Genomic DNA, 57,671 nt, shown 5'->3' on the forward strand with positions numbered 1-57,671 from the left:
CGTCCTGGTGCCGGTGTCGGGAAGGCCGGTGATGCGGGCCAGGAGGTGGTCGGCGGCGATCTGTCCGCGGCTGCGCTCGTCGCCTGCGGCCTTCGCGGCATCGGCGTCACGGGTCAAGGTGGCGTAGGCAGCGACGCCCTGGGCCATCGGGACCAGAGCGGTGAGGTAGGCCATCGTGTCGGGCGCGGGCCGCAGCGAGACGCGTCGTTCGGACTCGGCTCGCCGGTTCCGCTTCGCCACAGCAGCGGGGTCGAGGGCTGCGACCCGACGACGCACCAGCACCGCGAGCTCGCGGGTGCCGACGCCGTGCAACGCCGAAGGGTCGGCGCAGAGCTCTTCGTCGACGGCAACACGGAGGTCCTTGTCGAGGCAGCCGGTCTCCCTGGCCAGGAGGACCGCGCGGAACTCGTTGAGCGTGCCGTCGCGGAGCCGGTCCAGGGTGTGCGGCATCTCAGCGGTCAGGACCTTCGCCAGACCCAGGAGCGACTGTCCTCGATGGGCCGACTCCTTGCGCGCGAGCGCGACTTCCCCGGCGACGCCGCGCCCTCGCAACCGCGCCGGCACACCACGCGCGGCTTCGTCGGCACGGCGGGCGGCGTCGAAACGCGCTGCGGCCTCGGCCTGCACCGCGCGGGCGGTCGAGGTCAGCTCCTCGAGGGCCGCGATCAGGTCGATCAGCTGGGCCGCGTCGCCCTCGCAACCGCGAGCGAGCTGGTCGCGCCAAGTGGCGACCAGCTCGGCGGTGGCGAGGGAGGGTTCCATGCACTGATTCTACTTCGAACACCTGTTCGATTCAAGGGTCAGTGCGCAGTTTCCCCCGTTTTCTAGCGGGTTTCGGCGAACTGCCGGACCGCAACCCGACGTGCGAACCCGGCCGCCCGCCCAGCCTTCTCGTCGCTGCCGCTTGAGAACGGAGCCACCGACCAGCCGTAGCGTGCCGGGAAGATCCGGGAGCACGACGCACGGGTGCAGCAAGAGAACCGATCTCCAAGGGGTTCTGACGACAGACCTCAGCCCGCCAGGTGCCCCCACTCGCCGGACAGCTCGGCCCACGGCCCGACCGCGGCCAGCTCGCCGTCCACCAGTACGACGACGCGGTCCGCCTGGGCGAGCGCGGCCCGCTTCGACGTGGCGCCGATGACGGTCGTGTGGCGCTCGCGCAGCGCCGCCCACAGCTCGATCTCGGTGGCCGCGTCGAGAGCGCTGGAGACGTCGTCGGCGAGCAGCAGCTCGGCATCGGTGGCCAGCGCACGGGCCAGGGCGAGGCGCTGCACCTGTCCGCCGGAGAGACGCACGCCGCGGTGGCCGATCACGGCGTCGGGGCCACCGGCCTCGGCGACGTCCTCGCCGAGGCGCGCGGTCTCGACCGGCCGGGCGACCTCGCGGTCGTGGCCGAGCAGGATGTTGTCGGCGAAGGTGCCGGACAGCACCCGCGGCACCTGCGCGACATGGGCGACCTGGCCGGGACGCAGGAAGCTCTCCGCGTCGGCGACCTCCTCGCCGTTCCAGCGCACCGAGCCGCGGTGGTCGATCAGGCCGGCGAGCGAGGACAGCAGGCTGGACTTGCCGGAGCCGACCTGGCCGACCAGCAGCACCAGCTCGCCGCGCTCGACGACGAGGTCGACGGCGCTCGCGCCGATCGTGCCGTCGTCGTGGACCGCGGTGTAGCCGGACAGCTCGAGGCGCTCGAGCCGGACCCGCGGGGGTACGGCGGGTGCGGGCGCGGCGCCGGTGACCAGGTCGATGCCGTCGGGCAGCGCCATCAGGTCGGTGCCGCCCGCGAAGGTCGACGTCACCTGCTGCCACGCCCGGACGCCGGGGGCCTCGGTCACGACCGCGCCGGCCACCCGGCCGAACCAGTCGAAGCCGTTGACGGCCGTCGCCACCAGCAGCGCGGTCGCCAGGCCCCAGACGTCCCAGAGGTAGAGCGCCCACGCGGCGACCACGCCGACCTGGACCATCACGATCGGGACGCCGTCGAGGACGGCCTGCACCCGGTGCTCGAACACGGCGGCCTCGACCCGGCCGTCGTCGACCTTGCGGAGGTGGGCGTGCACCTGGGGCGTGCGGCCAGCGAGCTTGACCGTGCGGGCGGACTCGACGGCCGACACGACGGCGCGGCCGAAGCGCGCCCGGGCGGCCGAGGAGCGAGCGGCCGACCGGCCGGCGATCGGGCGGCCGATCGAGGAGGCCACCGCGCTCGTGAGCATCACGACCAGCAGCACGCCGCCGGCGAGCACCGTGCCGCCGGCGATCATCGTGATGCCGGCGATCAGCAGGCCGTTGACGAAGTCGACCCAGCGGTCGGCGTACCGGGCGTAGCGGTCGGCGTCCATCGAGCGGGCGACGACCTCGCCGGGAGGCGTGCGCGGCAGGCGGTGGCCGCGGACCTGGCCGAGCAGCACCGACATCCGCACCCGGAGCATGACCTCGATCCACCAGCGCGGGTAGCGCCGGAAGGCGTCGGCGAGCAGGATCGGCGCGAACAACAGGCTGACCACGAGGACCACGAGCAGGCTGGTGGCGGAGCCGCCGTCCTCGAGGCGCTCGACCACGCGGCCCCACAGGAACCCGGTGATCGCGCCGAGCGGGGCGAAGATCGTCCCGCCGAGGAAGAGCACGACCGACCACGCGCCCCACCACGGCCGCACCCAGAAGGCGTGCCAGGTGCCGCGGGCCAGCGAGGAGCCCGGACCGATCTCGGGGCGCTGGGGCGGTTCGCCCGTACGACGGCGCCCACCCACGCCCACGTCGCCGAGGTCGTCCAGGTCGACCGGCTCGGCGTCGGCGAAGCCGGCGGTGTCGCTGGCGGCCAGCAGCCGGCGGAAGGGACCCTCGACCACGGCCAGCTCGTCGCGCGGTCCGTGCTGGATCACGCGACCGTGGTCGAGCACGGCCACCGCCTCGGCCCGCTCGATCGTGCTCAGCCGGTGGGCCACCAGGATGCCGGTGCGGCCGCTGATCAGCCGGTCGGCCGCCGCGACCACGCGGGCCTCGGTCACCGGGTCCATCCGCGCCGTCGCCTCGTCGAGCACGACGACCTGGACGTGGCGGACCAGCAGCCGGGCGAAGGCGACCAGCTGCTCCTCCCCCGCCGAGAGCGTGGTGCCGCCGGGGCCCAGCAGGGTGTCGAGCCCGTCGGGCAGGCCGGCGACCCAGTCGGTCAGGCCGAGCTCCTCGACGGCCGCCTCGACCTCCTCACGCGCGACGGCGGCGAACAGGGTGATGTTGTCGGCGAGCGTGCCGGCCAGGATCTCGGTGCGCTGGGTGACCACGCCGACCCGGCGGCGCAGCTCGTGCAGGTCGAGCGTGGTGATGTCGGCGCCGCCCAGGAAGATCGTGCCGGGCGGCGGCTCCGCGGCCCGCGAGAGCAGCGAGGCGAGCGTCGACTTGCCCGAGCCGGTACGACCGACCAGCGCGAGGGTGTGGCCCGCCTCGACGTAGAGCGTGACGTCCTGCAGCGCGAACGACCCCTCGGCGTAGGCGAAGTCGAGGTGCCGGATCCGCAGGTCGAGGGCCCCCGTCGGAACGGACTCCCCGCCGACCGGTTCGGCCTCGACCGCGAGCAGCTGGCGCAGCCGGAGCACGGCGCCGAGCCCGGCCTGGATGTCGGGGAGCTGGTGGGCGAGGTTGTTGATCTGGCCGACGAAGATCGTCGTGACGAGGAAGAGCGTGACCAGGCGCGCGACGCCGAGGTGGTCGCCACTGACCAGCACCACGCCCGCGACGGCGATCGCCGCCAGCAGGCCGTGGAGCAGCATGCCGACCTTGATCGCGAGCTGGGCCTCGATCATCAGGACCCGGCGGAACTTCTCGTGCACGTCGGCCGACAGCTCCGCGAGGCGTCGTACGGCGAACGACTGGCCCAGGCTCGTGCGCAGGTCGTCGCGCCCCGCCACGCCCTCCTCGAGGGCCGCGGCGTGGTCGGTCCACGCGGCCTCCTCGATCACCTTGCGGCGGGCGATCTCGCCGAGCGCGGGGCGCATGACCGCCACCGTGACCGCGCCAACCAGCGGGAACAGCAGGAACGCCGGCCACCACGTGAACCCGGCGACCAGCCACATCGGCACCGAGGCGAAGCCGGTGCGCATCGCCATCCAGATCTGCTGGCGCAGCAGCGTGCCGACCTCGTGGGTGTCGTCGTCGACCCGGTCGAGCACCTCGCCGACGGCCTGCTCGGTCAGGTGGGCCAGCGGCTGCTGGAGCGCCGCGCTGAGCAGGTCACCGCGCAGCCGACCCTCGGCCCGGTCCACCACGCCCGCCCAGACCACCCGGCCGGCGGTGTCGATCGCGGCCGCGCCGACGACGAAGCAGGCCAGCCAGACGACGAGCGTCGTCGTGGGGTGGTCGGCGATCCGGCCCGCCACCACGGTGCCGAGCGCCTGCCCGAGCGCCGCGGTCGCCACCGCCCCGACGGCGAAGCCCGCCGCGGGGCTGCGCATCCGGCGCCAGTCGACGCGACGGCTGGGGTCGACGGGGACGTCGCCGGGCGCGGGAGCAGGGGCCCGGGTCAACGTCGTCGTCACTGGATCGAGAGTAGTTGCCGTCGCCGACAACTTCCTCCGAATATCTTCCGGCCCCGCGCGGGTCCGAGGAACGAGGATCCGCGGGGATCAGGCCGGAAGGTTGAGGAGCGCCGCGACCGAGGAACGAGGTCGCGACGCGCGTCTCGAAACCCAGTTGCCGGTGCGCGACCGGTGTCCGGCTCCTTCGTGAGCGGTGTCGGGCCGGGCTCGGTCCCAGCACCCGAACCGGAGGGTTTCGAGACTCGGCGCTGGCGCGCCTCACACCTCAACCGCCGGGTCACAGGTGCTTGAGGGCCTCGCGCCTGCTCAGCGGGCTCAGCTCGTGCCCCTCGACGTAGGACCGCACCCAGTCGGGGTCGGTCTTCGCTGCCTCCCGCAGCGACCACCCGACGGCCTTGCGGACGAAGAACTCGCCGTCCGCGAGGTTCGGCTCGATGACGGCGGCCAGCAGGTCGAGGTCGGTCCGGTCGCGGCGGCCGAGCTGGCTGATGATCGCGAGCCGACGTACCCAGAGGAGGTCGTCGACGGCCCACACCCGGACGATCGCCGCCGTCTCGGAGGGCCACGCGTCGTGGAGGTCGGCGATGCGGTGCGCGGCCTCGTCGACGTGGTCCCACCAGGCGCCGGTGCGCGCGACGTGCTCGTGGAAGGGCACCAGAGACAGGTCTCCGCGCAGCGGCCGCAGTCCCAGCAGCGCGGCGGCGGCGTAGCGCTCCTCGCGGTGCGTCGCGTCGTCCCACAGCTCCCGGGCCGTGGGCACCAGCTCGTCACGCGAGGTGACGCCGAGCTCGCGCACGAGCGAGCGGACCAGGCGGCGCACCTCCGGCACCCGTACGCCGAGGAAGGGCATCTCCGACTTCATGTAGGCCTGCTGCCCCGGCGCCAGACGCGCGTCGGCCGCGGCGCGCAACGAGGTGCGCACCGCGGCCGACAGCGACATGGTGGTCCGGTCCGGGATCAGAACCCGGCGAGGACCTCGTTCAGCGTGGTGCTCGGGCGCATCACCGCGGAGGTCTTCTCGGCGTCCGGGTAGTAGTAGCCACCGATGTCGGCGGGGCTGCCCTGGACGGCGATCAGCTCTGCGGCGATCTTGTCCTCGTTGGCGCGCAGCGTCTCGGCCAGCGGCTTGAACGCAGCCGCGAGGTCGGCGTCGGCCGACTGGTTCGCGAGCTCCTCGGCCCAGTAGAGCGCGAGGTAGAAGTGCGAGCCGCGGTTGTCGGTCGTGCCGAGCTTGCGGCCCGGCGAGCGGTCCTCGTTGAGGAAGGTGCCGGTGGCGCGGTCGAGCGCGTCGGCGAGCACCTGCGCGGCGGGGGCGCCGGCCTGCTCGGCGTACTTCTCGAGTGAGGGCACGAGGGCGAAGAACTCACCGAGGCTGTCCCAGCGCAGGTAGTTCTCCTCGACGAGCTGCTGCACGTGCTTGGGGGCCGAGCCGCCCGCGCCGGTCTCGAAGAGGCCACCGCCGGCGATCAGCGGGACGACGGACAGCATCTTGGCCGACGTACCGAGCTCGAGGATCGGGAACAGGTCGGTGTTGTAGTCGCGCAGCACGTTGCCGGTCACCGAGATGGTGTCCTCGCCCTTGCGCATCCGCTCGAGGGAGTACGCCGTCGCGAGGGTCGGCGCCAGGATCTCGATCGTGAGGCCCTCGGTGTCGTGCTCGGGGAGGTAGGCGTTGACCTTCTTGATGAGCTCGGCGTCGTGGGCGCGCGACTCGTTGAGCCAGAAGATGGCCGGCGTCTGCGAGGCGCGGGCGCGGCTGACCGCGAGCTTCACCCAGTCCTGGACCGGGATGTCCTTGGTCTGGCAGGCACGCCAGATGTCGCCGGCCTCGACGTCGTGCTCGATCAGCACGTCGCCGTTGGACGCGACGACGCGGACGGTGCCGGCCGCGGCGATCTCGAAGGTCTTGTCGTGCGAGCCGTACTCCTCGGCCGCCTGCGCCATCAGGCCGACGTTCGGCACGGTGCCGATGGTGGCCGGGTCGAGCGGGCCGTTCTTCTTCACGTCGTCGAGCACGGCCTGGTAGACGCCGGCGTACGACGAGTCGGGGATGACCGCGAGGGTGTCGTCCTCGCCGCCGTCGGCGCCCCACAGGCGGCCGCCGTTGCGGACCAGGGCCGGCATCGACGCGTCGACGATGACGTCGGACGGGACGTGCAGGTTGGTGATGCCCTTGTCGGAGTTGGTGTAGGACAGGCGCGGGCCGGCAGCCAGGGCGGCGTCGAAGGCCGCCTTGATCTCGGCACCGTTCTCGAGGGCGTCGAGGCCGGCGAGGATCGCGCCGAGGCCGTCGTTGGCCGAGAGGCCGGCGGCGGCGAGCTGGTCGCCGTACTGGGCGAAGACGTCGGCGAAGTAGGCCTTCACGACGTGGCCGAAGATGATCGGGTCGGAGACCTTCATCATCGTCGCCTTGAGGTGGACCGAGAACAGCACGTCCTGGGCCTTGGCCTCGGCGAGCGCGTTCTGGAGGAAGGCCCGCAGGTGCGAGGCCGACATCTTGGTGGCGTCGACGATCTCGCCGGCGAGGACCTTGAGGCCCTCCTTGAGGACGACGGTCTCGCCGGCCTCGGTCTCGAGCACGATCGACAGCACGTCGTCGCCGGCGAGGGTCACGGACTTCTCGTTGCTCGCGAAGTCGTGGGCGCCCATGGTGGCGACATTGGTCTTCGAACCCTCGGCGAAGGGCTTGTTGGTGTGCGGGTGAGTCTTGGCGTAGTTCTTCACCGACGCGGGCGCACGACGGTCGGAGTTGCCCTCACGCAGGACCGGGTTGACCGCGGAGCCCTTGACCTTGTCGTACTTGGCCCGGATCTCCTTCTCCTCGTCGGTCGTCGGGTTCTCGGGGTAGTCCGGGACGGCGAAGCCCTGCGCCTGCAGCTCCTTGACCGCGGCCTTGAGCTGCGGGATGGAGGCGGAGATGTTGGGGAGCTTGATGATGTTGGCCTCGGGCGTCTTGGCCAGCTCGCCGAGCTCGGTCAGCGCGTCGTCGGCCAGGCCGAACTGCGCGAGGATCCGCGCCGCGACGGAGATGTCGCGGGTCTCGAAGGCGACGCCGGCCTTGGCCGCGAAGGCCTCGACGATCGGCAGGAAGGAGTACGTCGCGAGCAGCGGCGCCTCGTCGGTGTGGGTGTAGATGATGCTCGACATGTCCGGGCGTCACTCCTGTGCCGTGGTTGGGATTCTTGACGTCAAGATACCTGATGGCGGGGCTGGGTTCCCCTTCGGTGGCCACCCTAGTGATTAGGGTGGCGCGTGTAACCGGCTGGTTTTCCGGGAGCCGGACCGAGGAAGGGTTGTGCCCATGACACAAGACGCCAGCGCCGACCAGCAGGTCGAGACGCCCCCCACGCTCACCCAGAAGCTGCTTGCCGAGCTCCTCGGCACCTTCGTGCTCGTCTTCATCGGCTGCGGTGCCGCCGTGATGACGGGCGCCGACGTCGCCAGCACGGGCCTTGCCTTCGGCATCGCGATCGTGATGATGGCCTACGCGTTCGGACGCATCTCGGGTGGTCACTTCAACCCCGCCGTCTCCGTCGGCGCCGCCCTCGCCGGCCGCATCTCGTGGAAGGAGACCGGCCTCTACTCGGTCGCCCAGACCGCGGGCGCGCTGCTCGGCGGCCTGGTGCTGGCGTTCGTCGTCCTGGCCAGCGACATGGGCTGGGAGTTCGGCGACCCGCTGGGCAGCAACAGCTTCGGCGGCTTCGGCCAGGTCGAGGTCGGCGGCGCCCTGCTGATCGAGATCGTGCTGACCTTCATCTTCGTGCTCGTGATCCTCTCGGTCACCGACGAGCGCAACCGCGCGATCGCCGCCCAGGCCCCGCTCGCGATCGGCCTCGCGCTGGCCGCGATCCACTTCGTCGGCATCAACGCCACCGGTACGTCGGTCAACCCGGCCCGCTCCATCGGCGTCGCCTTCTGGTCCGGCGGTGACGCGATCGAGGACCTCTGGCTGTTCATCGTCGCCCCGCTCATCGGTGCCGCGATCGCCGGCGTGATCTACCCCCTGACCTTCGGCCGCGACCGCGACCCCGTCCCCGGCTCCGGGCTCAACTTCGGCGCCGGCGGCTCGTCCGACCCGGGCTTCACCCAGCAGTGGAACCAGGGCTACGGCCAGCAGCAGCCCCAGCAGGGCTACGCCCCGGCCACGCAGACGCAGCCGATCATCCAGGACGGCTGGCAGTGGGACCCGCAGGCGCAGCAGTGGATCCCGGCCCAGCAGCAGCCGCCCGCTCCGGCCGCCCCGACGCCCGACCCGGGCCAGCCCGGTGGCCCCGGTGGCTGGGCGCCGCCGGCCAGCGACCAGACGCAGGTGCGTCCGCCGCAGTGACCTGCTGCTGAACCTGCTGGACCGCTCGACCTAACGGGGCTCGTCGTACGCGACGAGCCCCGTTCCGTCTGCCTGGACGAGGCCGACGCCACGGGCGTACACCTCCCGGCGAACGACGGTGTCGTCACGGAGCTCGAGGGTCACGGTGTCGTCGTACTCCCCCAGCGGTACGTCGACCGCGGCATCGACCGCGACGACCGACGCCACCTCGTCGACCCCCGGCGCGAGCCCGGTGCGGAACCCGTCCCCACGCCGTGGCTCGGCCGGCATGGCCAGGCCTGCCTCGGCACCGGACTCGCCCGCGAGCCACGCGCCCTCGCGACCGAACCACCACACGTTGCCGCGCTCGTCCTGCGCGTACAGGTCGCGGGTCTGCTCGCCGTCCGCGGTGGTCCGCACCAGGGCAGTGGTGGCGACGCCGGCGACCTCGCGGCCGGGCTCGACGCTCACCACGAGCCTGGCCGTGGCGGCGCCGTACTCCCAGCGGGTGCCGGGCTCGAGCGGGAACCACGGGTTGTCGACTCCTCCGACGAAGTCGGACGGGTCGGGGTCGGGCGTGGGCACGACGAGCTCGTCGACGCCCGACGGGGCGCTCGGCGCGGACGCGGAGCCGCACCCGGAGAGGGTCATGAGCGCCGCGGCTGCGAGGAGGGCGCGGGTCCGCATGCGGTCATCGTCTCGTACCCGTGCCCGCCTCCCCGCGTCGGCCCGGGCGCTGCTAGCGTCGCGGAGTCCACTGATCCTCTCGAAGGAGTGTCCCTGTGAGCGCTACTCCGCTCAAGGTGGCCGTGACCGGCGCAGCCGGCCAGATCGGCTACAGCCTGCTCTTCCGCATCGCCAGCGGCGCGATCGCCGGCGACCGCCCCGTCGTGCTCCGCCTGCTCGAGATCGAGCCGGCCCTCAAGGCGCTCGAGGGCGTCGTCATGGAGCTCGACGACTGCGCGTTCCCGAACCTCGCCGGTGTCGAGATCGGCTCGGACCCCGAGAAGATCTTCGACGGCGTCAACCTCGCCCTCCTCGTCGGCGCGCGTCCGCGCGGCCCGGGCATGGAGCGCGGCGACCTGCTCTCCGCCAACGGCGCGATCTTCACGGCGCAGGGCAAGGCCCTCAACGCCGTCGCCGCCGACGACGTCCGGATCGGCGTGACCGGCAACCCGGCCAACACCAACGCGCTGATCGCCGCGAGCAACGCCCCCGACATCCCCAAGGAGCGGTTCTCGGCGCTGACCCGCCTCGACCACAACCGGGCGATCTCGCAGCTGGCCGCCAAGACCGGCTCGGCCGTCACCGACATCAAGAAGATCACGATCTGGGGCAACCACTCGGCCACCCAGTACCCCGACATCTTCCACGCGGAGATCGCCGGCAAGAACGCCGCCGAGGTCGTCGACGACCAGGCCTGGATCGCCGACACCTTCATCCCGACCGTCGCCAAGCGCGGCGCCGCGATCATCGACGCGCGCGGCGCGTCCTCGGCCGCCTCGGCCGCGTCCGCCACGTGCGACGCCGCCCGCGACTGGCTGAACGGCACCCCGGCCGGCGACTGGGTCTCCATGGCGGTCGTCTCCGACGGCTCCTACGGCGTCCCGGAGGGCATCGTGTCCTCCTTCCCGGTCACCACCTCCGGTGGCAACTGGGAGATCGTCCAGGGCCTCGAGATCGACGACTTCTCCCGCGGCAAGATCGACGCCTCCGTCGCCGAGCTGGTCGACGAGAAGGCCGCGGTCACCGAGCTCGGCCTGATCTGAGCCACCCCGCGCAGCACGAAGCCCCCGGCCGGGAACGGCCGGGGGCTTCGTCGTGTCGGCCCGGGTGCGAACTCAGACGGGCTGGTCCGGGATGGTCGCGGCCAGGAAGAGGAGCGCGGCGGCGATCAGGACGAGGATCCCGACGTCCAGCGCCCGGTGGCGTACGGCGAGCATGCCCGCGTCACGGTCGGGCAGCACCAGGCGGAGCACCGCGGCCAGGAGCAGCGCCCCGGAGACGATCCGGATGCCCGTGCGCCACTCGTCGAGGGCAGCGACGGCCAGGCCGCCGCCGGTGACCAGCAGGACGACCAGGTAGAACACTCCCCCGAGCGTGGAGGGGTAGCGTCGCGGACCGGGGAGCTCCTCGTTCAGTGCGCTGCCTTCCCACCGTCGCGCGCGGCCTGCTTCTCGGCCATCGAGACCACGTTGGCCAGCAGCATGGCGCGGGTCATCGGCCCGACACCACCCGGGTTGGGCGAGACCCAGCCCGCGACGTCCCAGACGTCGTCGGCCACGTCGCCGGCGATCTTGCCGTCGACCCGGCTCACGCCGACGTCGAGCACGGCCGCGCCGGGCTTGACCATGTCACCGGTGATGATGCCGGGCACGCCTGCCGCCGCGACGACGATGTCGGCCTTGCGCACGTGGGCGGCCAGGTCGACCGTGCCGGTGTGGCACAGCGTCACGGTGGCGTTCTCGGAGCGCCGGGTGAGCAGCAGGCCGAGCGGCCGGCCCACCGTGATGCCGCGACCGACCACGACCACCTCGGCGCCCGCGATCGGGACGTCGTGGCGGCGCAGGATCTCCACGATGCCGTACGGCGTGCACGGCAGCGGCGCCTCGTTGCCCAGCACCAGCCAGCCCAGGTTGGTGGGGTGCAGGCCGTCGGCGTCCTTGGCCGGGTCGATCAGGCCGAGCACGCGGTTCTCGTCGCGCCCGCGCGGCAGCGGCAGCTGGACGATGTAGCCGGTGCACGCGGGGTCGGCGTTGAGGCCGGCGACGGCCTCCTCGATCTCCTCCTGCGTCGCGACCTCGGGCAGGTCGACGCGGATCGACGCGATGCCGACCTCGGCGCAGTCCTTGTGCTTGCCGCCGACGTACCAGCGCGAGCCGGGGTCGTCGCCGACGAGCACGGTGCCGAGCCCGGGGACGATCCCCTGCTCGCGCAGCTTCTCGATGCGGACGCGGAGCTCGTCCTTGATGGCGGCAGCGGTGGCGTTGCCGTCGAGCTTCTGTGCAGTCACGTGACCGATCCTCGCAGGCTCAGTGGAAGAAGTGGCGGGTGCCGGTGAAGTACATGGTGACCCCGGCGGCCTTGCACGCCGCGACGGTCTCCTCGTCGCGCACCGAGCCGCCCGGCTGCACGATCGCCTTGACGCCGGCGTCGATCAGGATCTGCGGGCCGTCGGCGAACGGGAAGAAGGCATCGGACGCGGCGACCGATCCGCGGGCCCGCTCCTCGCCCTCGACGAGGGTGTTGGCACGCTCGACGGCGAGCTTGCAGGAGTCGACCCGGTTGACCTGGCCCATGCCGATGCCGACCGCGCCGCCGTCCTTGGCGAGCAGGATCGCGTTGGACTTGGCCGCCCGCACCGCGTGCCACGCGAAGGCGAGGTCGGCGAGCGTGGCCTCGTCAGCCGCCTCACCGGTGGCGAGCGTCCAGTTGGCCGGGTCGTCGCCCTCGGCCTGGAAGCGGTCGACCTGCTGCATCAGCAGGCCGCCGCTGATCGGGCGGGTCTCGACGCCGCCGGCCGCCAGCGGCTCGGCCACGAGGATCCGGATGTTCTTCTTGCCCTGGAGCACCTCGACCGCGCCGTCGTCGTAGCCGGGGGCGACGATGACCTCGGTGAAGATGTCGGCGACCTGCGTCGCCATCTCGACCGAGACCGGGACATTGGTGGCGATCACGCCGCCGAAGGCGGAGACCGGGTCGCACTCGTGGGCGCGGCGGTGGGCCTCGGCGACATCGGCGCCGACGGCGATGCCGCACGGGTTGGCGTGCTTGATGATCGCCACCGTCGGCTGGTCGCCGTGGTCGTACGCCGCGCGGCGGGCCGCGTCGGTGTCGACGTAGTTGTTGTAGGACATCTCCTTGCCGTGCAGCTGCTCGGCGCGGGCGAGGCCGGCCGGGCCGAAGCCGTTGAGGTAGAGAGCGGCCTTCTGGTGCGGGTTCTCGCCGTAGCGCAGGACCGCGGACTTGTCGTAGGTGCCGCCGACCCACGCGGGGAAGCCGGTGCCCTCGGAGGTGTCGGTGAGCACGCTGCCCATCCAGGAGGCGACCTGGACGTCGTAGGTCGCGGTGTGGACGAACGCCTTGGCGGCCAGCGCCTTGCGCTCGTCATAGGTGAAGCCCTCGCCCTGCGCGGCCTCGAGGGCCCGGGCGTAGTCGGCGCCGTCGGTCACGATCGCGACCGAGGGGTGGTTCTTCGCGGCGGCGCGCACCATGGACGGGCCGCCGATGTCGATCTTCTCGATGCAGTCGTCGACGCCGGCGCCGGACGCGACCGTGGCGGCGAACGGGTACAGGTTGACCACGACCAGGTCGAAGGGCGCGACCTCGAGCTGCTCGAGCTGGGCGACGTGGTCGGGCAGGCGCCGGTCGGCGAGGATCCCGGCGTGCACGCGCGGGTGCAGCGTCTTGACGCGACCGTCGAGGCACTCCGGGAAGCCGGTGAGGTCCTCGACCTTGGTGACCGGGAGGCCGAGCGACTCGATGAGGGCGGCCGAGCCGCCGGTCGACACGAGCTCGACGCCAGCGGCGGCGAGGCCCTTGACCAGGTCGTCGAGACCGGTCTTGTCGAAGACGGAAACCAGGGCACGCCTAATGGCGATCCGGTCAGGCGTGGCGGACATCGAGGGGCTCCTCATCGGTCGGTGGTCTCGATGAGGGCACCCAGGCGATCGATGCCGACTCGTCACTCCCTGGTGGTGGCCCACCTGCGCCAGTCGTGTGCCCTCAGTCTATCGACCTTCAGCCTCCCAGCCGAACCCGCCGGCCGTCGACCGCGAAGCCCTCCCGGGCCATCCGCCCGACCGACTCGACGAGCATGGCGCGCTCGGCGACCTTGATCCGCTCGTGCAGGGTCTCGACCGAGTCGTCGTCCTCCACCGGTACGACGGCCTGGGCCACGATCGCGCCGGTGTCGACGCCGGCGTCGACGACGAAGAGCGTCGCGCCGGTGACCTTCACGCCGTACTCGAGGGCGTCGCGCGGCCCGTGCATCCCGGGGAAGGACGGCGACAGGGCCGGGTGCGTGTTGAGCGTGACGCCGCCGAAGCGGGCCAGGAACTTGTCGCCCACGAGCTTCATGAAGCCGGCGAGCACGACCAGGTCGGGCTCGAAGGCACCGACCTTGTCCGCGAGCGCCCGGTCCCAGTACTCACGGCTCGTGTGGTCGCCCACCTTCGCCACGAAGGTCGGGATGCCGGCGCGCTCGGCCCGGCGCAGGCCCTCGATGTCGTCGCGGTCCGCACCGACGGCGACGACCCGGGCGCCGTAGGACGGGTCGGCCGCGGCGTCGAGGATCGCCTGGAGGTTGGTGCCGGAGCCCGACACGAGGACGACGAGGCGGGCGGTCACGGAGCGTGAGTCTACGGGCGCCGGGGCAGACGGTCGCGCACGGCGCCGAGCCTGGAACGCACCCAGCCGTCACCGTCGCGCTGCCACCAGCAGACCAGCAGCGCCCCCACGACCCCGCCGATGCCGAAGGACGTGATCGCGTGCAGCAGCACCTCGAAGGTGTAGGGCCCCACGTCCGCCATCCGGCCGGGGCCGACGGCACCGCCGGCGAAGACCGTGAGCAGGGCGAGCACGACGCCGGCCGAGATGCCGCCCGCGCACCCGCGGATCGCGGCCTGGTCCCAGGCCAGCACCGGCCGGTCGCGCTGGACCCGTCCGGCCACGTACGCCGCGAGCAGGACGGGGGTGACCATCAACCACTCGGTCCACCACGGCTGCGCGCCCTGGTCGGGCAGCGCGGCGAGCAGGGGGAACATCGGCAGCGGACCGAGCACGACCACGCTGGTCGAGACGGTCGTGCCGGTGCCGACGGTGAAGCCGGGACCGAGCAGGTAGGAGCTCGAGAAGAGGACCGCGTTCGGCAGCACCAGCACCGTGACGAGCAGCATCAGGGTGATCGCGCCGGCGTCGGCGTGCAGCTGGGAGACCACGTTGGCCGCGGTCGAGAAGTCGAGGACGAAGGCCACCGCGAGGGCCACCAGGCTCATCGCGAACCACAGGCCGAGGATCCGGCGGGCGACGAGGGCCGAGTCGCGCACGGCGGCGGGTACGACGGGCAGCCAGATCGCCGCGCGGCCGGAGCCGAACGCGATCGCCGTACCGCCCACCCCACCGGCGATCAGCAGCGACCACAGGACCACCCGGGTCGGGTTCGGCGAGGAGGCCGCGGTCGAGGCGACCGCGGCGGTGAGGACGCCGACCACGGCGTAGCCCACGGAGAACAGGCCGGCCGCCAGCGGCACGGTCCAGTCGCGGGCGCCGTCGGCGATCCGGTCGGCGTCGGGCCCGTGCCCGGAGACGGACTCCCCGACCCGGTGCCCGACCCGCCACGCGGTCCACGCGCAGAGCAGGGTCAGGCCGATCGGGAGAGCCGTGATCCGGATGCCCTCCACCGCGACCGTCGAGCCGTGCGCGACCAGCCAACCGTGGGCGCCGACGCGGAGCGCTCCGCTCGGGCTGCCCTCGCCGCCGGCGTCGGTGAGGAACCAGCCGACGACGGCCAGCGCCATGCACACCAGCAGCGGTCCCCCGGCGGCCAGCGCGCCGCCGAGCGTCGCGGTCGGGACCAGGGGGCGACTGGTGGCCAGCTCGTGCCGCAGCTCGGCGTCGCTGCGGGCCGTGCCCTTGCCGGATCGTCCGGTGGCACGGCGCGCCGGCGAGGACTGGAGCGACGTCATGGTCCGTCCATCTTCACGCCGCGACCCCGCCGGATCGGGGCTGCCACGCCGACACGATCCCCTGTCGGGCCTGAGAATCGGCTGAAGTGACGTCCGCAACGGTGCTGCGGTTGGAGCGCGGTCGCCCTGTCGTCGTACGGTGGTCCGGCCATGACCGAACCGCCGTCCTTCGTCAGCAGCAGCGACCTCGCCGCCGGCTTCGACGACTTCTACAAGGACGCGCGCGACCGGCTGCTGCTCCAGACCTTCGCGCTCACCGGTGACCTGACCGCCGCGCGGAGCGCGGTGCGGGAGGCCTTCGTCGTCGCCTGGCACCACTGGCGCAAGACGTCGCGACTCGACGACCCCGAGATGTCGGTCCGGCCCGCCGCCTGGCGCCGGGCACTGCGGCGCAGCAGCACCCGCCCGTGGCACCGCAAGAAGGACCTCGACCCGGCCAGCCGGGCCGTGCTGGAAGCGCTCGCGGCGCTCCCCCTGGCCCAGCGCAAGGCACTGCTCCTCACCCAGCTGGCCGCCGTCTCCATGGACGAGATGGCCCACGAGGTCGGGCTCCCGCTCGAGTCGGCCGAGCGCGAGCTCCAGCTCGGCGCCGCCCAGCTGGCGATGCAGCTGGAGATCCCGACCTCGGCGATCCCGCTGTCGCTGAGCTCGCTGTCCACGGTCACCCGGACGGTCACCTGGCCGCGGGTGACGATCATCCGCCGTGCCGGCAGCGCCCGCCGCCGCGCGCACACGATCATCGGGGCCACCGCCGCCGTCACCGCGCTCGTCGCCGGAGGCGCGGTCGCCACCGACGCCACCGGCGTCCGGCCCTCGCTCGACCGGGCACCCCTCCCCTCCGCGACCGCCCCCGCGTCGTCCGGCCCCGCGGTCAACGCGCTGCCCGCGACGTCGCTGCTCGAGCTCGACGGTGTCCGCGCGGTGCTCGGCGGCCGTGGCTGGACCCAGGGCGCGACGTCCGACAACTCCGCCGGCAACGGCCGCGTGCTCCCCTGCCAGCCCGACCGGTACGCCGACCCGAAGGGCACCGCCGCCTGGGAGCGCAGCTTCCGTGCGGGCGCGAAGACGCCCCGCACGGTCGTGCAGTTCGCCGAGGCGTCGCTGACCGACCGCCACGCGGCCCGGACCTACCGCCGGACCCTCGCCTGGTTCACCGGCTGCCCCACCCCCGACGACGACGCGTCGGCGGTCCCGCGGATCCAGCTGGTCAGCACCGCCGACGTCCGGGGCGTCGGCGACCAGGCCTCGCTCCTGGTGCTGCGCTCGCGCGCCGACAGGACTGTCTACGTCGTCGGCGTGGCCCGCACCGGCCTGTTCACCACGACGACCTCGCTCGCCAGCCGGATACCCGCCGGCAAGGCGGACCGCAAGGCCGCCGCCCGCCTGCTCGGGACCGCCGTCGGCCGGCTGTGCCAGCTCACCGACGGCGGCGCGTGCGCGACCGGCGCCCCGAAGGTGACCGAGCGGTCGGCGTACCCGGCCGGCAAGGTGCCGTGGATGCTCTCCGAGGTCGACCTGCCGCCGCTGAACCGCGACCAGGGACCGTGGGTCGGCACGCCCGTCGCCGCCCTGAAGGAGGACCGGATCGACTCCGGCGCCATCGGCTGCGAGACCGCGCACCTGTTCGGCACCTTCCGCGACCAGAGGATCCAGGCCAACCAGTTCCGCACCTTCGTGCTGAGCGCCGCCGACCTGCCGCCCGAGGTGGGCCTCACCCAGACCGTCGGCTCGCTGCCGGCCGGCGGTGCGCGCACCTTCGTCAAGCGCTTCCGCGAGCGGATGGCCCAGTGCCCCGACCTCGACGCGAGCGCCGGCACCGAGGTCGACGAGCTCGCCGCCACCACGACCACCTCCACGGCGCTGTCCGCGTGGCACCTGAGCACCGCGCTGCCCGGCGACAGGACGGTCGAGTACGACGTCGCCGTGCTCCGCCGCGGCACCTCCCTCGCGGTCGTGGTCTACGTCGCCGCTCCCCGCGCGCGCATCGACGACGAGGACTTCGTCGCGCTCGCCCGCCGGTCCCTCGACCGCCTCGGCCGGATGGCGGCCCACGCCGGGTGACGCGGCGCCCGCGAACCGGTAGGAATTTCCTCCAGGTCCGTGCAACCGGGTCCGGGTCCCGGGCGTATCCCTCCTGACAGCCCCGGACGGGGCACCGGATCGGTCCGAGAGGAGGGTCGGCGTGGAAGCCAGTGAGTTCGACGAGTTCTACACCGCGTCGTTCCGCAGGGTGACCGGCCAGGTCTACGCGATGATCGGTGACTTCGAGGAAGCCACCGAGTGCACCCAGGAGGCGTTCGCACGCGCCTGGGCCCACCGTCGCAAGCTGGACAAGGCCGAGTACCCGGAGGCGTGGGTCCGCACCACGGCGTACCGCCTCGCGGTCAGCCGTTGGCGGCGGCGCAAGCGCGGTGAGCGCTCCCCCGACCGCGCCCTCCAGGGCGCCGGGGCGGTCGCCGCCGTGGACGAGTCGCACGTCGCGCTGGTCGCGGCGCTGCGCCAGCTCCCCGAGGCCCAGCGCCAGGCGCTGGTCCTCCACCACATCGCCGACCTCCCCGTGCAGCAGGTCGCTGCCGAGGTCGGCGTACCCGAAGGAACGATCAAGGCCCGGCTCAGCCGCGGCCGTGCCGCGCTCGCCGAGCTCCTGGCCGACGAGACCGGCCTTGCTGGAGGAGGGGTGACCCATGCCTGAGCACCACGACCCGATCGACGAGCTGACCCGTTTCGGGGCAGGGTTCGGCTCCGCCACTCCCGGAGGCGACATGCCCCTCAGTGCATCCGACGTCCGACGCCGCGGCGACCAGATCCGCCGCCGCCGTACCGCCCTGGTGGCGGGGGGCGCCGCGCTCGCCGTCGCCGCCGTCGCGGTCCCCGTGTTCGCGGTGATCGGCAACGGCAACCCGCGTGCCGACCGCGACAACGTCGCGGTGGAGACGCCCGTGCTCGCCCAGGGCGACCTGCTCCGCGACGCCGACACCCAGTACGAGATCGGCCGGCTCGGTGCCTTCCGCACCACGGAGACGTTCGAGGGCGACGGCCAGGCCGTCTACCTGCCGTGCCAGCAGGCGAGCCAGAGCTCGCTCGGCGCCACGAACAGCTTCACCCGGACCTGGACCTACCTGCCCGACCACCAGCCCGGCGACACCCTGGAGCCGGACATCACGAACGACGACCTCACCCAGATGGTCGCCGACTTCGAGACCGAGGAAGCCGCGCGGGCCGCCTACGACCAGTTCGCCGAGTGGATCGTCGACTGCGACGGACACCTGCCGGGGGCCGACGAGGTGCACGTCTCCCCGCAGGGCCGCACGGTCGAGGTGAAGGACGCCGACGCGGTGATCTACGACCTCAACTGGGGTCCGGTGCCGAAGAACCTCGACCCGACCGGCGACTTCGCCTACATCAGCGAGACCGGCCTGCTCCTCGAGGGGACCCGGATCTCGGTGCTCTCGGTGAAGATCGTGGGGATGGACTACAACTGGCTCGACGAGGACGGTGGATCTCCGGTCAAGCGGATGCTCCCCACCGTCGCCGAGCGGCTGGCACCCGGCGCCCTGAAGGACGAGCCGAGCGCGCCGACCACGACCGAGCCGGCCGAGGACACCACGACCACCGACCCCGGGACGACCGACCCCGTCATCTCCGACGACTTCCCGATCTTCGAGGGCTGGCCCGAGGATGCCGGCGACGGGGACGGCCGGGTCGGACCGGAGCGGACCGACGAGGCGCTCGGTCTCGAGGCCTGTGGCGTGACGGCGGACGACCCGCTCTACACGGACAGGATCACCGCCCGCTACGACAACGCCGAGGACTACCGCAGCCGCACTCTGACCACCTACGCCAGCCCCGACGAGGCCGTCGCCGCGGTCGAGGCGATCCGCAAGGTGTACGCCGAGTGCCCCGTCGGCCCGGTCCGCGACGACGGGTTCACCCCGAACTGGGCCGTCAAGGACACCCAGGTCGGCGGCCAGTCCTTCGCCGTCCTCGGCTGGGACGAGCTGGACGGCGCGGCGACGCCCTACGGCGACGTGACCCTCGTGGTCCGGCTGGGCAGCTCGGTGCTCGTGGTCGTCCACGCCGGCGAGGGTGGCGCCCCCGGCGGCGGCGACGACCAGCGAGCGGTCGACCAGATCGTCCAGGAGTCCGGAGCCGTCGTCTCGGCGATGTGCACGTTCACGGCCGCCGGCTGCTGAACCGCAACCGACGACGAAGGCCCGCCACCGTGGGGTGGCGGGCCTTCGTGCGGTGCTCAGTGCGTCAGAGCGACTGCAGGATCTCCCGCGCGAGGGCCGCGGTCGCGGACGGCGTCTTGCCGACCTTGACGCCGACGGCCTCGAGGGCCTCCTGCTTGGCGGCCGCGGTGCCGGCGGAGCCCGAGACGATGGCGCCGGCGTGGCCCATGGTCTTGCCCTCCGGGGCGGTGAAGCCCGCGACGTAGCCGACGACCGGCTTGGTGATGTTGTCCTTGATGTACGCCGCGGCACGCTCCTCCGCGTCGCCACCGATCTCACCGATCATGACGATGAGCTTGGTCTCCGGGTCGTCCTCGAAGGCCTGGAGGGCGTCGATGTGCGTGGTGCCGACGATCGGGTCGCCGCCGATGCCGATGGCGGTCGAGAAGCCGAAGTCACGCAGCTCGTACATCATCTGGTAGGTCAGCGTGCCCGACTTGGACACGAGACCGACCGGGCCCTTGCCCGCGATGGTGTGCGGCGTGATGCCGGCGAGCGACTCGCCCGGCGTGATGATGCCGGGACAGTTCGGGCCGATCATCCGGGTGGACTTGCCCTGCAGGTAGGACCACACCTCGGCGGTGTCCTGGACCGGGACGCCCTCAGTGATGACGACGATCAGCGGCATCTCGGCGTCGATGGCCTCGATGGCGGCGTCCTTGGTGAAGGCCGGCGGGACGAAGAGCACGGACACGTCGGCGCCCGTCTCCTTCATGGCCTCGGCGACCGTGCCGAAGACGGGGAGCTCGACGTCGTTGCCGTCGTGGTCCTTGTGGGTCACCGTGGTGCCGGCCTTGCGCGAGTTCACGCCACCGACGATCTGGGCGCCCGAGTCGAGCATGAGGGCGGTGTGCTTGGCACCCATGCCGCCCGTGATGCCCTGGACGATGATCTTGCTGTCCTTGTTGAGGTAGATGCTCATCTTCTTCTGCTCTCTATCTCAGGCGTTCGCCAGCTCGGCGGCCTTGTCGGCCGCGCCGTCCATGGTGTCGACCTGCGTCACGAGCGGGTGGTTCAGCTCGTTCAGGATCGCGCGGCCGGCCTCGACGGCGTTGCCGTCGAGACGGACGACCAGCGGCTTGGTCGCCTTGTCACCGAGGAGCTCGAGGGCGCCCTTGATGCCGTTGGCGACCTCGTCGCACGCGGTGATGCCACCGAAGACGTTCACGAAGACCGACTTGACCTGCTCGTCGTTCAGGATGACGTCGAGGCCGTTGGCCATGACCTGGGCGTTGGCGCCACCGCCGATGTCCAGGAAGTTGGCCGGCTTCACGCCGCCGTGGTTCTCGCCGGCGTACGCGACGACGTCGAGGGTGCTCATGACCAGACCCGCGCCGTTGCCGATGATGCCGACCTGGCCGTCGAGCTTGACGTAGTTGAGACCGAGGTCCTTGGCCTTCGCCTCGAGCGGGTCGGCCTCCTCGCGGATCTCGAACTGCGCGTGGTCGGGGTGGCGGACCTCGGAGGCGTTCTCGTCGAGCGAGACCTTGCCGTCGAGTGCCTCGAGCTTGTCGCCGGCGAGCCGCGCGAGCGGGTTCACCTCGACGAGCGTGGCGTCCTCCTCGACGAAGACCTTGTAGAGGTTCTCGATCATGGTGACGGCCTGCTCGAAGACGGGCTCCGGGAAGCCGGCCTCGGTGGCGATCTCGCGCGCCTTGGCGGCGTCGACGCCCTTGCCCGGGTCGATCGCGATCTTCTTGACGGCGTCGGGGTTGGTCTTCGCGACCTCCTCGATCTCGACACCACCCTCGACGGACGCGATGCAGAGGTACTGGCGGTTCGACCGGTCCAGCAGGAAGGAGAAGTAGTACTCCTCCTCCGGCGGGGTGGCCGGCGTGACGAGGACCCGGTTGACCGGGAGGTCCTTGATCGTCAGGTTCAGGATGTCCGTGGCGTACTGGAAGGCCTCGTCAGGGGTCTTCGCGAGCTTCACACCGCCGGCCTTGCCGCGGCCGCCGGCCTTGACCTGCGCCTTGATGACGGTCACGCCACCGATCTTCTCGGCGGCGGCCTTCGCCTCCTCGGCGGTCTCGACGACCACACCGATGGTGGTGGTCACACCGTGCTTCGCGAAGAGCTCCTTCGCTTGGTACTCCATCAGGTCCACTGAAACGTCCTCACATCTGGGTCAGAGGGTTGGTGCGCACCGTGGCACACCCCCGGGCACCCTAGTCCTGACCCGCGAGTAGGACGAGTCCGTGAGACGCGACGTGACACGGCTCACGAGCCGCGCACTGCTTCGCACGGCCTCACGACCCCCGCGCTGGTGCTCCACAGGTCGGGCCGGAGGATTTCGGAGCGAGGTTGCTATCGGATATGGTCGGCACGCATGTTTCACCCGGCTGTCACCGTGCAGCCACCTCTCTTCCGAGCCAATCGGGCGCCTCGGGTGGGTGTGGGTCGAAACCGGCCTGCACGATCGTCCCCCAAGGAGTCAGCAGTCGATGGGTAGCCACCGAGCGGATCACCGCGCGCCGCAACCCGCGCCTGCCTCCACGGAGTCCGGGAGCGCGTACGTCGGCAAGCGGGCCGCTCGTCGCCCCGTCGACACCGAGCAGCCGAGCACCTACGTCGGCAAGCGGGTCGCCCGCCCGGCCGAGCCGGTCGCGCCGGTCGTCCCTGCTTCGCCAGTAGTGCCGGTGGCCATCGGCCTGGACCGGGCGCCCACGGTCGAGCTCCCCGCGCTGCGCGACATCCCGCTCTTCGACCCGCTGGTCGACTCCTCGACGTCCCAGCTGCGCGCCATCCAGCCCGCCGGCAAGCGTCGCGCCGTACGCCATGCCGGCAGCCGCGGCCCCCTCTTCAAGGGCCTGCCCACGCTTCCCGTCGCCGTCGGCGTCGCGACCCTCGCGGTCGCGGTCGGCGGCGCTGTCGTCTCCGCCGACCCCCAGCTGGCCGCCAACGCCGACCGGGTCACCGCCTCCAACGCGATGACCGGCTCCTTCGGCAACGGCTCGGTCTCCGACCGGGTCGAGACGCTGAGCCGCGACTCCGACCGCGACGCCCTCCAGCAGGGCGGCGGTGACCTGAAGGACGCGGTCACCAAGATGGACGCGGAGCGCAACTCGGCCCTCGACAGCCTCGCCAAGGCCGCCGAGAAGGAAGCCGCCGAGATCGCGCTGAACCGCTGGACCCTGCCGCTGAAGAGCTACCGCCTCACCGCGACGTTCGGCGAGTACGGCCTCTGGTCGAGCTACCACACCGGCCTCGACTTCGCCGCCCCCGTCGGCACCCCGATCTACGCCGTCACCAACGGCACCGTCACCTCCGCGCAGTTCGACGGCGCCTACGGCAACAAGACCGTCCTCACCCTCGACGACGGCACCGAGCTCTGGTTCTGCCACCAGACCGCGTTCAACGTCTCCCCCGGCGACAAGGTCCGCACCGGTCAGCTGATCGGCTACGTCGGCGCCACCGGCCACGTCACCGGTCCCCACATGCACCTCGAGGTGCGCCCGGGCGGCGGCGACCCGGTCGACCCCGACGCTGCCCTGCGGCAGCACGGCGTCACGCCGTAACGCGCGACCGCCTAGAGCTTCTCCACCGGCGCGTACCTCAGCAGCAGCCTCTTCACCCCGTCGGACCCGAAGTCGATCGACGCGACGGACTTGTCCCCGGCACCCTCGACGGACACCACGGAGCCGAGCCCGAACGAGTCGTGGGTGACCTTGTCGCCGGGCGCGAGGACCGGGATGGCCCGGGACGGCTTGGACTTCGAGGCGGCGTCGGCGCGGGCGGCGGCGGAGCTGAAGTTGCGGCGGCCGGCGGCGGTGGGGGCGCCGAGGCGGTTGCCGGAGGGGCCGCTGTCGTCGTAGCGGCCGGCGGAGCCGTAGGCGGGGCGGGACCAGCGCGTCTGGTCGGCCTCGGTACGACGCCAGTCGACCAGGTCGATGGGGAGCTCGGTGAGGAAGCGGGAGCCCGGGTTGTGGGCGGGGGCACCCCAGGCCGAGCGGACGACGGCGCGTGAGACGTAGAGCCGCTGGCGGGCGCGGGTGATGCCGACGTAGGCCAGGCGTCGCTCCTCCTCCAGCTCGGGCCGGTCGCCGAGGGCACGCGAGTGCGGGAAGACGCCGTCCTCCATGCCGGTGAGGAAGACGACGGGGAACTCGAGGCCCTTGGCGGTGTGCAGGGTCATCAGGGTGACCACGCCGTTGTCGGCGGGGGCGTCCGGGTCGTCCGGATCGGGGGCGTCGGGGATCTGGTCGCTGTCCGCGACGAGGGCGACCCGCTCGAGGAAGTCGGAGAGGCCGGGCTCGACGGTGCCGGCGTCGACGTCAGCGGGGTCGGCGGACGGCCCGGCGACGGGGTCCTCGGCGAACTCCCGGGCGACGGCGACGAGCTCGCCGAGGTTCTCGATCCGCGTCTCGTCCTGCGGGTCGTCGGACTGCTCCAGGCTGACGAGGTAGCCGGAGCGATCGAGGGCGGTCTCGAGGATCACGTCGGGGCGCTCGCCGGCGGCGACCATCTGCTGGAGGTCCTGGACCATCGCGACGAAGGACTCGATGTTCGTCTGGCTGCGGGTGGCCAGGCCGGGGGCGTCGCCGGCGCGCTGCAGCGCCTCCCAGAAGGTGATCCGCTCGCGCTCGGCGAACAGGTTCACCGCCAGCACGGCGCGGTCGCCGATGCCGCGCTTGGGGGTGTTGAGGATCCGGCGCAGCGAGACCTGGTCGTCGGGGTTGACCAGCATGCGGAGGTAGGCGAGGGCGTCACGGATCTCGCGCCGCTCGTAGAAGCGCACCCCGCCGACGACCTTGTAGGGCATGCCCGTGCGGATGAAGATCTCCTCGAACACGCGCGACTGCGCGTTGGTCCGGTAGAAGACCGCGACGTCGGAGGGCTTGAGGTCACCGGCGTCGGTGAGCTTGTCGATCTCGCCGGAGACGAAGCGGGCCTCGTCGTGCTCGTCGTCGGCGACGTACCCGACGATCTTCTCGCCGTCGCCGGCGTCGGACCACAGGCGCTTGGGCTTGCGGCTCTCGTTGCGCTCGATGACCGCGTTGGCGGCGCTGAGGATGGTCTGCGTGGAGCGGTAGTTCTGCTCGAGCAGGACGGTCCGCGCGTCGGGGAAGTCCTTCTCGAAGTCCATGATGTTGCGGATGTCGGCGCCGCGGAAGGCGTAGATCGACTGGTCGGCGTCGCCGACGACCATCAGCTCGGCGGGCGGCACCCGGTCGGCAGGTACGCCGTCGAGCGTGGTCGGGTCGTGCTCCTCGAGGTCCTGCCCGGACAGCTGGTGGATGAGGGCGTACTGCGCGTGGTTGGTGTCCTGGTACTCGTCGACCAGCAGGTGACGGAACCGGCGCCGGTAGGTCTCGCGGATCTCCGGCTTCAGCTGGAACAGCCGCACCGTCTCCATGATCAGGTCGTCGAAGTCGAAGGCGTTCGCCTCGCGCAGCCGCCGCTGGTAGGCCTTGTAGGCCGCGGCGTAGGTCTGGTCGATGCTGTTGCGGGCCTCGGCGGCCACCTCGTCGGGATCGCGCAGCTCGTTCTTCTGGTTGCTGATCCAGTGCAGCACCGGGCCGGGCTGGTAGCGCCGCGGGTCGAGTTCGAGGTCGTTGCAGACCAGGCTGATCAGCCGCTTCTGGTCCTGGGCGTCGTAGATCGAGAAGTTCGACTTCAGCCGCTCGTAGCCGAGGTGCTCGACCTCCTTGCGCAGGATCCGCACGCACGCGGAGTGGAAGGTGCTGACCCACATGATCCGGGCGCGGTTGCCCACCAGGTCGGCGACCCGCTCCTTCATCTCGGCCGCGGCCTTGTTGGTGAAGGTGATCGCCAGGATCGAGCCCGGGTGGGCCTTGCGGACCGCGATCAGCCAGGCGATGCGGCGGGTGAGCACCCGCGTCTTGCCGGAGCCCGCGCCGGCGACGACGAGGAGCGGCGAGCCCTCGTGCTTCACCGCCTCGCGCTGGGGGTCGTTGAGGCCCTCGAGGAGGGTCTCGGCGGTCAGGGCGGACGGCGCGGCGGAGGTCTCAGACATGCTTCCGCCAGCCTACGGCGCCCCACCGACGCCGTACGAGCCGAGGCTCAGCTGCTGTGGACGGGCGACCACAGGACCGCGATGCAGACCTCCGCGATCGCGAGCACGAGCAGCCCGGCCCACAGGCCGTTGGGGATCTTCGCCTTGCGCATGTTGGCCATGACGAGCACCAGCAGGACGAGCCCGATCGTGAGCTTCACGCCGACCTTGGCGTGGTTGACCGGGTCGTCGCCGCCCTCGAGGACGCCGACCAGCAGCAGGCCCGCGAGGAAGGCGGTGCCGACGCCGTCGCGCATCACGCCGGTGACCTTCTTGTCACCGGGGCCGACCTGCGCCAGGAGGCCGCCGATCAGTGCCGAGAACCCGAGGATGTGGGCGATGAGCAGGATCAGGCGCAGGGTCTCCATGGCCGAACTCTATGCGGTACGACGGGCGGATCAGCGCCCGGTCGCGCTGAAGTGCTGGTAGTCCTTCAGCGAGCTCCACGAGCCGCCCCAGGTCCACCCGATCCGCGTGAAGGCCCTGACGACGACGTCGCCGGGATGGATGATCCCGGGCTGCGTGCGGGTCCGGTCGAGGTACGCCGACGCGCGCTCGGGCAGCACCAGGTCGCCCTTGCTGTACGGGTTGAGGAAGGGGTTCACGTCGACCGCGAGGCCGTAGGCGTGCGCCGACCACGACGTCTGGCCGCGGGCCGCGCGGCACACCAGCCCGGCCGTGTTGTTGCCGTCGCCGGTGGGCGGCGCCTCGAGGTCCGCCGTCGTGGGGAGCCGCATCTCCTCGATCGGGTACGACGCCCGGAACAGCGTGCGGAACACCGACACCACGTTGTCCGCCTGGTCGGCGGCGACCACCAGCTCGCCGGTGTGCACGCCGCCGTCGAAGCCCCGGAAGGTCAGGTTCAGGTAGGCCAGGTAGGCCAGCGCGACCGGGCACGCGGGCGACCAGGTCGCCCCCATGCGCGTGCGGATCGCGGGCGTCACGGCCCCGACCGTCGCGTGGAACCGCCCGTCCGCGGGCGGGGGCAGCAGGTCCGTGGTGCGGAAGCGCCGCACGCGCAGCGCCTTCGGCGTCGGCAGGACCTCGCCGAAGCCGTCGGCGGTGCGGGGCAGCGCGTGGACACCCAGCTCCCAGGCGGAGTACCGCGGACCCGGGTCCGCGGGCGCGCTCGAGCTCGGCGTACCCGCCGTCGTCGGCGCGGGGGCCGGCTCGGGCGTGTCCGAGCAGCCCGCGAGCAGCACCGCCGCGGCAACGGCCGCGGCGAGCGCCCTCACAGCAGCCGCCGGTCCGATGCCCACCGGGTCAGCTCGTGGCGCGAGGACAGCTGGAGCTTGCGCAGCACCGACGACATGTGGGTCTCGACCGTCTTGATCGAGATGAACAGCTCCTTGGCGACCTCCTTGTAGGAGTAGCCGCGGGCGATCAGCCGCATCACCTCACGCTCGCGCTCGGTGAGCCGGTCGAGGTCCTCGTCGACGCTGGCCAGGTCGGCGGAGAGACCGGCGCCGGCGAAGGCGTCGAGCACGAAGCCGGCCAGCCGCGGGGAGAACACCGCGTCACCGTCGGCCACGCGGCCGATGGCGTCGACCAGCTCGGGGCCGGTGATCGTCTTGGTGACGTAGCCCCGGGCGCCGCCGCGGATGGTGCCGATGACGTCCTCGGCGGCGTCGGAGACCGACAGCGCGAGGAAGCGGACCTCGGGGTCGTTGACCCGCCGGATCACCTCCACGCCTCCGCCACCCGGCAGGTGCACGTCGAGCAGCACGACGGACGGCCGGTGGGTCGTCACGGCCGCCACCGCCTCGTCGACGTCGGCAGCCTCGGCCACCACCTCGACGCGTCCCGCGCCGGTCGTGGCGAGCTCGGCGCTGACGCCGCGACGGAACATGGCGTGGTCGTCGACGACCACCACGCGCACCGGGTCACTCATCGGACTCCTTCGATCGTCGGTCCAGGTGCAGCCGGACCTCTGTGCCCTCACCCGGCGCCGAGCGGATCTCGGCCCGGCCGCCGTGCCGTTCCATGCGGTCGATGATGCTGCGTCGTACGCCGAGCCGGTCCTCCGGGGTGGCGGCCGGGTCGAAGCCGGCTCCGCGGTCGCGGACGAAGACGTCGACACCCGTCGGCGTGATCTCGGCGTACACGTCGACGCGGGGTACGCCGGCGTGCTTGGCCGCGTTGGTCGTCGCCTCCCGTGCCGCGAGCACGACCGGGCGCAGGTGCTCGTCGTAGTCGCAGTCACCGACGGCGACCACGTCGACGGTGATGCCGTAGGCGTCCTCGATCTCGGCGGCGGCCGCCCGCAGCGCGCTCGCCACCGTGGCCTCGTCGAGGGACTCGCCGGCGTACAGCCACGCCCGCAGGTCGCGCTCCTGGGCACGGGCGAGGCGGGCGGCGTCGGCCGGGTTCTTCTGGATGAGGGCGAGGGTCTGCAGGACGGAGTCGTGCAGGTGGGCGGCCACGTCGGCGCGCTCCTGGGTGCGCACCCGCTCCTCGCGCTCCTGGCCGAGCTCGGTCATCAGGCGGTAGACGAAGGGACCGGCCACGATGCCGATGCCGCCGACGGCGAGAACCACCGCGAGGGTCGCGTCACGGGCCACCGACAGCGAGCCGTCGCGCAGCGTGAAGAGCACCATCGCGATCACGACGAGACCGAGGCCGACGGCGATCCGCGCCCACGCCGCCCAGCCGCCACCGCCGAGCACGACCCGGACCGGGTCGACCTTGCCGGTCGCGTCGAGCCACCGCTCGCGCTGCGCCTCGTCGGCCTGGCGCCACAGCAGCGCGACACCGGCGACGGCGATCGCGAGCGGCCAGACCCACCAGCCGGTGCCGAGCACCGCACCGGTCGCGAAGACCGCGCCGACGCCCAGCGCGGACAGCGTGATGACCGGGCCGACGTCGGAGAGCCGGCGGCCGCGACGCCCGGGGCGGCGGCCGTCACGGCTCGCGCTCTCCAGTCCGGGCGCGAGCATCGACGGCGGGGGTCCGGCCGGGAGCATGGCCCACAGCACGGCGTACGCCGCCACGCCCGAGCCGCCGACGAAGGTCGCGACGACGAAGGCCACCCGCACCCAGAGCACCGGGACCGCCAGGTGCTCGGCCAGTCCGGCCGCGACGCCGCCCAGCACCGGGTTGCGCAGGTCGCGCCACGCACGGCGCACGTCCCGGGCTGCGGAGGCAGCCGGGGGCGCGGGGGCAGCGGTCGTGGTCATGGTGCATCCATCGTCACACAGCGGTCCGTGCGGGAGCAGGGGTAAGAACCCTGACCGGACCCTGAGCCGGACCCGGGGTGGATGCGGCAGGATCAGGGCACTCCCCGATGGTTTCGTCCCGTCCCGACGTTCAGGCTTGGCACATGAGTTCACCGCACGACACCGAGACCGGGAGCGAGCCCGGCCCCACCGGCCCCCGCGTGACCCGCGACGAGGTCCGCGACCTCGGCCGCCTGCGCCGCAGCCGGACCGACCGCAAGGTCTCCGGCGTCGCCGGCGGCATCGCCCGCCACCTCGACATCGACCCCCTGCTGGTGCGGGTCGCGTTCGTGATCCTCACCTTCTTCGGTGGCGGCGGCCTCATCCTGTACGGCGTCGCGTGGGTCCTCGTCCCCGAGGAGGACACCGGCGACACGGTCATCCGCACCGAGGAGGGCGTCCGCACGGCGGCGCTGATCATCGCGGGCGTGCTCGCGGTCGCGTCGGTCATCGGCGACTCCGTCGGCGGCATGGACTTCCCCTGGCCCCTGATGGTCGTCGGCCTGGTCCTGCTCGTCGTGTTCGGCAGCAAGCAGGCGAAGGAGAACCGCGCCGGCCACCTCGGTGGGCCCGCCGTGCCACCACCTCCGCCGGGCGCCGCCGACCCGACGTACGAGGGCTACCGGCCCTGGGTGCCGCCCACCCCGGCCCCGCCGTGGCGGAACGTCGACCCCCGCAAGCGCGGCCCGATCCTGTTCCCGTTCGCCCTCGCGCTGGCCGTCCTGGCCCTCGGCGTGGTCGGCACGATGGACCTCGCGGGAGTCGACGTCGCCGTGTCGGCGTACCCGGCGACGGTGCTGGGCGTGGTCGGCGTGATGCTCCTGGTCGGCGCCTTCTACGGCCGCGCCGGCGGCCTGATCCTCGTCGGCCTGCTGGCCGCAATGGCCACCGCGGGGACCTCGGTGGTCGGCAACCACCACATCGGGCAGATCGCCCCGACCATCGACACGGCCGACGAGCTGAAGGGCAGCTACGAGCTCGGCGTCGGCGAGATCGTCATCGACCTGACCGACCTGCCCGAGAGCGAGCTCGAGGCGCTCGACGACAGGAAGCTCGAGCTCGACGCCCGGATCGGCCACATCCGCGTGGTCGTCCCCGACGACGGCCTCAAGGTGGACGTCGACGCGCAGATCACGGCCGGCGAGGTCGTGCTCTTCGACCAGAAGTCGGACAGCGCCGACAAGGCGACACACGAGACCGACGACCCCACCGACCCGACCCTCACCATCGAGGCCGACATGGTCCTCGGCCAGGTCGAGGTCCTGACCGAGAAGGAAGCGGCATGAGCACCCACGAGCAGGACGCCACCGGGCGTCGCACCGGATGGCACCCCGTCAACACCGGCCACCTGGTGATGGGCGTCGCCTTCGTCGGCCTGGTCGTGGTGTGGGCGCTGGTCACCGGCGACGTGGTCGAGATCGAGCACCACGGCTGGATGATGGGCCTGCCGTGGCTCGCCGCCGGCGCCGTCGGACTGGTCGCCACCGTGCTGCGCGGGGCGCGCCACCACGACCACCCCGACCACCCCGACCACCCCGACCACCGCTCGGGCACCATGCACGGGTGGCAGTAGAACTCCCCCGGCTCCCCCGCCTGACCTCCCTCCCAGCGCTCGACCACCCCGAGCTCGTCGCGCCCCCGGTCGCGGCCGCCCTGGCCTCCTGGCCGGGGGCGGCGGGCGTCGCCGTGGTCGAGATCGACCCGGAGCTCGCCGACACGGCCGCGATGAGCGCGGCCTACGACGTACCGATGGAGGCCGGCGCCAACTGCGTCCTCGTCGCGGGCAGGCGCGAGGGCGACGAGCGGATCGCGGCCTGCCTGGTCCGCGCCGACACCCGCGCCGACGTCAACCACACGGTCAAGCGGCTGCTCGACGTACGCAAGCCGTCCTTCCTCCCGCTCGAGCGGGCCGTCGCCGAGTCGGCGATGGAGTACGGCGGCATCACCCCGGTCGGTCTCCCCGAGGGCTGGCGACTGCTGGTCGACGCGCGGGTCGCGGACATCGACGTCGCGGTCATCGGGTCGGGCCTGCGACGCTCGAAGCTGCTGGTCCCCGGCAGACTGCTCGCACAGCTCCCGCGCGCCGAGGTCGTGGAAGGCCTCGCCGGCTGACAACCTTTCGCCACCCCTCACCGCTTTGGACAGGTGAGAGGAGTGCCGATGGAGCGAACGGTGGTGGACGCGATGCCGCTCGAGGCCGTGCCGGACGACGGGTTCGACGGCTTCGTCGCTGCCCGCGGCGACGCCCTCTGGCGCTCGGCATGGCTGCTGACGGCCGACCGGCACGGCGCCGAGGACCTGGTCCAGACCGCGCTGGCGAAGTCGTGGCGGGCCTGGGAACGGGTCGGCCCCGACGGCTTCGAGGCCTACGTCCGCCGCGTCATGTACACCACCTACGTCTCCTGGTGGCGGCGCAAGTGGCGCGGTGAGCGACCGACGGAGCACCTGCCCGAGCAGGCCGCCGCGGCCGAGGACCGGGACACGCGCAACGACCTGGTCGCCGCCCTCGACCGGCTGCCCCGAGGGCAGCGGGCCGTGGTCGTGCTCCGGTACTTCGAGGACCTGACCGAACAGCAGACGGCGGCGGTCCTCGGGATCGGCGTCGGCACCGTGAAGAGCCAGTGCTCGCGGGCACTGACCGCCCTGCGCTCCTCTCCCCACCTGCGACGAGAGGAGTCCAGCGATGACTGACGAGAACTGGCTGCGCGACGGACTGGCCGACGCCGTCCCCACGCCGCCCGCCTCCCCCGACCGGGCCGACGGTGCCCGGGCGATGGCGCGTCGCGCCCGTCGTACGACGGCCGTGGTGATCGGCGGCGCGGCGGCCTCCGTGCTGGCGGTGGCCGGCGTGGTCGCGGTCGTGAGCGGCGGCGAGGGCTCACCGCACGACGCCGACGACGTGGTCGCCGCGTCGCCGTACGACGCCCCGGCCTGCCCGGCCTCCCCGGTCGACGCCCGGACCCAGGTCGGTCCCGACCACGTGCCCGACGGCGCGAGCTCGGTGCGCCTGTGCGCCGGCAACGGCAACCCGATCGAGGTGCCCGTCGACGCCCTGGTCACCGGCGTCGACGAGGTCGCCGAGGCGGTGAACGGGTTGCCGACGGCGGCCGCCGACCAAGGCTGCACGATGGAGCTCGGTCCCGGCTACCAGCTGGTCTTCGCCTACTCCGACGGCCCGCCGGTGGTCGCGTCCGGCGACCTCTACGGATGCCGGCCCGTCGTCGTCCACGGCGTCGAGCGCACCGGGGCGGACGTGCCGTGGCAGCGCTTCATCGACCTGCTGCGCGCCCAGCGCGAACGACTCCGCCCCCAGGCACCGGACGCGTCGCGGATCGACTGCGCGGCCCAGCCCGCCTCCCCCACGCTCGGCCGGGCACAGGACCTCGCCGTGGCCGCGGTGTGCGTCGGCGACGGCACACCGGCGACGGTCACGGACGACGAGCTCGACCTGCTGCTGGGCGACATGGCCGCGCACACCACGAAGAACGCGGGCTACGTCGACTGCGCGTCGTCGCCGCCGTTCCCCCGCATCGTCGGGCTCACGACGTGGGGGGACCGGGTCGAGATCCGGTCGGACTGCGGCGACAGCTGGTTCTCGGTCGACGACGCCACCAACAGCATCTGGCAGCCGAGCCCCGCGGCTGCTCCGATCATCGAGCGGCTGGTCGCGGACGCCCGGTGAGCTTGCTCAGTGGTCGAGGCCGGTGACCCGGATGCCGGAGTGGATCTTGTACTTCCGGTTGATCGAGATCAGCACCGCCGTGAAGGGCTCCAGGACGCGAGCGAGGCGGAGCTTGCCGCCGTCCACACCCGGACGACCGGTGACGGAGGCGGCGAGGTCGATCGCGACCTGCTTGCCCTCGACCGAGTCACCCACCACGATCACGTCCTCGTCGAGGAACTCGTCCTCGCTCCACAGGCCGATCGCGGAGACGTTGTGGAACGCGCCGACGACGGTGGCCTCGGGAGCCAGCTCGGCAGCGGACTCGGCGGCCGAGCCCTCACCGCCGTTGATCACCTGACCGTGCGCGCCGCGCTTGTCGAAGGCGAGCGGGTTGACGCACGAGATGACGGTCTTGCCGGCCAGGTCGGCCGCCAGGGAGGCGACCAGCTCGTCGTGGCCGTCGTACGGCACGGCGAGCAGCACCACGTCGGCCGCGGCGATCGCGTCGGCGTTGGCGGCACCGCGGGCAGTCCCGGCGCCCTCGACGGAGGTCAGGCGCTCGGTCACCTCCGCGGCCACGGCCTCGGCCTTCTCGGCGGCGCGGGAGCCCAGGACGATGTCGTGGCCGTGGCGCGCGAAGCGGTAGCCCAGGCCCTTGCCCTGCGGGCCGGTGCCACCGATCACGGCGACGGTGTGGCGGGGAGAGGTCTCAGAAGTCACGCTTCCTCCTATCACGGCGGCGCGTGGCCGCTCCGGCGACGGTCTCGTAGAGGGAGACCGTAGACATTGTGACAGTATTACTGTCACAGTTGTACTGGCGGGGTCGCCCCGCGCCCCTCACCGTCGAGTTCGGCGTCCGCGCCGGAAGGGATTTCCATGAAGCTCTCGATGCCCCTCGTCTACGCGGGCAACCCGCGCGAGTCGGCCGACCAGGTCGCCGCGCTGGAGAAGGCCGGCCTGGACACCATCTGGGTGGCCGAGCCGTACGGCTTCGACGCGCCGACCCTGATGGGCTACCTCGCCGCCAAGACGGAGACCGTCGAGATCGGCGCCGGCATCCTCAACGTCTACTCGCGCACCCCGGGCGCCCTGCTGCAGACCGCGGCCGGCCTCGACAACGTCTCCGGCGGCCGCGCGGTGCTGGGCCTGGGCGCGTCCGGTCCGCAGGTCATCGAGGGCTTCCACGGCCTGCCGTACGACCGACCGCTGACCCGCACCCGCGAGGTCATCGAGGTGCTGCGCGCCGGCCTGCGCGGCGAGCGCCTCGACTACCAGGGCAGGACCGTCCAGGTCCCGCTGCCCGAGGGCCAGGGCCTCGGCCTCGGCAAGCCGCTCAAGCTGCTCAACAAGCCCGAGCGCGCCGACCTGCCGATCTGGGTCGCGGCGCTCGGCGACAAGAACGTCGCGATGACCGCCGAGGTCGCCGACGGCTGGCTGCCCTTCCTGTACTACCCCGAGAAGGCCAAGGACGTCTGGGGCGAGCCGCTCGCCCGCGGCGCCGCGAAGCGCTCCGCCGACCTCAAGCCGCTCGAGATCTGCGCCGGCGGCATGGTCGCCATCGGCGAGGGCCCCGAGACCAAGGCCCTGCTCGACTTCATGCGCCCGCTCTACGCCCTGTACGTCGGCGGCATGGGCGCGCGCGACAAGAACTTCTACAACCAGCTCGCCTGCGAGTACGGGTTCGAGAAGGAGGCCAAGGAGATCCAGGACCTCTACCTCTCCGGCAAGAAGAAGGAGGCCGAGGCACTGGTCCCCCTCGAGTGGCTCGAGGCCGGCAACCTGGTCGGCCCGGCGTCGTACGTCCAGGAGCGGATCGCCGCCTTCAAGGAGTCCGGCGTCACGAACCTCTCCGTCTCCCCCGCGTCGGACGACCCGGCCGCGACCATCGCACAGATCAAGGAATGGGTGAGCTGATGCCCGAGCGTCCCAGCATCTACGAGACCGAGCACGAGGACTTCCGCCAGACCGTGCGCGCCTTCATGGAGCGCGAGGTCAAGCCCTTCCACGAGCAGTGGGAGAAGGACGGCGTCGTCAGCCGCGAGGTGTGGCGCAAGGCCGGCGAGGCCGGCATCCTCAGCTTCGAGGTGCCCGAGGAGTACGGCGGCCTCGGGATCAAGGACTTCCGCTACAACATGGTCGTCGCCGAGGAGTGCGCGCGGGCCGGGGCCAGCGGCCCAGGCTTCGCCGTCCACACCGACATCATCGTCCCCTACATCGTCGCCATCGGGAACGACGAGCAGAAGGCGCGCTGGCTGCCGGGCACCGTCAGCGGCGAGACCATCACCGCCATCGCGATGACCGAGCCCGGCGCGGGCTCCGACCTCCAGGGCATCCGCACCACCGCCGTCGACAAGGGCGACCACTACGTCCTCAACGGCTCGAAGACGTTCATCAGCAACGGCATCCTGTCGGACCTGGTGATCGTCGTCGCGCGCACCAACCCCGAGGCGGGCGCGCACGGCATCAGCCTGCTCGTCGTCGAGGAGGGCATGGAGGGCTTCACCCGCGGCCGCAACCTCGAGAAGCTCGGCCTCAAGGCGCAGGACACCGCGGAGCTGAGCTTCGACAATGTCATCGTCCCCAAGACCAACCTGCTCGGCGAGGAGGGCCAGGGCTTCGTCTACCTGATGCAGAACCTGCCCCAGGAGCGGGTCTCCATCGCCTGCATCGCCATCGCCGCGATCGAGCACACCCTCGACCTCACGCTCGACTACGTGAAGACCCGTGAGGCCTTCGGCAAGCCGATCGGCAAGCTGCAGAACACGCGCTTCACCCTGGCCGAGATGGCGACCGAGGCGTACGTCGCCCGTACCTTCGTCAACCACTGCGTCGAGCAGCTCAACAAGGGCGAGGTCGACACGGCGCTGGCGTCGATGGCGAAGTGGTGGACCACCGAGCTGCAGAAGAAGATCGTGGACCAGGGCGTGCAGATGCACGGTGGCTACGGCTACATGATGGAGTACCCCATCGCGAAGGCCTACGCGGACACCCGGATCCAGACGATCTACGGCGGCACGACGGAGATCCAGAAGGAGATCATCGGCCGGTTCCTCGGCCTCTGACCCCTCCCGCACGACGAACGACGGCCCCGGATGTCGAGATCCGGGGCCGTCGTTCGTCCTGTGTGTGGAAGAAGTTCCCGTCGGCCGATGATTCCGGGGTGATCTCAGGGTCACCTCCGGAGAAATCCCGATGCCGTTGTCGGTTCCCACTGGAAGAGTTCCCACCATGCACCGTCAGATAGCCGGAAAGCTCACCGGCCCCGTCACCAAGTGGATCGTCCTCGTCGCGGTCATCGTGATCGCCGGCGGACTTGCCTCCTTCGCGGGCAAGCTCATCGACGTCCAGAACAACGAGACCGAGTCCTGGCTGCCCGAGAGCGCCGAGTCGACCAAGGCCTTCCAGAAACTGGAGGCCTTCCAGGACCCCTACGACGTCGGCACGACCGTCGTCTACTACCGCGAGGCCGGACTGACTCCTGGCGACCTCGCGGCCATCGAGGAGGACGCCGCCGAGATCGCGAAGCTCGACGGCGTCTCCGACGTGATCTCGCCCAAGGGCGCTTCGTCCGCGGGCATCCCGACGCCATTCGTCTCCGAAGACGGCCAGGTCGCCAAGCTCGAGTTCACGGTCAACTACGGCGACAAGCTCTGGGAGGAGCTGCCCGACCTCAAGCCCGAGGTCGACAAGATCATCAAGATCGACGGCGTCGAGTCCTACCTCGCCGGCGCGGGCGGCCAGAGCGCCGACGCCGCGACGATCTTCTCCTCCGGCGACGGCAACCTGCTCCTCATCACGCTGGGTGTCGTCATCCTGATCCTGCTGGTGACCTACCGCAGCCCGATCCTCTGGCTGCTCCCGATCCTCAGCGCGGTCGTGGGCCTGGGCGCATCCATGGGCCTGCTCTACTTCCTCGCCAAGAACACCAGCCTCACCGTCAACGGCCAGACGCAGTTCATCCTGACGGTGCTGGTCATCGGCGCCGGCACCGACTACGCCCTGCTGCTCGTGGCGCGCTACCGCGAGGAGCTGAGGCGTCACGAGGACCGGCACGAGGCCATGGCGTTCGCGCTGCACCGCGCCGCCCCGGCCATCCTCGCCAGCGCCGCGACGGTCGTCGTGGGCCTGCTGTGCCTGATGTTCGCCGACCTCAACTCCACCGCAGGGATGGGGCCAGCCAACGCGGTCGGCGTCGCAGTGACCTTCGTGGTCATGGTGACCCTGCTTCCGGCCCTGCTGGTGATCTGCGGGCGCTGGGTCTTCTGGCCCTTCGTCCCGCGCCTCGGCAGCAAGGAGCCCACGGCGTCCGGCCTCTGGGCGCGCGTCGGAAACGCGATCTCGCCGCGACCGCGGATCGTCTGGGTCGGCACCGCCGCCGTCCTCGCCATCTTGTGCCTGGGCTTCCTGCGCCTGGACACCAGCGGCATCCCCAGCGACGAGCAGTACACCCAGGACCAGGACTCCGTCACCGGCCAGACCATCCTGATCGAGCACGGCCTGGTCGACGCCAGCACGCCCATCCAGGTGGTGGCCAACGCCGACAAGGCCGACGCGGTCGTCGCCGCCATGGAGGGCGTCCAGGGCATCGCGGCGCCGGTGAAGGTCGCGGAGAAGGACGGCGTCGCGCTCATCGTCGCCGAGCTCACCAGCGATCCCTACTCCGACAAGGCCTTCGACGCGGTCCATGCCGTGCGGGCAGCCGTGCACGACGTACCGGATGCGGATGCGCTGACCACGGGCATGTCGGCAGTGACCGTCGACATCATGGATGCCTCGTCGAGGGACAACAAGGTGATCATCCCGATCGTCCTGGGCGCGGTGCTGCTGATCCTGATCGGGCTGTTGCGGTCGATCGTGTCGCCGGTCCTGCTGATCGGCACGGTGATCCTGTCCTTCGGCGCCGCGCTCGGCATCTCGGGGCTGGTGTTCGACTTCCTCTACGGGCGCGAGCACACCGATCCAGGTTTCCCGTTGTTCGCCTTCGTGTTCCTCGTGGCGCTGGGCATCGACTACAACATCTTCCTGATGACCCGGGTCCGCGAGGAGGCGGCGATCCATGGCACGCGCAAGGGATCGCTGATCGCCCTGGCCTCCACGGGCGGCGTGATCACCTCGGCCGGGCTGGTGCTGGCCGCGACCTTCGCGATGCTCGGGACGATGCCGATGACCTTCACGCTGCAGCTCGGCACGACGGTCGCGCTCGGGGTCCTGCTCGACACGATCATCGTGCGGTCGGTACTCGTCACGGCGCTCAACCTCGACCTCGGCCGCAAGGTCTGGTGGCCGAGCAAGCTCGACCAGGCAGAGGCATCCACCGAGCAACCCCCGGCCGCCGAGCCGGACAAGGTGCCGGCGGGCGTCTGACCGCCTGACCCCACTGCTCCCACGGACCGGAACTTCCGGTCCGTGGGAGCAGTCCGTTGTCCAGTAGAACCTGTTCTACTTCTGACCCCGACCCGGTACCCTGAAGCAGTCATGACGGATGGTCCCACCCCCCAGCAGGTACGCCGCGCACTCGCGCGCGCGGAGCGCGGTGCTGCGCTCGACGTCGCCGAGGCCGAGGCGTTGCTCGCCGCGACCGGGGAGGAGCTGGACCGCCTGTGCGTGGTCGCGGCGCGGGTCCGCGACGCGGGCCTGGTCGCCGCCGGCCGGCCGGGCGTGGTGACCTACTCCCCCAAGGTGTTCATCCCGATCACCAAGCTGTGCCGGGACCGCTGCCACTACTGCACCTTCGTCGAGACACCGGCCCAGGCGGCACGCGAAGGTCGGGCGCCGTACCTCTCGCCCGACGAGATCCTCGACATCGCCCGCCAGGGCGCCGAGCTCGGGTGCCTCGAGGCGCTGTTCACGTTGGGCGACCGGCCCGAGGACCGGTGGCCCGAGGCGCAGGCCTGGCTCGACGAGCAGGGCTACGACTCCACCCTGGCCTACATCCGCGCGATGGCGATCCGGGTGCTCGAGGAGACCGGGCTGCTGCCCCACCTCAATCCCGGCGTGATGACCTGGGAGGAGCTCAACCGGCTCAAGCCGGTCTCCCCGTCGATGGGGATGATGCTCGAGACCACCTCGACGCGGCTGTTCGAGACCAAGGGCGAGGCTCACCACGGCTCCCCCGACAAGGACCCCGCCGTCCGGCTCCGGGTACTCGAGGACGCCGGACGCCACGGCATCCCGTTCACCACCGGCCTGCTGGTCGGGATCGGCGAGACGCTGACCGAGCGGGCCGAGACGATCTTCGCGCTCCGGGCCACGACCCGCGCGTACGGCGCCGTGCAGGAGGTCATCGTCCAGAACTTCCGCGCCAAGCCAGACACCGCGATGCGCCACGTCGACGACCTCGACCTGGCCGAGTACCGCGCCGCGATCGCGGTCACCCGCATCGTGCTCGGTCCGAAGACCCGGATCCAGGCGCCCCCCAACCTGGTCGACCTCACCGAGTGCAAGGCGCTGCTCGACGCCGGCATCGACGACTGGGGCGGCGTCTCCCCCCTGACCCCGGACCACGTGAACCCCGAACGGCCCTGGCCCTCCCTCGACCGGCTCCGGTCGATCACCGCGTCCTGCGGGTTCGAACTGAAGGCGCGGCTGACCGTGCACCCCGAGTACGTCGTCGGGTCGCTCCAGCGGGGCGAGGCGTGGATCGACCCGCGGCTGCACGCCCACGTGCGGGCCCTCGCGGCCCCCGACGGGCTCGCGGTACCCGAGGTCCGCCCGACCGGCCTGCCGTGGCAGGAGCCCGACCAGGCGCTCGAGTCCGCCGGCCGTACGGACCTGTTCGAGGCGGTCGACACCGAGGGACGTACTGCTGACCGGCGGTCCGACTTCGCGTCGGTCTACGGGGACTGGGACTCCGTGCAGGAGGCCGCCTCTCGCACCGGACTGATCGACGGCGCGCCTGCCGTGCTGCACGCCGAGGGCGGCGACGCGCTCCGCGCGGCGGAGGCCGATCCGGGCAACCTGTCCGACGAGCACGCGCTGACGCTGATGACGGCTTCAGGCGCGCTGCTCGAATCCGTCGTACGACTGGCCGACGACCTGCGCCGCGAGGTGGTCGGCGATCCGGTGACCTACGTCGTCAACCGGAACATCAACTTCACCAACGTCTGCTACGTCGGCTGCCGGTTCTGCGCGTTCGCGCAACGCAAGACCGACGCCGACGCCTACTCCCTGTCCTACGACGAGGTGGCCGATCGCGCCCAGGAGGCCTGGGACCTCGGTGCGACCGAGGTCTGCATGCAGGGTGGCATCGACCCCGAGCTGCCTGCGACCGCGTACTTCGACATCGCCGCCGCCGTGAAGAAGCGCGTGCCCGGCATGCACGTGCACGCCTTCTCCCCCATGGAGGTCGTCAACGGCACCGCCCGCACGGGCCTGTCGATCGAGGACTTCCTGATCAAGGCTCGCGAAGCCGGCCTCGGGTCCCTGCCCGGCACCGCCGCGGAGATCCTCGACGACGAGGTCCGCTGGGTCCTCACCAAGGGCAAGCTCCCCACCTCCACGTGGATCGAGATCGTCTCCACCGCACACCGCGTCGGCCTGCCCACCACCTCGACGATGATGTACGGCCACGTCGACAACCCCCGCCACTGGGTCGGCCACCTCAACGTACTGAAGGGTGTGCAGGACAAGGCCCAGGAGTTCGGCTCCGGTGGATTCACCGAGTTCGTCCCCCTGCCGTTCGTCCACACCAGCGCGCCGATCTACCTCGCCGGCGTCGCCCGCCCCGGCCCGACCCACCGCGACAACCTCGCCGTCCACGCCATGGCCCGGATCCTGCTCCACGGCCGCATCGACAACATCCAGACCTCCTGGGTGAAGCTCGGCGTCGAGGGGACCCGCGCCATGCTCAACGCCGGCGCCAACGACCTCGGCGGCACCCTCATGGAGGAGACCATCTCCCGCATGGCCGGCTCCGAGCACGGCTCCGCCAAGACGGTCGCCGAGCTCGAGGAGATCGGGGCCGGCATCGACCGCCCCGTCCGCGAGCGCACCACGCTCTACGGCGTGCCCGCGCGCGACTGACCCGCGCGGCCGTCGTACCGCCGGCAATTCCGGCGTCCTCGAGACGTTCAGGACCCTTCAGCGACCCCGGAAGCAGAAAATTTCGCCGAAGCCCTTTACGTGACCCTCATCACTCCATATGTTGTTCCAAACAACATATGGCCTGACGAGTAAGGTGCGCGATCCACGCCGCACCGGGCCTGGATCGCGAGGAGGCGGTTGGATGTTGATGCGCAGGAATGCTGCGATCACGGCAGTGGCAGGACTGGGCCTCGCCCTCTCCCTTGCTGCGTGCGGGAGCGACGACTCGGGCAAGGACAGCGGTGACGCCAAGACCGGCAAGATCGGCGTGATCCTTCCTGACACCAAGTCGTCGGTCCGCTGGGAGAGCGCCGACCGCCCCGCCCTCGAGGACGCCTTCAAGGCGGCCGGCGTCGACTACGACATCAAGAACGCCGAGGGCAACGCCGACAACATGACCAAGATCGCCGACGGCATGATCGCCGACGGCGTGACGGTGCTGGCGATCGTCAACCTGGACTCCGAGTCCGGCGCGGCCATCGAGGAGAAGGCCGCCTCGCAGGGCGTCAAGACCATCGACTACGACCGCCTCACGCTCGGCGGCTCGGCTGACTACTACGTCTCGTTCGACAACAACAAGGTCGGCGAGCTGCAGGGCCAGGGTCTCGCGGACTGCCTCGGCGACAAGGCCTCGAACATCATCTACCTGAACGGCTCGCCGACCGACAACAACGCGACGCTCTTCGCCGCGGGTGCGCACAGCGTGCTCGACAAGATCTCGAAGTACAAGGTCGTGGGCGAGCAGGCCGTCCCGGACTGGGACAACGACGAGGCCGTCACGATCTTCGAGCAGCTCTTCACCAAGGCGGGCGGCAAGGTCGACGGCGTGCTCGCGGCCAACGACGGCCTGGGCGGCTCGGCGATCTCGATCCTGGAGAAGAACGGTCTCGCCGGCAAGGTCCCGGTGACCGGCCAGGACGCCACCGTCGAGGGTCTGCAGAACATCCTCGCCGGCACCCAGTGCATGACCATCTACAAGTCGGCCAAGCTCGAGGCCGGCGCCCTCGCCGACGCGGCCATCGCGCTGGCGTCCGGCAAGGAGGCCGAGACCAACGGCACCACGCCGGACTCGACCGACAACAGCGAGGTCCCGAGCATCCTGCTCGACCCGCAGGCGATCACCAAGGACACCGTCAAGGACGTCATCTCCGACGGCGGCCAGTCCAAGGACGACGTGTGCACGGGTGACTTCGCCAAGCTCTGCACGGACGCCGGCGTCTCCTGACCGGAGACGCTGACGAGGGGCGCCCGGGCCCACCGGCCCGGGCGCCCCACCCCGCACCACCCATCCCGATCCCCGCCACCCTGGAGGCACAGGCATGACCGAACCGCTGCTCGAGCTGCGCGGTGTCAACAAGAGCTTCGGCGTCGTCCACGTCCTGCACGACGTCGACTTCGCCGTCTACCCGGGCCAGGTGACCGCCCTCGTCGGTGACAACGGCGCCGGCAAGTCGACCCTGGTGAAGGTCATCGCCGGGATCTACGGCCGCGACAGCGGCGACTACCTCTTCGACGGAGCCCCGGTCACCGTCCACGGCCCGCGCGACGTCGCCTCCCTCGGCGTCGAGGTCGTCTACCAGGACCTCGCGCTCTGCGACAACCTGGACATCGTCCAGAACATGTTCCTCGGCCGCGAGCTGCGCCGCTGGCCCGTCCTCAACGAGGCCGAGATGGAGTCGAAGGCGCGCGAGACGCTCGCCTCGCTGTCCGTGCGCACCGTGAAGTCCGTCCGCCAGCCCGTCGCGAGCCTGTCCGGCGGCCAGCGCCAGACCGTCGCCATCGCGAAGGCCGTGCTCTGGAACTCGAAGATCGTGCTCCTCGACGAGCCGACCGCGGCCCTGGGCGTGGCCCAGACCCGCCAGGTCCTCGACCTGGTACGACGCCTCGCCGACCGCGGCCTCGGCGTCGTCCTGATCTCGCACAACATGACCGACGTCTTCGAGGTCGCCGACCGCATCACCGCGCTCTACCTCGGTCGCGTCGCGGCCGACGTACCGACCTCCGAGGTGACCCACCGCGAGGTGGTCGAGCTGATCACGGCCGGCCGCAGCGAGAGTCACGGCATCTCCGAGTCCCCCGCGACGGCAGCGATCTGAGGGCCACGATGACCACCGAGACTCCTGAGACCACGCCCGCCACGCCCTCGTACGCGGAGGCGGACTTCGCCGTCGACAGCCACCGCGCCGGCACTCTGCGCGAGGCGGGCATCGACTACCTGAACCGGGTCCGCGGCGGCGACATGGGCTCGCTGCCCGCGCTGCTCGGCCTGCTCGTGCTTTTCCTCGTGTTCGGGCTGACCACCGACAGCTTCTTCACCAACCTCAACCTGGCCAACCTCACCGTGCAGGCGGCGCCGATCTGCGTGCTCGCGATGGCGCTCGTACCGGTGCTGCTGATCGGCGAGATCGACCTCTCGGCGGGCTTCGCCGGCGGCACCAGCGCCGCGGTCACCGCCCTGATGATCGTCGACCACGGCCAGTCGTGGCCGGTCGCCGTCGTCGGCGGGCTCGCGACCGGCGCCGTGATCGGCACGATCATCGGAACCGCCGTCGCCAAGCTCGGCATCCCGTCGTTCGTCGTGACCCTGGCTTTCTTCCTCGCCCTGCAGGGCGTGATGCTGAAGCTGATCGGACAGGGCGGCTCGGTCCGCTTCAACGACGAGGTGCTGCGCGGCCTCGCCATCAAGAACGTGCCGATCACCCTCGGCTGGGTCGCGGCGATCGCCATCGTGGTGCTCTACGTCGCAATCGCGCTCTTCACCTTCCGCCGCAAGGTCGCCCGCGACCTCGCCCGTCCGCCGTTCGGTCTCGTGCTGGTGCGGATCGGCGTCGTCGCCGTCGTGGTGCTCGGCCTGACGGCGTACTTCAGCGAGAACCGCAGCCGCAACCCGGTCTTCCCGATCGAGGGCATCCCGTGGATGGTCCCCGTCGTCATCGTGATCCTCATCCTGATGACCTTCCTGCTCAGCCGCACCACCTTCGGCCGGCACCTCTACGCCGTCGGCGGCAACACCGAGGCCGCGCGCCGGGCTGGCATCAACGTGATCTACATGCGGATCATGGCGTTCGTGCTGTGCTCCTCGCTCGCTGCGGTCGCCGGCATCCTGCAGGCCGCCTACAGCGGCAAGGTCTCGCCGGGCTCGGGTGGCGGCAACGTCCTGCTGTACGCGGTGGGTGCGGCCGTCATCGGCGGCACCAGCCTCTTCGGTGGCCGCGGCCGGGCGATCGACGGCGTCATCGGCGGCATCGTCCTGGCGACCGTCGACAACGGGCTGCCACTCCTCATCGAGGAGAGCTACGCCAACTACCTGGTCACCGGCGGTGTGCTGCTCCTCGCTGCGAGCGTGGACGCCCTCTCCCGGCGTCGGCGCTCGGCCAGCGGGGTCTAGCGTGGCAGGTGTGCGGACGGGGACCGGTACCAACCAGGAAGCGGTCCGCCGTCACAATCTCGGGACCCTGCTGCGCCACGTGCACGACTCGGGCGAGGTCTCCCGCGCCGAGCTGACCGCCCGGATGGGCCTCAACCGCTCGACCATCGCCGCCCTGGTCAGCGAGCTGGACACCCTCTCCCTCATCGAGCACGCCTCCCCCGCGACCGAGCGTCGCGGGGCGGGGCGGCCCTCGGCGGGGGTCCGGATCCGGGACGACGGTCCGTACGTCGTCGCCGTCGACCTCGGCGTCGACCACGCGGTCGTCGCCCGGGTCGGCCTCGGCGGGAAGATCTGGCACCGCGCCGCGGCCCCGATCCCCGAGGAGCCGGAGGCGTGGCTGGTCGGCTCGACCGTCGCCAACCTCGTGCGTCAGGTCGTCGCCCTGTCGCCGGCCGACGCGCCATTGATGGGCATCGGCATCGCCGTCCCCGGTCTGGTACGACGCAGCGACGGGCTGATCCGCCACGCGCCGAACCTGAACTGGCACGACGTCTCCTTCGGGTCCATCGTGCTCGCAGCGTTGTCGCTCGACGTACCCATCGCGCTGGGGAACGACGCCGACCTCGGTGCCCTCGCCGAGCACCGTCGCGGTGCCGCGGTCGGGGTCGACGACGTGGTGTACCTCTCCGGCAACGTCGGTGTCGGTGCCGGCGTGATCACCAGCGGCCACCGGCTCGAGGGTGTCGCCGGGTACGCCGGCGAGGTCGGCCACCTCTACCACGACGCCCGCGGCCTGCCCTGCCACTGCGGCAGCCGAGGCTGCTGGGAGACGGTCGTCGGTGCGCCGGCCATCGCGGAGGCGTTGCGCTGCCCCGCCGACCAGGTCGCCCGGCTCGGCGAGATCCTCGACGCGATGACCGTCGCGCCCCGCGAGCTGCGCCCGATCGCGACCGACCTCGGCCGCGGCCTCGCCTCGGTCGTGAACATCTTCAACCCGAGCGTGGTCATCCTCGGCGGCTACTTCCTGCCGCTCTTCCGGCTCTGCCGCACCGAGGTCACCACCGGCCTCGGCGAGCGCGCGCTGGGGCCGACGCGCGACGCCGTACGGATGACGCTGCCGGGCCTCGGCACCGACTCGGTCCTGCTCGGCGCCGCCGAGATGGCCATGGAACCGGTCTTCGTCGACCCCGTCGCCAGCCTCGCCGCCGCCGTCACCGACGCCCCCGCCCGCCTCGCCGGCTGACCCCGCGAAGTGTTAGTTCTTGCACGCCGAAGTGTTAGCGCGTGCGCGCCGAGGTGTGAGAACGTGCGCGGCGAGGTGTTGGTCCTGGACGCCAACGCGTCGCATCGGCCGGACGCAGCAGGCCACTCGTGCCACGTCGACGCGCACCTTCTCACACTTCGACGCGCACCTTCTCACACTTCGGCGCGCACCTTCTAACACTTCGGGGGGGTCAGAGGAGGTCGGAGGTGCCGGAGAGGACGTGCTCGAGGGCGCGTTCGGCGGCACCGGTGGAGGCGGAGCCGGTGCCGAGCTCGCCGAGACGGAGGTCGGGTACGCCGAGCGCGCTGCTGGCCAGGGTCGCGGCGAGCTCCTCGGCCGCTGGGATGAGGACCAGGTCGCCGAGGGGGGCGAAGTAGCCGCCGAGGACGATGGTGCCGGGGTCGACGACGCCGGTGACGACGCCGAGGCCGCGGCCCAGCCAGCGGGCGACGGAGGCCACGCCTTCGCGCACCGCGGGCGAGGACGACGCGGCCAGCGCCACGGCCGCAGCGGTCTCCTGCGGCGTACCTGCCTCCGGCCGGCCCACCGCGGCGAGCAGGGCGTGCAGGCCGACCGAGGCCTCCCAGCAGCCGGTCCGTCCGCAGCCGCAGCGGGCGGTCGGCTCGCCGACGGGCAGGTGGCCGACCTCGCCGGCGAAGCCGCGGGCGCCGCGCAGCAGGCGGCCGTCGTCGACCAGGCCGGCACCGATGCCCACGGTTCCGGTGAGGTACAGCAGGTGCCCGGCGCCGCGACCGGCACCGTGGTGCAGCTCGGCGAGCGCCGAGCAGTCGGCGTCGTTGGTGACGCGGGTGCGCCCGGACCAGCCGAGGGCGGTGTCGACCGCGTCGGCGACGGCGGTGCCGGCGACGTCGAGGTTGGGCACCCAGACGGCGGTGCGGTCGTCACCCCCCACCAACCCCGGTACGGCGACCGTGGCACCCTCCGGCGTCAGCCCCGCCGCAGCAAGGTCGCCCGCCAGCGACTCCGCCAGGGCGGCGAGCGCGGCGACGACTCCACCGGAGCCGACCGGCCGGGTGACGTCGCGGCGCACGGTGCCGGCGAGGTCGAGGACGACCGCGGCGACGTACTCGACGTTGACCTCGAAGCCGAGCCCGACCGGCCGGCCACCCTCGAGCGTGAGCAGCTGCCCCGGACGGCCACGCTCACCGTTGCGGACCTGCGAGAGCTCGCGGACCACGCCCGCATCCTCGAGTCCGGCGGCGATGGTGCCGACGGTCGCCTTCGCGAGCCCGGTCCGGCCGGCCAGCTCGGCGCGCGACGCCGGGCCGTCGGTCCGCAGGGAGCGGACGACGGCCGCGGCGTTGCGTCGCCGGAGCGAGTCGGGCCCGGAGGTGTCAGCCACGAACGCCGTAGAGGTGCTCGAGGGCGAGCTGGTCGAGCTTCTCCATCGCCACCTCGCGCGTCGCGAGCGCCTCGATCGCCGCGGCGTCGGGCAGCGTCCACTCGAGCAGGCCGCGCCAGCCCTCGCCGTCCGCGAGCGTGGGGCGGGCGAGCTCGGGCAGCTCGGCCTCGACCAGCGCCGCCTGGACCTCGGGGTCGGCGCGGAAGGCGGTCACCTTGTCGCGCAGGATGAGGTAGTTGTCGATGCACGCCTTCGCCGAGGCCCACACGCCGGCCTCGGTCTCCGGGCGGACCGGCTTGTAGTCGAAGTGCACGGGTCCGTCGTACCCGCCCGAGACGAGCGTGTCGACCACCCAGAACGCTCCGCGGACGTTGCCGGCGCCGAAGCGCAGGTCCTGGTCGTACTTCGGGCCGTTCTGGCCGTTGAGGTCGATGTGGAACAGCTTGTCCTGCCACAGCGCCTGGGCGTAGCCCGCGGCCGCGTTGAGCCCGGCCATCTCCTCGTGCCCGACCTCCGGGTTGAGGCCGACCAGCTCGGGCCGGTCGAGGGTCTCGATGAACGCCAGCGCGTGGCCGACGGTCGGCAGCAGGATGTCGCCGCGCGGCTCGTTGGGCTTGGGCTCGATCGCGAAGCGGAGGTCGTAGCCCTGGTCGACGACGTACTCGCCCAGCACGTTGAAGGCCTCCTGGTAGCGGTCGAGCGCGGCCGGCACGTCCTTCGCGGCGCCGTACTCCGCGCCCTCCCGGCCACCCCAGCAGACGTAGACCTTCGCGCCCAGCTCGGCGGCGAGGTCGAGGTTGCGCATCACCTTGCGGAGCGCGAACCGGCGCACGTCGCGGTTGTTGGACGTGAACGCGCCGTCCTTGAAGACCGGGTGCGTGAACAGGTTCGTCGTCGCGGTGGTGACGACGAGGCCGGTGTCGGCGAGCCCCTTGCGGAAGCGCTCGATGATCCCGTCGCGGGTGGCGTCGTCGGAGCCGAACGGGATCAGGTCGTCGTCGTGGAAGTTCACGCCGTAGGCGCCGATCGCGGCCAGCTGCTCGAGCGCGTGGACCGGGTCCATCGGCGCGCGGGTGGCGTCGCCGAACGGGTCGCGCGCCTCCCAGCCGACGGTCCAGAGACCGAAGGAGAACTTGTCAGCGGGGGTGGGGACGGGGCGGTTCATCAGGGTTTCCCTCTCAGGAGTCGGCGAGTCGGTCGCGCAGCGCGGCATAGCGCTCGCGGACCGTGGGATCGGACAGCGTTGGATCGTGCGGAGGTACGACGGGCAGCGTGGTCTCGGTCGGCAGGGCCCACTCCGGCGGAGCAGGGGTGCCGGCGAGTGCCCAGGCCGCCTGCCGCGCGGCGCCGCGGGCGACGTACTCCCCCGGCTCGGGGAGCACGACCTCGCGCCCGAGCAGCGTCGGGGCGAGCGCCCGGACGGCCGCGCTGCGGGCGGCGCCGCCGGTCAGCAGCACGCGGCGGGCCTCGACGCCGGTCGCCGCGACGAGGGCGTCGACCGCGTCGGCGAGCGAGCAGAGCAGCGCCTCGAAGGCGGCGCGGGCCAGGTCCTCCCGCGTCGTCGCGGGCGTCAGGCCGGTCCAGGTGCCGGTGGCGCCGGGACGGTTCGGGGTGCGCTCGCCGCCGTAGTACGGCGACAGCGTCACGCCGCCCGCGCCCGGGGTGGAGGCGAGGGCCAGCGCGGCGAGCCCGTCGTGGTCGACACCGAGCCAGCGGGCCTGCAGGTCGAGGATCCCGGCGGCGTTCATCGTGGTCACCATCGGGAGGTAGCCGCCGGTGGCGTCGGCGAAGCCGGTGACCGTGCCGGTGCCGTCGGCCACCGAGTCCGGTACGACGGCCGAGGCCACGCCCGACGTACCGATGGACACCAGCACGTCGCCGGGGCCCAGGCCCAGCCCGAGGGCGGCGCCCATGTTGTCGCCGGTGCCGGCGGCGAGGACCTGGCCCGCCGCGGTGTGCCCGGCGACCGCGCCCGGGGCGACCACGAGGGGCAGCGCGGCGTCGTGGCCGAGCGCGGCGGCGAGCAGGTCGTGGCGCCAGGCGCCGGTGCGGGCGTCGAAGTAGCCGGTGCCCGAGGCGTCGCCGCGGTCGGTGAAGGCGGCGGTGCCCGGCGCGGCGAGGTGGGCCGAGACGTAGTCGTGCGGGAGGAGCACCCGCTCGACCGCCGCGGCGAGCGCCGGCGAGCTGTCGCGCAGCCAGCGCAGCTTGGTGCTGGTGAAGGAGGCGACCAGCACACTGCCGAGCGCCTCGGCGCAGGCCTGCGGCCCGCCCAGCTCCTCGACCAGCGCTGCGGCGGCCGGCGCCGAACGGGTGTCGTTCCAGAGCAGTGCGTCGCGCACCGGCGAGCCGTCGGCACCGAGGGCGACCATGCCGTGCTGCTGGCCGGCCACCGCGACCGCGTCCGCCCGCTCGACCAGTCCGGCCGTCGCGGTGTCGACGGCAGCGAGCCAGGCCCGCGGGTCGACCTCGGTCCCGGGCGGGTGCGGGGCGGACTGCTGGGCCACGACGGTCCCGTCGACAGCGTCGACGAGGACGGCCTTGGTGGATTGCGTCGAGGAGTCGACGCCGAGGACGAGCGGCACGACTCCTATTTAGTACGAGACTTGAACTTAAGTCAATGGGTCCGACGGAACCGGGCCACGACGGCGCTCGCGCCACGCCCGGAACCGGGCCCACCCCCGTCGTACCCACCGCCACGCGAGCCAGAGCAGGGCCAGCCCCGCGACCAGCAGCACCAGCGCGATCGCGGCCGCCGGGACCGGGTGCTCCACCGCGAACCACACCACCGCGAGCACCGCGACGTCCTCACCCAGGCTGATGCCGATGTTCGAGAACGGCTCGGGGACGGTGTTCACCGCCATCCGGGTGCCGGTCTTCACCGAGTGCGACGCGAGCGCGCTGCCCCCGCCGACCACGCCGCCGACCAGCTCGTTGACCGAGGTCGAGTCGCCCGCGATCAACACCCCGACCACGCCGCCCACCACGGGCCGGATCGCGGTCGAGACCACGTCCCACGCGGAGTCGACGTACGGGATCTTGTCGGCCACGAACTCGAAGGCGTACATGAACGCCGCGACGGCCAGCACCTCCCAGCGACCGAGCACGTCGGGCACCTGCTCGAACGAGCCGGCGCGGTCGGCCAGGCCGAGCACGAGGACCACCAGGTAGCTGTTGATCCCGCTGGCCCATCCCGAGGAGAAGGCGAGCGCAAGTGATTCCACGCCGACAGCGTAGGACTCGCCGACCTCGGGGTACCGCAGGCGGATGAGCACCAACGAACCCCAGGACTACAGCGACGACTACAGCGCCGACGACGAGGACCAGCTCCAGCCCGAGGACACCCTCGCGGACGACGACGTCGACGACGAGCTGGACCGCGGCTACTCGCCGCCCGAGGGCTACTCCGCCGCCCAGAAGTACGGCACCACGCCGTGGGAGCAGGCCCACGACCGGCCGCTCGACGACCGGCTCGCCGAGGAGGTGCCCGAGCCGGACCCGCTCGCCGAGCCGGAGGACGAGGACGGGCAGCCCCACGACGCGGACGAGGAGGGCTTCGAGGTCGGCGATGCGCGTGCCGGCCGCCTGGTCGCGCCCGACGCGGGCCTCGGCGACGACCTCGAGAAGGACCTCGTCGCCGAGGACGTCGGGATCGACGGCGCGGCGGCCAGCGCCGAGGAGGCGGCCATGCACGTCGTTCCGGACGACGCCCTGGGAGCCTCGGACTGACCTCAGGGCGCCGTCGGCACCACACCCCGTCGCCCGGTGAAGGTCAGGTGAACCGTCTGCTCCGGGACTGCCGGGGTACCTCGGTTCAGGGCCGCAAGGCCCCTCAGAAGGGAGCAGTCATGACATTCATCTTGTGGATCCTCGCCGTCATCCTCGTGGTGTCCGGCATCGTCAGCCTGGTCAGGGGCGAGGTGCTGTGGGGGGTCGTGCTGATCGTGGTCGGCCTGCTCGTGGGCCCCGGCGGGGTCAGCTTGTTCACCAAGTAGTCCCGCCGGATCGGGGCCGATCACTCCGCGGCGTACTCCTCGCGCAGCTTGCCCTTCCCGCCCTCCCGGTGGGGGTGCGCGGGAGTGCGCCGCGGAACTGCGATTCCCTCCGCGGCCCTGACGCGCGAGAGCCCTGACGGCAACGCCGTCATCGCCGGAAGGGCCGGACCCCGCCATAGATCCCGCGCCGCACGATCAACGGCTGCAGCATCCGATCGACCGTCCACGCGGGGAATCGGAACGGGTGCCCCGAGGGCGCGAACACCCGCAACCCGTCCGCCTCCGGGCCGAGCACGGAGCCCCACCGGCGGCGCGGGGCGCGGTACTCCACCAGCGGGCGGCCGGCCAGGTGGGCGCGGACGTTGCGCCCCAGCAGCTTGTCGGCGCGGTTGCGTGCGGACGAGCGGAGCCGGTCGGTCGCGGCGACGTCGCCGATCGCGAAGACGTCGGGCAGGCCGGGGAGCCGCAGGGTCGGCTCGACCCGCACGAAGCCGTGGCCGTCGAGCAGCTCGTGCGGCAGCCAGTCGGTGTTGGGCCGGACCTTCCCGATCGCCCAGAGCACGGCGCCCGCGTCGGTCGCGGGCTGGCCGGTGGACCACGCGACGGGGCCGGTGGTGATCTCGTCGAGCGCCGATCCGTCCGGTACGACGGCGCGGTGGCCCGGCAGCAGGCGCACCCCCGCCGACGCGAGCCGCCGGCGGGCGACCTGCCAGACCCGCGGGTGGTGCTGGGGCAGCGCCCGGTCGCCGGGGAAGGCGAGCGTGACCGGCTTGTCCGGCCACCGGGTCGCGAGCTGGAGCGCGCTGCTCACGGCGGCCGCTCCCCCGCCGACGACGAGCACGCTCGGCGCGGCGCCGAGCCGGTCGTGCGCGGCGGCCAGACCGGCGGTGACGTCGGCATCGGTCTGGAATCCCGGGCGCCGCCAGAAGCCGTTGCTCACACCGGTCGCGATCACCAGGACGTCGTACCGGATCGTGCGGTCGCCGACGTCAACCGTCCGCGCCTCCGGGTCGAGGCCGACCAGCTCGCCGTGGACGACCTCGGCGCGGTCCAGCCGCCGGAAGCGGTCGAAGCCGATGCGGTAGTCACGCGCCCAGTCGTCGGGGCGGGCCAGCCGCAGGCCGAGCTCCTGGCCGCTGACCAGGCCGGGCTTGCTGGAGATGCCGACGACGTCGACGTCCGCGCGGGCGAGGTGGATCGCGGTCAGCAGGCCGCTGTCACCCAGGCCGGCGACGACGACGCGCGGCCGCGTCATGCGGGAGTACGGCGGCGCGGCGGGCGCGGCACCAGCCGCGGCACGCGGTCGATCACGTCCTGGTAGGTCGGCCGCCGCTCGAGGCTGCGCTTCTCCATCATCGGGATGCTGGCACCCTCGAACATCGCCGTCATCGCGACCCCGCCGACGACGAGCCACCACCAGTCGCCCGGCGCACCGGCGATGCCGAAGAGTGCGAGCGACCACCAGAAGGCGACCTCGCCGAAGTAGTTGGGGTGCCGCGACCAGGCCCACAGGCCCTGCTCCATCGCCTGCCCCGGCTGGCGGACCTTGATGAAGGCGCGCATCTGCGCGTCGGACACGAACTGCAGGACCGGCGCCCCGATGCCCACCACGAGGGCGACCCCGTCGAGCCAGCCGAGGTCGTCGCCCGGCCGGGTCAGCACGGCGTACGCCGGCACGAGGCCCAGGAACACGATGAGCGTCGGCACCAGGTGGATGCCCACGAAGTCGGCGGCCAGCGCGAAGCGGCCGGCACTCGCGCGCACCTCCGGGTAGCGGAAGTCCTCGTGGTGCAGGCCCGGCCAGTCGTGCAGCCAGTTGCCGGTGAGGCGGATCGCCCAGACCGCGACGACCACGACCAGCAGGACCGAGCGCTCGTCGCTGACGCCGACCACGTCGCGCGCGGCGAGGAACCAGAAGCCGACCAGGAAGGGCGGCAGCACGCTCCAGTACGGGTCGTAGCAGCTGGAGTTGTGCAGCAGCCTGCTCGCCCCGAACACGACCACGGTGGCGACCAGGTCCGCGACGAGGCCGTCCAGCCACCACCACTCGGTGTCCGGCCCGGCGACCAGCCACACCGTGGCCGCACCGAAGGCAACCAGGTAGGCCAGCCCGACGCGGACCAGGGATGCGGTCTTGCTCAACTGGGTCACCCGACGAGGCTACTGGAACACGTTCTAGTTTGGCAGGCCTTCGCTGCGCCGGTTGCGGCCGGCTCGGCGCCGCTTCGCGACGTACATGCGCTGGTCGACGAGCCGCAGCAGCTCGTCGTTGTCGTGGCCGTCCACCCCGATCAGCGCGGAGCCGATGCTGGCCCCCACCCGGCCGTCGAGGGCGAAGGGGTGCGCGTCGAGGGCGGCCTGGACCCGCTGGCGCAGGCTGTCGGCGAGCCGGGTGTGGCTGCCCCACTCGTCGAGGCGGACGACCAGGACGAACTCGTCGCCACCGACGCGGGCGACGGTGTCGTCGGCCCCGACCGCGGAGCCCAGGACGTCGGCGACGACGCACAGCACGCTGTCCCCGGCGGCGTGGCCCAGCTCGTCGTTGACCGCCTTGAAGCCGTCGAGGTCGAGCATCACGAGGGCGTGCGGCGAGCGTCCGGGTGCGGAAGCAGCCGTCAGCGCCTCCTGCAACGCGATCCGGTTGGCCAGCCCGGTGAGCGGGTCCACGCGCCCCTGCGCCCGCAGCCGGTCGTGCTCCTCGTGGTGCGGCGTCACGTCGATGAGGGCGTGCAGCCGCATCGGCTCGCCCTGCGGGCCGGTGAGCTCGCGGACCCGCACCTCGACCAGACGCACCTCGCCGTCGCGCGTCACGACCGTGGCGGGCGTCGCGTCGCGGCCGGTCGTCGGCTGGTCGCGGGTGGTCAGCCAGCTGCTGACGGTCTGGCCGCGCAGGGACGCGGACGGTACGCCGAGCAGCGCGGCCGCCTCGGCATTGGCCTGGAGCACCTGGTCCTCGGCGTCGCTCACCAGCACCGGGGTGGGTGTGGCGTCCAGGATCGAGGTGAGCCATGCGTTGCGGGTGCGCAGGTCGGTCTTGAGCGCGCGCCGGCGGCGGTCGTTCCCCGCCCACAGCAGCACGGCGACGAAGCCGGTTCCGATGAGGATCCCGATGATCAGCGGATCGGCGTGACCGATGGCGGTGCCGACCGCCTCGTCGCGATCCTGCTCGACGAGCAGCCACCCGCCGATGGCCGGGACGGCGCTGACCGCCCACAGCATGCTGTCGTCGCCGTGTCCCGAGGCCTCACGACCGGCGAGCAGCCGCTGGTCGGTGGAACGCCGGCCCACCCTCCCGCCGGAGTCGGCCAGGGTGATGTCGTGGCGGTCGACGACGCTGACCCGGACGCCGTACCTCCGGAAGACCGCCGTCATGTCGGCCTGCAGGCCGGACAGCGCGATCGTCGCCACCACGAAGCCGCTCACCCGGCCGCGGTCGTCGCGCACCGCCGCGGCGACCGCGATCGCCCAGGTCCGGTCAGGCGTCATCAGCTGGTAGGCCTGCGTGATGTAGGCGGACGTGGAGCGACCGGCCGGTCGGTACCACTCGCGGTAGGCGAAGCTGCGGCCCACCACCACCGGCTCGGGCTGCTCAGGGGCGAGCGCGAGCATGGTCCCGTCGGCGGCGTACAACGAGGTGTTGAAGATCCCCCGGGAGGACGACGCGAGCGCCTCGAGCGCGAGCTCCATCCGCTCGGGGTCGCGGGTCGCCAGTGCGCGACCCACCGTGTCGCTGCGGCTGAACGTCGTGACGACGTCCCGGAGCCCGCCGAGGCGCATGTCGACGCCCTCGGCGGCCAGCGAGTCGATCGCGGCGAGCCGGGTGCGTGCCGCGTCGGTCAGGTTCTCGTGGCTGTGGTGGTGTCCCGCCGCCGACAGCACCGCCACCAGGACGAGCACCGATGCGACCAGCACGGCGAGGACGCGGGGCACCAGTCGTTCGAAGGCGGAGAACCGGTGGGCGTCGGGGTCCGTGGCGAAGGCCGGCAGCAGCACCGGGTCGTCCAGACGACCGAGCGCCTCCGGGACGGCCCCGGCGACCAGCAGTCGTTCCACCTCAGGGGCCGGGAGCGGCCGGCTCATCAGGAAGCCCTGCCCGAACGGGCAGCCCAGCCGCCGCAGCGCCGCGACGTGGCGCGGACGCTCGATGCCCTCGGCGACGACGTGCACGCCCAAGGAGAGGCAGAAGCGCACGAGCGACTCCGCCATCCGGTCACGCCGGCCACCACTGCCGAGGTACTGCACGAACGAGCGGTCGATCTTGACGCCGTCGACGTGGAAGCGGCGCAGGTAGTCGAAGCTGGCGTTCCCGGTGCCGAAGTCGTCGAGGGTGACGTTGGCGCCCATCGCGGCGAGCTCGGCGAGCACCTGCTCGTGCCCGCGCCCGGTCTGCGACAGCAGGGTCTCGGTGAGCTCGACGATGACCGCGTCCATCGGCAGCCCGGCCGCCTCGGTCGCCTCGCGGAAGCGCACCGGCAGCGTCGGGTCGTCGAGGTCCGCCGGGGACAGGTTCACGGCCAGGCACAGCCTGCGCCCGGCGGGGATCCTTCGCCACGCGGCGACCTGCTCCGCGGCACACGTGAGCACCATCTCGTCGAGGTGCACCACCAGGCCCGAGGCCTCCGCGACGTCGAGGAAGGCCGACGGCGGCACCAGCTCGCCGGAGTCGGGATCACGGAGCCGGGCCAGCGCCTCGACCGCGACCATGTCCCCGGTCCGCAGGTCGTAGCAGGGCTGGTAGTGGACGACGAGGTCACCCTGTGCGAGCGCGCGCGCCAGCCGCTCCGCAGTCAGTGCCTGCGCAGCAACGGATGCCATGGCGACCTCGCTCCCGGCCACGCCTGGCACTGCTCCCTCAGGACGGCGGGCCCCCTGTGCTCGATGGTAGGAGCGCAGGGGCGGGCGCCGCGCCGGAACGGCGAGGCCGGCGTGGATCGGGTCCGACCGTCGCCGCCGGAGGCCTCGAAAGACCATCCGGCGCCGGGACGTTGGTCCCGGTCCACCCGGCCCGGCCTCTCAGGCGGCGACTACTCCCACTCGATCGTGCCCGGGGGCTTCGACGTGATGTCGACCGTCACCCGGTTGACCTCGGCCACCTCGTTGGTGATCCGGGTCGAGATCTTCTCCAGCACGTCGTAGGGCAGGCGGGCCCAGTCGGCGGTCATCGCGTCCTCCGACGTCACCGGACGGAGGACCACGGGGTGGCCGTAGGTCCGGCCGTCGCCCTGGACACCGACCGAGCGGACGTCGGCGAGGAGGACGACCGGCATCTGCCAGATGTCGCCGTCGAGCCCGGCGGCGGTCATCTCCTCACGGGCGATCGCGTCGGCCTCGCGGAGGATGTCGAGGCGCTCGCGGGTCACCTCGCCGATGATCCGGATGCCCAGGCCGGGGCCCGGGAAGGGCTGGCGCTGGACGATGACGTTGGGGAGGCCGAGCTGGGCGCCGACGGCGCGCACCTCGTCCTTGAACAGCTCGCGGAGCGGCTCGACGAGCTCGAACTCCAGGTCCTCGGGGAGGCCGCCGACGTTGTGGTGGGACTTGATCGTCGACGTGCCGGAGCCGTGGCCGGACTCGACGACGTCGGGGTAGAGCGTGCCCTGGACGAGGAACCCGACCTTGGAGCCCTCGGGCGCGTCCTTGATGACCTCGAGCTCGGCGCCCTCGAAGGCGCGGATGAACTCGCGGCCGATGATCTTGCGCTTGGCCTCGGGCTCGGAGGTGCCGGCGAGGGCGTCGAGGAACTGCTTCTCGGCGTCGACGATGACCAACTTGGCGCCGGTCGCGGCGACGAAGTCACGCTCGATCTGCTCGGTCTCGCCCTTGCGCATCAGGCCGTGGTCGACGTAGACGCAGGTGAGGCGGTCACCGATGGCCTTCTGCACGATGGCCGCGGCGACCGCGGAGTCGACGCCGCCGGAGAGGCCGCAGATGGCACGGCCCTCGGGACCGACCTGCTCGCGGATGCGCGCGATCTGCTCCTCGGCGATGTTGCCGATGGTCCAGGTCTGGCGGCAGCCGGCGATGTCCCACAGGAAGTGCTCGAGGACGCGCTGACCGTGCTCGGAGTGCAGCACCTCGGGGTGCCACTGGACGCCGGCGAGGCCGCGGTCGACGTCCTCGAAGGCGGCGACCGGGGTGACCTCGGTCGAGGCGAGGACGGTGAAGCCCTGGGGCGCGGCGGAGACGGAGTCGCCGTGCGACATCCACACGTTGTGCTCGGCCGGGATGCCCTCGAGGAGGGTGCCGCCCTGGCTCACGCTGACGCGGGTCCGGCCGTACTCGCGGGCGCCGGTCGCGGAGACGGTGCCGCCGAGGCCGCGGGCCATCAGCTGGAAGCCGTAGCACATGCCGAAGACGGCGGGGCCGGACGTGAAGACGGCCGGGTCGATCGCCGGGGCGCCGTCGGCGTAGACCGACGACGGGCCGCCGGACAGGATGATCGCCTTCGGGTTGCGGGCGACCATCTCGGCGACCGGCATCGTGTGCGGGACGATCTCGGAGTAGACCCGCGCCTCGCGCACCCGGCGGGCGATCAGCTGGGCGTACTGCGCCCCGAAGTCCACCACCAGGACCAGGTCGTGCTCGTGCTGGGTCTGCGCGGCCTCCGTCATGGCCGAATCGTAATGTGCGCGCTCCCCGGGGACCGCGTCGGGGCCACGTCCGAAATGCCACGAGGCCCCCGCCGGAGCGGGGGCCTCGTGGGTGGTGCTGAGGTGGGGCGGACTCAGAAGTCCATGCCGCCCATGCCACCGGTCGGGTCGCCACCAGCGGCGGCCTTCTCCGGCTTGTCGGCCACGACGGCCTCGGTGGTGAGGAACAGCGCGGCGATCGACGCGGCGTTCTGCAGCGCCGAGCGGGTCACCTTGGCCGGGTCGATGATGCCGTTGGCCAGCAGGTCGACGTACTCACCGGTCGCGGCGTTGAGGCCCTGGCCGGCGGGGAGGTTGGCGACCTT

General features: G+C 72.1%; 47 protein-coding genes and 1 pseudogene (1 of these 48 cut by a window edge). 21 read left to right on the top strand and 27 right to left on the bottom strand.

What is annotated here, in order from left to right; translation table 11 throughout:
- From ASE20_RS25055 to ASE20_RS20100, 4 genes and pseudogenes are all read right to left on the bottom strand, one after another.
- Window positions 1-762: pseudogene (locus tag ASE20_RS25055) on the bottom strand (13E12 repeat family protein); the annotation flags it as partial.
- A 248-nt stretch (window positions 763-1,010) separates the two neighbouring features.
- Entirely contained in the window at window positions 1,011-4,526 is a 3,516-nt protein-coding gene (locus ASE20_RS20090; protein ID WP_056896308.1) for an ATP-binding cassette domain-containing protein, read from the bottom strand.
- A gap of 277 nt (window positions 4,527-4,803) precedes the next feature.
- Window positions 4,804-5,466, bottom strand: coding sequence for a DNA alkylation repair protein (locus ASE20_RS20095; protein WP_056896309.1), 663 nt, complete (start codon window positions 5,464-5,466; stop codon window positions 4,804-4,806).
- Between the two features lie 17 nt (window positions 5,467-5,483).
- Complete coding sequence (locus ASE20_RS20100) at window positions 5,484-7,673, bottom strand: NADP-dependent isocitrate dehydrogenase (protein WP_056896310.1); 2,190 nt, start codon at window positions 7,671-7,673, stop codon at window positions 5,484-5,486.
- A 154-nt stretch (window positions 7,674-7,827) separates the two neighbouring features.
- Here ASE20_RS20100 and ASE20_RS20105 point away from each other — a divergent pair, with 154 nt between their 5' ends.
- A complete protein-coding gene (locus ASE20_RS20105) occupies window positions 7,828-8,853 on the top strand; it encodes an MIP/aquaporin family protein (RefSeq protein WP_082612636.1) in 1,026 nt (341 codons plus the stop codon).
- Window positions 8,854-8,883: 30 nt separating this feature from the next.
- On the opposite strand, the gene ASE20_RS20110 is transcribed toward ASE20_RS20105, so the two are convergent.
- Entirely contained in the window at window positions 8,884-9,519 is a 636-nt protein-coding gene (locus ASE20_RS20110) for a hypothetical protein (protein ID WP_056896311.1), read from the bottom strand.
- A 95-nt stretch (window positions 9,520-9,614) separates the two neighbouring features.
- On the opposite strand from ASE20_RS20110, the gene ASE20_RS20115 reads away from it, so the two are divergent.
- Window positions 9,615-10,601, top strand: coding sequence for a malate dehydrogenase (locus tag ASE20_RS20115; RefSeq protein ID WP_056896312.1), 987 nt, complete (start codon window positions 9,615-9,617; stop codon window positions 10,599-10,601).
- 72 nt (window positions 10,602-10,673) lie between these two features.
- Here ASE20_RS20115 and ASE20_RS25060 read toward each other — a convergent pair whose 3' ends face one another.
- From ASE20_RS25060 to ASE20_RS20140, 5 genes are all read right to left on the bottom strand, one after another.
- Complete coding sequence (locus ASE20_RS25060; protein WP_056896313.1) at window positions 10,674-10,922, bottom strand: DUF3017 domain-containing protein; 249 nt, start codon at window positions 10,920-10,922, stop codon at window positions 10,674-10,676.
- Between the two features lie 47 nt (window positions 10,923-10,969).
- The gene (locus ASE20_RS20125; protein ID WP_056896314.1) at window positions 10,970-11,845 is read right to left on the bottom strand and encodes a bifunctional methylenetetrahydrofolate dehydrogenase/methenyltetrahydrofolate cyclohydrolase; all 876 of its coding nucleotides are present in this window, start codon (window positions 11,843-11,845) and stop codon (window positions 10,970-10,972) included.
- Window positions 11,846-11,864: 19 nt separating this feature from the next.
- The gene (purH, locus tag ASE20_RS20130) at window positions 11,865-13,454 is read right to left on the bottom strand and encodes a bifunctional phosphoribosylaminoimidazolecarboxamide formyltransferase/IMP cyclohydrolase (protein WP_056896315.1); all 1,590 of its coding nucleotides are present in this window, start codon (window positions 13,452-13,454) and stop codon (window positions 11,865-11,867) included.
- 118 nt (window positions 13,455-13,572) lie between these two features.
- Window positions 13,573-14,181 carry a phosphoribosylglycinamide formyltransferase gene (purN, locus tag ASE20_RS20135; protein WP_056896316.1) on the bottom strand — a complete coding sequence of 203 codons (609 nt, stop codon included), beginning with the start codon at window positions 14,179-14,181 and terminating at the stop codon, window positions 13,573-13,575.
- A gap of 11 nt (window positions 14,182-14,192) precedes the next feature.
- Window positions 14,193-15,518 (bottom strand): DUF6350 family protein, encoded by a 1,326-nt coding sequence (locus ASE20_RS20140; RefSeq protein WP_157538713.1) that lies wholly within the window; start codon window positions 15,516-15,518, stop codon window positions 14,193-14,195.
- A 150-nt stretch (window positions 15,519-15,668) separates the two neighbouring features.
- Between ASE20_RS20140 and ASE20_RS20145 the strand changes: the two genes are divergently transcribed.
- The 3 genes from ASE20_RS20145 (at window position 15,669) to ASE20_RS20155 (ending at window position 19,711) form a co-directional block, all read left to right on the top strand.
- A complete protein-coding gene (locus ASE20_RS20145; protein WP_056896317.1) occupies window positions 15,669-17,579 on the top strand; it encodes a hypothetical protein in 1,911 nt (636 codons plus the stop codon).
- A 121-nt stretch (window positions 17,580-17,700) separates the two neighbouring features.
- Window positions 17,701-18,210 (top strand): RNA polymerase sigma factor, encoded by a 510-nt coding sequence (locus ASE20_RS20150; RefSeq protein ID WP_082612639.1) that lies wholly within the window; start codon window positions 17,701-17,703, stop codon window positions 18,208-18,210.
- The gene (locus tag ASE20_RS20155; protein WP_056896319.1) at window positions 18,203-19,711 is read left to right on the top strand and encodes a hypothetical protein; all 1,509 of its coding nucleotides are present in this window, start codon (window positions 18,203-18,205) and stop codon (window positions 19,709-19,711) included. Before ASE20_RS20150 ends, ASE20_RS20155 begins: the two co-directional genes overlap by 8 nt.
- Before the next feature lie 64 nt (window positions 19,712-19,775).
- Here ASE20_RS20155 and sucD read toward each other — a convergent pair whose 3' ends face one another.
- Window positions 19,776-20,672, bottom strand: a complete 897-nt coding sequence (gene sucD / locus ASE20_RS20160) for a succinate--CoA ligase subunit alpha (protein ID WP_056896320.1) — start codon at window positions 20,670-20,672, stop codon at window positions 19,776-19,778.
- 18 nt (window positions 20,673-20,690) lie between these two features.
- Window positions 20,691-21,857, bottom strand: a complete 1,167-nt coding sequence (gene sucC / locus ASE20_RS20165) for an ADP-forming succinate--CoA ligase subunit beta (RefSeq protein WP_056896321.1) — start codon at window positions 21,855-21,857, stop codon at window positions 20,691-20,693.
- Between the two features lie 337 nt (window positions 21,858-22,194).
- Here sucC and ASE20_RS25340 point away from each other — a divergent pair, with 337 nt between their 5' ends.
- Complete coding sequence (locus ASE20_RS25340; protein WP_200952880.1) at window positions 22,195-23,268, top strand: M23 family metallopeptidase; 1,074 nt, start codon at window positions 22,195-22,197, stop codon at window positions 23,266-23,268.
- Window positions 23,269-23,279: 11 nt separating this feature from the next.
- Here the strand turns inward: ASE20_RS25340 and pcrA are convergent, their stop codons facing one another.
- Genes pcrA through ASE20_RS20195 form a run of 5 tightly spaced genes read right to left on the bottom strand, consistent with a single transcriptional unit; the run spans window position 23,280 to window position 28,942 of the window.
- Window positions 23,280-25,727: a DNA helicase PcrA gene (gene pcrA, locus ASE20_RS20175; RefSeq protein ID WP_056896323.1), complete on the bottom strand. Its 2,448-nt coding sequence runs from the start codon at window positions 25,725-25,727 to the stop codon at window positions 23,280-23,282.
- Window positions 25,728-25,774: 47 nt separating this feature from the next.
- Window positions 25,775-26,134 carry a hypothetical protein gene (locus ASE20_RS20180; RefSeq protein WP_056896324.1) on the bottom strand — a complete coding sequence of 120 codons (360 nt, stop codon included), beginning with the start codon at window positions 26,132-26,134 and terminating at the stop codon, window positions 25,775-25,777.
- Window positions 26,135-26,164: 30 nt separating this feature from the next.
- Entirely contained in the window at window positions 26,165-27,025 is an 861-nt protein-coding gene (locus ASE20_RS20185) for a M15 family metallopeptidase (RefSeq protein WP_225869255.1), read from the bottom strand.
- Complete coding sequence (locus ASE20_RS20190; protein ID WP_056896325.1) at window positions 26,998-27,657, bottom strand: LuxR C-terminal-related transcriptional regulator; 660 nt, start codon at window positions 27,655-27,657, stop codon at window positions 26,998-27,000. The genes ASE20_RS20185 and ASE20_RS20190 overlap by 28 nt, the downstream gene beginning before the upstream one ends.
- The gene (locus ASE20_RS20195; protein WP_056896326.1) at window positions 27,650-28,942 is read right to left on the bottom strand and encodes an ATP-binding protein; all 1,293 of its coding nucleotides are present in this window, start codon (window positions 28,940-28,942) and stop codon (window positions 27,650-27,652) included. The genes ASE20_RS20190 and ASE20_RS20195 overlap by 8 nt, the downstream gene beginning before the upstream one ends.
- 143 nt (window positions 28,943-29,085) lie before the next feature.
- On the opposite strand from ASE20_RS20195, the gene ASE20_RS20200 reads away from it, so the two are divergent.
- Genes ASE20_RS20200 through ASE20_RS20220 form a run of 5 tightly spaced genes read left to right on the top strand, consistent with a single transcriptional unit; the run spans window position 29,086 to window position 32,663 of the window.
- On the top strand, window positions 29,086-30,267 hold the full coding sequence (locus ASE20_RS20200; protein ID WP_056896327.1) for a PspC domain-containing protein: 1,182 nt from the start codon (window positions 29,086-29,088) through the stop codon (window positions 30,265-30,267).
- Entirely contained in the window at window positions 30,264-30,554 is a 291-nt protein-coding gene (locus tag ASE20_RS25700; protein WP_056896328.1) for a hypothetical protein, read from the top strand. Before ASE20_RS20200 ends, ASE20_RS25700 begins: the two co-directional genes overlap by 4 nt.
- Window positions 30,545-31,093 carry a YbaK/EbsC family protein gene (locus ASE20_RS20210; protein WP_056896329.1) on the top strand — a complete coding sequence of 183 codons (549 nt, stop codon included), beginning with the start codon at window positions 30,545-30,547 and terminating at the stop codon, window positions 31,091-31,093. The genes ASE20_RS25700 and ASE20_RS20210 overlap by 10 nt, the downstream gene beginning before the upstream one ends.
- Before the next feature lie 48 nt (window positions 31,094-31,141).
- A complete protein-coding gene (locus ASE20_RS20215) occupies window positions 31,142-31,672 on the top strand; it encodes a SigE family RNA polymerase sigma factor (protein ID WP_225869256.1) in 531 nt (176 codons plus the stop codon).
- Entirely contained in the window at window positions 31,665-32,663 is a 999-nt protein-coding gene (locus ASE20_RS20220) for a hypothetical protein (RefSeq protein WP_056896330.1), read from the top strand. Before ASE20_RS20215 ends, ASE20_RS20220 begins: the two co-directional genes overlap by 8 nt.
- Before the next feature lie 6 nt (window positions 32,664-32,669).
- Here ASE20_RS20220 and npdG read toward each other — a convergent pair whose 3' ends face one another.
- Window positions 32,670-33,365 (bottom strand): NADPH-dependent F420 reductase, encoded by a 696-nt coding sequence (npdG, locus tag ASE20_RS20225; RefSeq protein WP_056896331.1) that lies wholly within the window; start codon window positions 33,363-33,365, stop codon window positions 32,670-32,672.
- A 156-nt stretch (window positions 33,366-33,521) separates the two neighbouring features.
- Here npdG and ASE20_RS20230 point away from each other — a divergent pair, with 156 nt between their 5' ends.
- The 8 genes from ASE20_RS20230 (at window position 33,522) to ASE20_RS20265 (ending at window position 45,340) form a co-directional block, all read left to right on the top strand.
- On the top strand, window positions 33,522-34,559 hold the full coding sequence (locus tag ASE20_RS20230) for an LLM class F420-dependent oxidoreductase (protein ID WP_056896332.1): 1,038 nt from the start codon (window positions 33,522-33,524) through the stop codon (window positions 34,557-34,559).
- The gene (locus ASE20_RS20235; RefSeq protein WP_056896426.1) at window positions 34,559-35,707 is read left to right on the top strand and encodes an acyl-CoA dehydrogenase family protein; all 1,149 of its coding nucleotides are present in this window, start codon (window positions 34,559-34,561) and stop codon (window positions 35,705-35,707) included. Before ASE20_RS20230 ends, ASE20_RS20235 begins: the two co-directional genes overlap by 1 nt.
- 166 nt (window positions 35,708-35,873) lie before the next feature.
- Window positions 35,874-38,009 (top strand): MMPL family transporter, encoded by a 2,136-nt coding sequence (locus ASE20_RS20240; RefSeq protein ID WP_056896333.1) that lies wholly within the window; start codon window positions 35,874-35,876, stop codon window positions 38,007-38,009.
- Window positions 38,010-38,120: 111 nt separating this feature from the next.
- Window positions 38,121-40,667, top strand: coding sequence for a bifunctional FO biosynthesis protein CofGH (locus ASE20_RS20245; RefSeq protein ID WP_056896334.1), 2,547 nt, complete (start codon window positions 38,121-38,123; stop codon window positions 40,665-40,667).
- A 202-nt stretch (window positions 40,668-40,869) separates the two neighbouring features.
- Window positions 40,870-41,952: a sugar ABC transporter substrate-binding protein gene (locus tag ASE20_RS20250; protein WP_225869257.1), complete on the top strand. Its 1,083-nt coding sequence runs from the start codon at window positions 40,870-40,872 to the stop codon at window positions 41,950-41,952.
- Window positions 41,953-42,046: 94 nt separating this feature from the next.
- On the top strand, window positions 42,047-42,823 hold the full coding sequence (locus ASE20_RS20255; RefSeq protein ID WP_056896335.1) for an ATP-binding cassette domain-containing protein: 777 nt from the start codon (window positions 42,047-42,049) through the stop codon (window positions 42,821-42,823).
- An 8-nt stretch (window positions 42,824-42,831) separates the two neighbouring features.
- Window positions 42,832-44,115 (top strand): sugar ABC transporter permease, encoded by a 1,284-nt coding sequence (locus tag ASE20_RS20260; RefSeq protein ID WP_056896336.1) that lies wholly within the window; start codon window positions 42,832-42,834, stop codon window positions 44,113-44,115.
- Between the two features lie 10 nt (window positions 44,116-44,125).
- Window positions 44,126-45,340, top strand: coding sequence for an ROK family transcriptional regulator (locus tag ASE20_RS20265; protein ID WP_056896337.1), 1,215 nt, complete (start codon window positions 44,126-44,128; stop codon window positions 45,338-45,340).
- A 211-nt stretch (window positions 45,341-45,551) separates the two neighbouring features.
- Here ASE20_RS20265 and ASE20_RS20270 read toward each other — a convergent pair whose 3' ends face one another.
- Genes ASE20_RS20270 through ASE20_RS20285 form a run of 4 tightly spaced genes read right to left on the bottom strand, consistent with a single transcriptional unit; the run spans window position 45,552 to window position 49,945 of the window.
- Complete coding sequence (locus ASE20_RS20270; protein WP_056896338.1) at window positions 45,552-46,724, bottom strand: ROK family protein; 1,173 nt, start codon at window positions 46,722-46,724, stop codon at window positions 45,552-45,554.
- The gene (xylA, locus tag ASE20_RS20275; protein WP_056896339.1) at window positions 46,717-47,889 is read right to left on the bottom strand and encodes a xylose isomerase; all 1,173 of its coding nucleotides are present in this window, start codon (window positions 47,887-47,889) and stop codon (window positions 46,717-46,719) included. Before xylA ends, ASE20_RS20270 begins: the two co-directional genes overlap by 8 nt.
- Window positions 47,890-47,902: 13 nt before the next feature.
- Window positions 47,903-49,306, bottom strand: a complete 1,404-nt coding sequence (gene xylB, locus ASE20_RS20280) for a xylulokinase (protein WP_056896340.1) — start codon at window positions 49,304-49,306, stop codon at window positions 47,903-47,905.
- Between the two features lie 27 nt (window positions 49,307-49,333).
- The gene (locus ASE20_RS20285; RefSeq protein ID WP_056896428.1) at window positions 49,334-49,945 is read right to left on the bottom strand and encodes a DUF4126 domain-containing protein; all 612 of its coding nucleotides are present in this window, start codon (window positions 49,943-49,945) and stop codon (window positions 49,334-49,336) included.
- 43 nt (window positions 49,946-49,988) lie between these two features.
- Here ASE20_RS20285 and ASE20_RS20290 point away from each other — a divergent pair, with 43 nt between their 5' ends.
- A complete protein-coding gene (locus ASE20_RS20290; RefSeq protein WP_056896341.1) occupies window positions 49,989-50,450 on the top strand; it encodes a DUF5709 domain-containing protein in 462 nt (153 codons plus the stop codon).
- Between the two features lie 119 nt (window positions 50,451-50,569).
- Window positions 50,570-50,716, top strand: a complete 147-nt coding sequence (locus ASE20_RS25205; protein WP_164483684.1) for a GPGG-motif small membrane protein — start codon at window positions 50,570-50,572, stop codon at window positions 50,714-50,716.
- 148 nt (window positions 50,717-50,864) lie between these two features.
- On the opposite strand, the gene ASE20_RS20295 is transcribed toward ASE20_RS25205, so the two are convergent.
- The 5 genes from ASE20_RS20295 to groL all read right to left on the bottom strand — a co-directional run.
- The gene (locus tag ASE20_RS20295) at window positions 50,865-51,971 is read right to left on the bottom strand and encodes an NAD(P)/FAD-dependent oxidoreductase (protein ID WP_056896342.1); all 1,107 of its coding nucleotides are present in this window, start codon (window positions 51,969-51,971) and stop codon (window positions 50,865-50,867) included.
- The gene (locus ASE20_RS20300) at window positions 51,968-52,867 is read right to left on the bottom strand and encodes a DUF1295 domain-containing protein (protein ID WP_056896343.1); all 900 of its coding nucleotides are present in this window, start codon (window positions 52,865-52,867) and stop codon (window positions 51,968-51,970) included. The genes ASE20_RS20295 and ASE20_RS20300 overlap by 4 nt, the downstream gene beginning before the upstream one ends.
- Before the next feature lie 24 nt (window positions 52,868-52,891).
- Window positions 52,892-55,531: an EAL domain-containing protein gene (locus ASE20_RS20305; protein WP_162261055.1), complete on the bottom strand. Its 2,640-nt coding sequence runs from the start codon at window positions 55,529-55,531 to the stop codon at window positions 52,892-52,894.
- Window positions 55,532-55,740: 209 nt separating this feature from the next.
- A complete protein-coding gene (guaA, locus tag ASE20_RS20310) occupies window positions 55,741-57,327 on the bottom strand; it encodes a glutamine-hydrolyzing GMP synthase (RefSeq protein ID WP_056896345.1) in 1,587 nt (528 codons plus the stop codon).
- Window positions 57,328-57,440: 113 nt separating this feature from the next.
- Window positions 57,441-57,671, bottom strand: the final stretch of a protein-coding gene (gene groL / locus ASE20_RS20315; RefSeq protein WP_056896346.1) for a chaperonin GroEL. It continues 1,398 nt past the right edge of the window; 231 of the gene's 1,629 nt are visible here — the last part of the coding sequence; the start codon falls outside the window, past its right edge; the stop codon is at window positions 57,441-57,443.

Origin of the sequence: Nocardioides sp. Root240 (assembly GCF_001428825.1) — a bacterium.
Taxonomy (GTDB): Bacteria; Actinomycetota; Actinomycetes; order Propionibacteriales; family Nocardioidaceae; genus Nocardioides.

Excerpts from the sequence above, each read along its gene's own strand:
- ASE20_RS20095 (WP_056896309.1), bottom strand. The coding sequence starts at position 5,466 with ATGTCGCTGTCGGCCGCGGTGCGCACCTCGTTGCGCGCCGCGGCCGAC.
- ASE20_RS20100 (WP_056896310.1), bottom strand. The coding sequence starts at position 7,673 with ATGTCGAGCATCATCTACACCCACACCGACGAGGCGCCGCTGCTCGCG.
- ASE20_RS20105 (WP_082612636.1), top strand. The coding sequence starts at position 7,828 with ATGACACAAGACGCCAGCGCCGACCAGCAGGTCGAGACGCCCCCCACG.
- ASE20_RS20110 (WP_056896311.1), bottom strand. The coding sequence starts at position 9,519 with ATGCGGACCCGCGCCCTCCTCGCAGCCGCGGCGCTCATGACCCTCTCC.
- purH (WP_056896315.1), bottom strand. The coding sequence starts at position 13,454 with ATGTCCGCCACGCCTGACCGGATCGCCATTAGGCGTGCCCTGGTTTCC.
- ASE20_RS20140 (WP_157538713.1), bottom strand. The coding sequence starts at position 15,518 with ATGACGTCGCTCCAGTCCTCGCCGGCGCGCCGTGCCACCGGACGATCC.
- ASE20_RS20145 (WP_056896317.1), top strand. The coding sequence starts at position 15,669 with ATGACCGAACCGCCGTCCTTCGTCAGCAGCAGCGACCTCGCCGCCGGC.
- ASE20_RS20155 (WP_056896319.1), top strand. The coding sequence starts at position 18,203 with ATGCCTGAGCACCACGACCCGATCGACGAGCTGACCCGTTTCGGGGCA.
- sucD (WP_056896320.1), bottom strand. The coding sequence starts at position 20,672 with ATGAGCATCTACCTCAACAAGGACAGCAAGATCATCGTCCAGGGCATC.
- ASE20_RS25340 (WP_200952880.1), top strand. The coding sequence starts at position 22,195 with ATGGGTAGCCACCGAGCGGATCACCGCGCGCCGCAACCCGCGCCTGCC.
- pcrA (WP_056896323.1), bottom strand. The coding sequence starts at position 25,727 with ATGTCTGAGACCTCCGCCGCGCCGTCCGCCCTGACCGCCGAGACCCTC.
- ASE20_RS20180 (WP_056896324.1), bottom strand. The coding sequence starts at position 26,134 with ATGGAGACCCTGCGCCTGATCCTGCTCATCGCCCACATCCTCGGGTTC.
- ASE20_RS20190 (WP_056896325.1), bottom strand. The coding sequence starts at position 27,657 with ATGAGTGACCCGGTGCGCGTGGTGGTCGTCGACGACCACGCCATGTTC.
- ASE20_RS20195 (WP_056896326.1), bottom strand. The coding sequence starts at position 28,942 with ATGACCACGACCGCTGCCCCCGCGCCCCCGGCTGCCTCCGCAGCCCGG.
- ASE20_RS20200 (WP_056896327.1), top strand. The coding sequence starts at position 29,086 with ATGAGTTCACCGCACGACACCGAGACCGGGAGCGAGCCCGGCCCCACC.
- ASE20_RS25700 (WP_056896328.1), top strand. The coding sequence starts at position 30,264 with ATGAGCACCCACGAGCAGGACGCCACCGGGCGTCGCACCGGATGGCAC.
- ASE20_RS20215 (WP_225869256.1), top strand. The coding sequence starts at position 31,142 with ATGGAGCGAACGGTGGTGGACGCGATGCCGCTCGAGGCCGTGCCGGAC.
- ASE20_RS20220 (WP_056896330.1), top strand. The coding sequence starts at position 31,665 with ATGACTGACGAGAACTGGCTGCGCGACGGACTGGCCGACGCCGTCCCC.
- ASE20_RS20230 (WP_056896332.1), top strand. The coding sequence starts at position 33,522 with ATGAAGCTCTCGATGCCCCTCGTCTACGCGGGCAACCCGCGCGAGTCG.
- ASE20_RS20235 (WP_056896426.1), top strand. The coding sequence starts at position 34,559 with ATGCCCGAGCGTCCCAGCATCTACGAGACCGAGCACGAGGACTTCCGC.
- ASE20_RS20240 (WP_056896333.1), top strand. The coding sequence starts at position 35,874 with ATGCACCGTCAGATAGCCGGAAAGCTCACCGGCCCCGTCACCAAGTGG.
- ASE20_RS20245 (WP_056896334.1), top strand. The coding sequence starts at position 38,121 with ATGACGGATGGTCCCACCCCCCAGCAGGTACGCCGCGCACTCGCGCGC.
- ASE20_RS20250 (WP_225869257.1), top strand. The coding sequence starts at position 40,870 with ATGTTGATGCGCAGGAATGCTGCGATCACGGCAGTGGCAGGACTGGGC.
- ASE20_RS20255 (WP_056896335.1), top strand. The coding sequence starts at position 42,047 with ATGACCGAACCGCTGCTCGAGCTGCGCGGTGTCAACAAGAGCTTCGGC.
- ASE20_RS20260 (WP_056896336.1), top strand. The coding sequence starts at position 42,832 with ATGACCACCGAGACTCCTGAGACCACGCCCGCCACGCCCTCGTACGCG.
- xylA (WP_056896339.1), bottom strand. The coding sequence starts at position 47,889 with ATGAACCGCCCCGTCCCCACCCCCGCTGACAAGTTCTCCTTCGGTCTC.
- ASE20_RS20290 (WP_056896341.1), top strand. The coding sequence starts at position 49,989 with ATGAGCACCAACGAACCCCAGGACTACAGCGACGACTACAGCGCCGAC.
- ASE20_RS25205 (WP_164483684.1), top strand. The coding sequence starts at position 50,570 with ATGACATTCATCTTGTGGATCCTCGCCGTCATCCTCGTGGTGTCCGGC.
- ASE20_RS20295 (WP_056896342.1), bottom strand. The coding sequence starts at position 51,971 with ATGACGCGGCCGCGCGTCGTCGTCGCCGGCCTGGGTGACAGCGGCCTG.
- ASE20_RS20305 (WP_162261055.1), bottom strand. The coding sequence starts at position 55,531 with ATGGCATCCGTTGCTGCGCAGGCACTGACTGCGGAGCGGCTGGCGCGC.
- guaA (WP_056896345.1), bottom strand. The coding sequence starts at position 57,327 with ATGACGGAGGCCGCGCAGACCCAGCACGAGCACGACCTGGTCCTGGTG.